At 46.9% G+C, this 56,168-nt stretch carries 50 protein-coding genes and 1 pseudogene (1 of these 51 only partly in view); 6 read left to right on the plus strand and 45 right to left on the minus strand.

From position 1 onward, the window contains the following. The 16 genes from larC to BQ9856_RS00760 all read right to left on the minus strand — a co-directional run. Positions 1 to 331, minus strand: partial view of a nickel pincer cofactor biosynthesis protein LarC gene (larC, locus tag BQ9856_RS00685; RefSeq protein ID WP_077609279.1) — the 5' end (the start) only. It extends 929 nt beyond the left edge of the window; 331 of the gene's 1,260 nt are visible here — the first part of the coding sequence; its start codon is at positions 329 to 331; the stop codon falls past the left edge of the window. A 1-nt stretch (position 332) separates the two neighbouring features. Beyond that, on the minus strand, positions 333 to 1,076 hold the full coding sequence (gene larB, locus BQ9856_RS00690) for a nickel pincer cofactor biosynthesis protein LarB (RefSeq protein WP_077609977.1): 744 nt from the start codon (positions 1,074 to 1,076) through the stop codon (positions 333 to 335). An 18-nt stretch (positions 1,077 to 1,094) separates the two neighbouring features. Next, entirely contained in the window at positions 1,095 to 1,706 is a 612-nt protein-coding gene (locus BQ9856_RS00695; RefSeq protein WP_077609978.1) for an ABC transporter ATP-binding protein, read from the minus strand. Between the two features lies 1 nt (position 1,707). Continuing rightward, on the minus strand, positions 1,708 to 2,643 hold the full coding sequence (locus BQ9856_RS00700) for an ABC transporter ATP-binding protein (RefSeq protein WP_077609280.1): 936 nt from the start codon (positions 2,641 to 2,643) through the stop codon (positions 1,708 to 1,710). An 11-nt stretch (positions 2,644 to 2,654) separates the two neighbouring features. After that, the gene (locus BQ9856_RS00705) at positions 2,655 to 3,479 is read right to left on the minus strand and encodes an ABC transporter permease (protein ID WP_077609281.1); all 825 of its coding nucleotides are present in this window, start codon (positions 3,477 to 3,479) and stop codon (positions 2,655 to 2,657) included. Further along, complete coding sequence (locus BQ9856_RS00710; protein ID WP_077609282.1) at positions 3,476 to 4,465, minus strand: ABC transporter permease; 990 nt, start codon at positions 4,463 to 4,465, stop codon at positions 3,476 to 3,478. Before BQ9856_RS00710 ends, BQ9856_RS00705 begins: the two co-directional genes overlap by 4 nt. Further along, positions 4,465 to 6,102 carry an ABC transporter substrate-binding protein gene (locus BQ9856_RS00715; RefSeq protein ID WP_077609283.1) on the minus strand — a complete coding sequence of 546 codons (1,638 nt, stop codon included), beginning with the start codon at positions 6,100 to 6,102 and terminating at the stop codon, positions 4,465 to 4,467. Before BQ9856_RS00715 ends, BQ9856_RS00710 begins: the two co-directional genes overlap by 1 nt. 255 nt (positions 6,103 to 6,357) lie before the next feature. Further along, positions 6,358 to 6,876: a GNAT family N-acetyltransferase gene (locus BQ9856_RS00720; protein WP_077609284.1), complete on the minus strand. Its 519-nt coding sequence runs from the start codon at positions 6,874 to 6,876 to the stop codon at positions 6,358 to 6,360. 75 nt (positions 6,877 to 6,951) lie between these two features. Beyond that, positions 6,952 to 7,620 carry a 3'-5' exonuclease gene (locus BQ9856_RS00725; protein WP_077609285.1) on the minus strand — a complete coding sequence of 223 codons (669 nt, stop codon included), beginning with the start codon at positions 7,618 to 7,620 and terminating at the stop codon, positions 6,952 to 6,954. 143 nt (positions 7,621 to 7,763) lie between these two features. Further along, entirely contained in the window at positions 7,764 to 8,480 is a 717-nt protein-coding gene (locus BQ9856_RS00730; RefSeq protein ID WP_077609286.1) for a transglycosylase domain-containing protein, read from the minus strand. Positions 8,481 to 8,701: 221 nt separating this feature from the next. After that, the gene (locus BQ9856_RS00735) at positions 8,702 to 9,670 is read right to left on the minus strand and encodes a glycoside hydrolase family 43 protein (protein ID WP_077609287.1); all 969 of its coding nucleotides are present in this window, start codon (positions 9,668 to 9,670) and stop codon (positions 8,702 to 8,704) included. Positions 9,671 to 9,682: 12 nt separating this feature from the next. Further along, positions 9,683 to 10,552 carry a carbohydrate ABC transporter permease gene (locus tag BQ9856_RS00740; RefSeq protein WP_077609288.1) on the minus strand — a complete coding sequence of 290 codons (870 nt, stop codon included), beginning with the start codon at positions 10,550 to 10,552 and terminating at the stop codon, positions 9,683 to 9,685. Position 10,553: 1 nt separating this feature from the next. Next, positions 10,554 to 11,438, minus strand: coding sequence for a carbohydrate ABC transporter permease (locus tag BQ9856_RS00745; RefSeq protein WP_077609289.1), 885 nt, complete (start codon positions 11,436 to 11,438; stop codon positions 10,554 to 10,556). Between the two features lie 86 nt (positions 11,439 to 11,524). Further along, on the minus strand, positions 11,525 to 12,895 hold the full coding sequence (locus tag BQ9856_RS00750) for an ABC transporter substrate-binding protein (protein ID WP_077609290.1): 1,371 nt from the start codon (positions 12,893 to 12,895) through the stop codon (positions 11,525 to 11,527). Positions 12,896 to 12,984: 89 nt separating this feature from the next. Next, complete coding sequence (locus BQ9856_RS00755; RefSeq protein ID WP_077609291.1) at positions 12,985 to 13,212, minus strand: hypothetical protein; 228 nt, start codon at positions 13,210 to 13,212, stop codon at positions 12,985 to 12,987. Positions 13,213 to 13,557: 345 nt separating this feature from the next. Continuing rightward, positions 13,558 to 14,598, minus strand: a complete 1,041-nt coding sequence (locus tag BQ9856_RS00760) for a LacI family DNA-binding transcriptional regulator (RefSeq protein ID WP_077609292.1) — start codon at positions 14,596 to 14,598, stop codon at positions 13,558 to 13,560. Positions 14,599 to 14,819: 221 nt separating this feature from the next. On the opposite strand from BQ9856_RS00760, the gene BQ9856_RS00765 reads away from it, so the two are divergent. Further along, the gene (locus BQ9856_RS00765) at positions 14,820 to 15,704 is read left to right on the plus strand and encodes an aldose 1-epimerase family protein (protein WP_077609293.1); all 885 of its coding nucleotides are present in this window, start codon (positions 14,820 to 14,822) and stop codon (positions 15,702 to 15,704) included. A 39-nt stretch (positions 15,705 to 15,743) separates the two neighbouring features. Here BQ9856_RS00765 and BQ9856_RS00770 read toward each other — a convergent pair whose 3' ends face one another. Together BQ9856_RS00770 and BQ9856_RS00775 are read right to left on the minus strand one after the other, a co-directional pair. Further along, positions 15,744 to 16,847, minus strand: coding sequence for a DUF871 domain-containing protein (locus BQ9856_RS00770; RefSeq protein ID WP_442855452.1), 1,104 nt, complete (start codon positions 16,845 to 16,847; stop codon positions 15,744 to 15,746). Positions 16,848 to 17,230: 383 nt separating this feature from the next. Then, positions 17,231 to 17,737, minus strand: a complete 507-nt coding sequence (locus BQ9856_RS00775) for a LytTR family DNA-binding domain-containing protein (protein WP_159441911.1) — start codon at positions 17,735 to 17,737, stop codon at positions 17,231 to 17,233. Between the two features lie 184 nt (positions 17,738 to 17,921). Here BQ9856_RS00775 and BQ9856_RS00780 point away from each other — a divergent pair, with 184 nt between their 5' ends. Then, complete coding sequence (locus BQ9856_RS00780; protein WP_077609296.1) at positions 17,922 to 18,125, plus strand: hypothetical protein; 204 nt, start codon at positions 17,922 to 17,924, stop codon at positions 18,123 to 18,125. Between the two features lie 52 nt (positions 18,126 to 18,177). On the opposite strand, the gene BQ9856_RS00785 is transcribed toward BQ9856_RS00780, so the two are convergent. From BQ9856_RS00785 to uxuA, 15 genes are all read right to left on the minus strand, one after another. Continuing rightward, positions 18,178 to 19,482 carry a TRAP transporter large permease gene (locus BQ9856_RS00785; protein ID WP_077609297.1) on the minus strand — a complete coding sequence of 435 codons (1,305 nt, stop codon included), beginning with the start codon at positions 19,480 to 19,482 and terminating at the stop codon, positions 18,178 to 18,180. An 18-nt stretch (positions 19,483 to 19,500) separates the two neighbouring features. Beyond that, positions 19,501 to 20,043: a TRAP transporter small permease gene (locus BQ9856_RS00790; RefSeq protein ID WP_077609298.1), complete on the minus strand. Its 543-nt coding sequence runs from the start codon at positions 20,041 to 20,043 to the stop codon at positions 19,501 to 19,503. 45 nt (positions 20,044 to 20,088) lie between these two features. After that, positions 20,089 to 21,171 carry a TRAP transporter substrate-binding protein gene (locus BQ9856_RS00795; protein WP_077609299.1) on the minus strand — a complete coding sequence of 361 codons (1,083 nt, stop codon included), beginning with the start codon at positions 21,169 to 21,171 and terminating at the stop codon, positions 20,089 to 20,091. Between the two features lie 183 nt (positions 21,172 to 21,354). Further along, positions 21,355 to 22,167 carry a response regulator transcription factor gene (locus tag BQ9856_RS00800; RefSeq protein ID WP_077609300.1) on the minus strand — a complete coding sequence of 271 codons (813 nt, stop codon included), beginning with the start codon at positions 22,165 to 22,167 and terminating at the stop codon, positions 21,355 to 21,357. 13 nt (positions 22,168 to 22,180) lie between these two features. Next, entirely contained in the window at positions 22,181 to 23,692 is a 1,512-nt protein-coding gene (locus BQ9856_RS00805) for a sensor histidine kinase (protein WP_235839085.1), read from the minus strand. Positions 23,693 to 23,847: 155 nt separating this feature from the next. Continuing rightward, positions 23,848 to 25,110 carry a zinc-binding dehydrogenase gene (locus BQ9856_RS00810; protein WP_077609301.1) on the minus strand — a complete coding sequence of 421 codons (1,263 nt, stop codon included), beginning with the start codon at positions 25,108 to 25,110 and terminating at the stop codon, positions 23,848 to 23,850. 4 nt (positions 25,111 to 25,114) lie between these two features. Then, a complete protein-coding gene (locus BQ9856_RS00815) occupies positions 25,115 to 25,858 on the minus strand; it encodes a 1-phosphofructokinase family hexose kinase (RefSeq protein WP_159441912.1) in 744 nt (247 codons plus the stop codon). Between the two features lie 441 nt (positions 25,859 to 26,299). Then, positions 26,300 to 27,562 carry a zinc-binding dehydrogenase gene (locus tag BQ9856_RS00820; RefSeq protein WP_077609301.1) on the minus strand — a complete coding sequence of 421 codons (1,263 nt, stop codon included), beginning with the start codon at positions 27,560 to 27,562 and terminating at the stop codon, positions 26,300 to 26,302. Positions 27,563 to 27,566: 4 nt separating this feature from the next. After that, a complete protein-coding gene (gene pfkB, locus BQ9856_RS00825; RefSeq protein WP_077609303.1) occupies positions 27,567 to 28,508 on the minus strand; it encodes a 1-phosphofructokinase in 942 nt (313 codons plus the stop codon). Next, positions 28,505 to 28,948, minus strand: a complete 444-nt coding sequence (locus BQ9856_RS00830) for a PTS sugar transporter subunit IIA (RefSeq protein WP_077609304.1) — start codon at positions 28,946 to 28,948, stop codon at positions 28,505 to 28,507. Before BQ9856_RS00830 ends, pfkB begins: the two co-directional genes overlap by 4 nt. 25 nt (positions 28,949 to 28,973) lie before the next feature. Then, on the minus strand, positions 28,974 to 31,073 hold the full coding sequence (locus tag BQ9856_RS00835; protein WP_077609305.1) for a BglG family transcription antiterminator: 2,100 nt from the start codon (positions 31,071 to 31,073) through the stop codon (positions 28,974 to 28,976). A 52-nt stretch (positions 31,074 to 31,125) separates the two neighbouring features. Then, entirely contained in the window at positions 31,126 to 32,490 is a 1,365-nt protein-coding gene (locus BQ9856_RS00840) for a PTS mannitol transporter subunit IICB (RefSeq protein WP_077609306.1), read from the minus strand. Positions 32,491 to 32,747: 257 nt separating this feature from the next. Further along, entirely contained in the window at positions 32,748 to 34,805 is a 2,058-nt protein-coding gene (locus tag BQ9856_RS00845) for a methyl-accepting chemotaxis protein (RefSeq protein ID WP_159441914.1), read from the minus strand. Positions 34,806 to 35,091: 286 nt separating this feature from the next. Further along, complete coding sequence (locus BQ9856_RS00850) at positions 35,092 to 35,940, minus strand: SDR family oxidoreductase (protein ID WP_077609308.1); 849 nt, start codon at positions 35,938 to 35,940, stop codon at positions 35,092 to 35,094. Between the two features lie 17 nt (positions 35,941 to 35,957). Beyond that, positions 35,958 to 37,013 (minus strand): mannonate dehydratase, encoded by a 1,056-nt coding sequence (gene uxuA, locus BQ9856_RS00855; protein WP_077609309.1) that lies wholly within the window; start codon positions 37,011 to 37,013, stop codon positions 35,958 to 35,960. A gap of 178 nt (positions 37,014 to 37,191) precedes the next feature. Here uxuA and BQ9856_RS00860 point away from each other — a divergent pair, with 178 nt between their 5' ends. Beyond that, positions 37,192 to 38,145 (plus strand): helix-turn-helix transcriptional regulator, encoded by a 954-nt coding sequence (locus tag BQ9856_RS00860; protein ID WP_077609310.1) that lies wholly within the window; start codon positions 37,192 to 37,194, stop codon positions 38,143 to 38,145. On the opposite strand, the gene BQ9856_RS00865 is transcribed toward BQ9856_RS00860, so the two are convergent. After that, positions 38,086 to 38,409 carry a branched-chain amino acid transporter permease gene (locus BQ9856_RS00865; RefSeq protein WP_077609980.1) on the minus strand — a complete coding sequence of 108 codons (324 nt, stop codon included), beginning with the start codon at positions 38,407 to 38,409 and terminating at the stop codon, positions 38,086 to 38,088. The genes BQ9856_RS00860 and BQ9856_RS00865 overlap by 60 nt on opposite strands. 8 nt (positions 38,410 to 38,417) lie before the next feature. Further along, positions 38,418 to 39,131 carry an AzlC family ABC transporter permease gene (locus BQ9856_RS00870; protein WP_442855453.1) on the minus strand — a complete coding sequence of 238 codons (714 nt, stop codon included), beginning with the start codon at positions 39,129 to 39,131 and terminating at the stop codon, positions 38,418 to 38,420. A gap of 134 nt (positions 39,132 to 39,265) precedes the next feature. Between BQ9856_RS00870 and BQ9856_RS00875 the strand changes: the two genes are divergently transcribed. Further along, on the plus strand, positions 39,266 to 40,198 hold the full coding sequence (locus BQ9856_RS00875; protein ID WP_442855454.1) for a radical SAM protein: 933 nt from the start codon (positions 39,266 to 39,268) through the stop codon (positions 40,196 to 40,198). Positions 40,199 to 40,205: 7 nt separating this feature from the next. Here BQ9856_RS00875 and BQ9856_RS00880 read toward each other — a convergent pair whose 3' ends face one another. The 9 genes from BQ9856_RS00880 to BQ9856_RS00920 form a co-directional block, all read right to left on the minus strand. After that, complete coding sequence (locus BQ9856_RS00880) at positions 40,206 to 41,537, minus strand: MATE family efflux transporter (RefSeq protein ID WP_077609311.1); 1,332 nt, start codon at positions 41,535 to 41,537, stop codon at positions 40,206 to 40,208. Between the two features lie 133 nt (positions 41,538 to 41,670). Next, the gene (locus BQ9856_RS00885; RefSeq protein ID WP_235839086.1) at positions 41,671 to 42,867 is read right to left on the minus strand and encodes a 1,3-beta-galactosyl-N-acetylhexosamine phosphorylase; all 1,197 of its coding nucleotides are present in this window, start codon (positions 42,865 to 42,867) and stop codon (positions 41,671 to 41,673) included. Beyond that, a complete protein-coding gene (locus tag BQ9856_RS00890) occupies positions 42,819 to 43,928 on the minus strand; it encodes an MATE family efflux transporter (RefSeq protein ID WP_235839087.1) in 1,110 nt (369 codons plus the stop codon). Before BQ9856_RS00890 ends, BQ9856_RS00885 begins: the two co-directional genes overlap by 49 nt. A 133-nt stretch (positions 43,929 to 44,061) precedes the next feature. Further along, positions 44,062 to 46,218 carry a 1,3-beta-galactosyl-N-acetylhexosamine phosphorylase gene (gene gnpA, locus BQ9856_RS00895; protein ID WP_077609313.1) on the minus strand — a complete coding sequence of 719 codons (2,157 nt, stop codon included), beginning with the start codon at positions 46,216 to 46,218 and terminating at the stop codon, positions 44,062 to 44,064. 76 nt (positions 46,219 to 46,294) lie between these two features. Next, positions 46,295 to 47,965, minus strand: a complete 1,671-nt coding sequence (locus tag BQ9856_RS00900) for a hypothetical protein (RefSeq protein ID WP_077609314.1) — start codon at positions 47,963 to 47,965, stop codon at positions 46,295 to 46,297. A 134-nt stretch (positions 47,966 to 48,099) separates the two neighbouring features. Further along, the gene (ltrA, locus tag BQ9856_RS00905; protein ID WP_077609315.1) at positions 48,100 to 49,398 is read right to left on the minus strand and encodes a group II intron reverse transcriptase/maturase; all 1,299 of its coding nucleotides are present in this window, start codon (positions 49,396 to 49,398) and stop codon (positions 48,100 to 48,102) included. A gap of 598 nt (positions 49,399 to 49,996) precedes the next feature. Then, positions 49,997 to 51,295: a group II intron reverse transcriptase/maturase gene (ltrA, locus tag BQ9856_RS00910; RefSeq protein WP_077609315.1), complete on the minus strand. Its 1,299-nt coding sequence runs from the start codon at positions 51,293 to 51,295 to the stop codon at positions 49,997 to 49,999. A gap of 499 nt (positions 51,296 to 51,794) precedes the next feature. After that, positions 51,795 to 52,709, minus strand: a complete 915-nt coding sequence (locus tag BQ9856_RS00915) for a carbohydrate ABC transporter permease (RefSeq protein ID WP_077609316.1) — start codon at positions 52,707 to 52,709, stop codon at positions 51,795 to 51,797. Between the two features lie 13 nt (positions 52,710 to 52,722). Continuing rightward, on the minus strand, positions 52,723 to 53,679 hold the full coding sequence (locus BQ9856_RS00920; protein ID WP_077609317.1) for an ABC transporter permease: 957 nt from the start codon (positions 53,677 to 53,679) through the stop codon (positions 52,723 to 52,725). A gap of 287 nt (positions 53,680 to 53,966) precedes the next feature. Here BQ9856_RS00920 and BQ9856_RS00925 point away from each other — a divergent pair, with 287 nt between their 5' ends. Beyond that, positions 53,967 to 54,914 carry a helix-turn-helix domain-containing protein gene (locus tag BQ9856_RS00925; protein ID WP_077609318.1) on the plus strand — a complete coding sequence of 316 codons (948 nt, stop codon included), beginning with the start codon at positions 53,967 to 53,969 and terminating at the stop codon, positions 54,912 to 54,914. Positions 54,915 to 54,928: 14 nt separating this feature from the next. Next, a complete protein-coding gene (locus BQ9856_RS00930) occupies positions 54,929 to 55,903 on the plus strand; it encodes an acyltransferase family protein (protein ID WP_077609319.1) in 975 nt (324 codons plus the stop codon). Here the strand turns inward: BQ9856_RS00930 and BQ9856_RS00935 are convergent. Further along, positions 55,900 to 56,168 (minus strand): annotated as a pseudogene (locus BQ9856_RS00935) (ATP-dependent zinc metalloprotease FtsH); the annotation flags it as partial. The gene BQ9856_RS00930 and the pseudogene BQ9856_RS00935 sit on opposite strands and share 4 nt — an antisense overlap.

Here is a 56,168-nt window from a genome sequence, read left to right on the forward strand (position 1 = left end):
GCCTGTCAATGATGGCATAAATATCAGAAAGACCGCGATGAATATGGCCGTGATCATGGCCGTGGCTGTGATCATGGCTGTGAACATGGCCGTGGCCGTTGTCATGGCTGTTATCATGCTCATGTACTTCTTCTTCCAGATGTACGTTAAAATCATAAGCATCCAGCCCGCATTTTCTGGTTCTTCCAAAGTGGAGATGATAACCGTCAACCCCCAGGCTGTCAAGGGCCCTTGTGAGTACCTCCTTATCCGCCCCCAGATCCAGAAGGGCTCCTACCGTCATATCTCCGCTGATTCCTGAATTACACTCCAGATACAGTATTTTTCCCATTTTATCTTACCGCCAATCGATTGATTTGTGTTGCCAGATACCCTGCCCCATAGCCGTTGTCAATGTTAACAACGGAAATCCCATTCGCACAGGAATTTAACATCGTAAGAAGGGCGGACAGCCCATGAAAGCTGGCTCCGTAACCCACTGAGGTAGGAACCGCAATGACCGGACATTCCGCCAGTCCCGCGATCACGGTGCCCAAAGCGCCTTCCATGCCGGCCACTGCGATGATGCAGTTGGCCTTGCCGATCCGGTCCCTCTGGGATAAAAGCCGGTGAATGCCGGCCACCCCCACATCAAAGATCCGGTCCACATAACAGCCGAAAAATTCTGCTGTCTGGGCCGCCTCCTCCGCGGCCGGAATATCGGCCGTTCCTCCGGTGCATACCGCAACACAGCCCTTTTTCTCTTTTCCGGGCCGCTCCACCTTTAAAATCCTGGATATGGGGTCATATTGAACCTCCGGCACAACACCCTTTACCAATTCAAACTGCTCCCCTGAAGCTCTGGTCCCCAGCACTTCACCGTCTCTTTCATGGAACTTTTTATATATTTCCACCAGATACGGATCCGGCTTTCCCTGGCAGAAAACCGTCTCTCCAAATCCGGAGCGAAGTGCCCGGTGATGGTCCAGTTTCGCATAGCCCAGATCTTCATAGGGAAGATCCTTTAACAGCTGTTCCGCCTTTTCGATCTCCATTTCACCGGATTTAACCAGGCTCAGCATATTTCTTATATCCACAATCTCCACCCCTTCCTCTTACTGTTTCCCGTCCAGCCGGACCCTTCTTGTACACACGCGGTTTAAAAGTCCTTCGGAATGGCTTACCACCATCATACCGATGCCACGCTTCTTTGCTTCCTCCACGAGGAAATTCCAGATCTGGCTCTGGGTGATCAAATCCAGCATGGTGCTGATCTCATCTGCAAGCAGAAACCTGGTTCCCGCTCCCAAAGCCCTGGCAATGCAGAACCTCTGCAGCTCACCTCCGGAAACCTCGGAAGGATACCGGTTCAGCCAGTCCGGCTCAATGCCCAGTCCTTCTATCACCCGTTTTTCCACTCTGTCACCCTCTTTTAAGACTTCTTTCAGCCGAAGCCTGGGGTTTACAGAGGCCTCCGGATGCTGCCAGATCATCTGAACCGGGCAGTACCCGTGATAGGAAGAAAGTGGTTTCCCGTCAAGAAGCACTTCCCCGCTGTCCGGCTTTTCATATCCCGCCAGGATCTTACAGCAGGTGGTCTTCCCAAAACCGCTGGGAGCAGAGAGCCCAAGGCGTTCGCTGTTATCCAGGTACATGCTGAAATGATTTAATATCTGCCTGTTTCCATTCTCATACCGAAATGATAAGTCGATTGCTTCCAGTCTCACCTTATTTCTCACCCGCCTTTATGCACCGCACCATTCCTCCGCGAAAGCTGCGGTACTCTATCTCTTTCCGGCACTGCTCCTCCGACTTTTCACACCTGGGTGCATAGGGACAGCCGGAAGACCGGTCCTTTGCATAAGGCTGACTCCCTGCTGCCGCCAGAAACCCATGCTCCGGCATAGCCCGGTAGAGCGCTCTTGAATAAGGATGGCGGAGATCCTCTTCTTTTTTAAAATCAGAGGCAGCCGCTTCCTCCACGTTAGTTCCGGCATAGAATACCACAATCCGGTCCGCAATTTCAAGAGCCAGTTCCAGATCATGGGTGATGAGAAGCACTCCGGCCCCTTCATCCGCGATTTCCCGGAAATGGGACAATACCCGCTTCGCAATATCAATGTGCAATCCCGGCGTCGGCTCATCTGCTATCACCAGACCGGGCCGCTCCATGACCGCAGTGGAAATCAGTATCCTTCTGGTCATTCCTCCGGACAGCTCAAAGGGATACAGCTTTTCCGCGGACTCATCAAGGCCATAGCGTTTCAGCACTTCCTGGCTCTTTTTCCTGCTTTCTGCATCCTTTTTCCCTTTCCGGATCTGAGGCCCTGCCTTCATCAACGGATCCAGATAGGAAACGCTCTGAGGTACCAGAACGATTTCCTTTCCCCGCAGCTGTTTCATCCTTTTTTCCGTAAGCAGTTCCCCATAATAGGAAATTTCTCCGGTCCATGCCGCATTATAGGGCAGGATCCCCATGACCGCATGTGCCAGCAGGCTCTTTCCCGAGCCGCTGGAACCTACTACGGCTACCAGCTCCCCTTCCTCCACATTTAAGCTTAAGTCTTTGATGGCGGGAAGGATTGTCTGATGAAAGCCCCGTTCATACTGGGTAAATGATACCGACAAATGTCTGATTGACAGAACCGTTTTTTTCTCTTCCATTCCGATCCCTCCTACTGATGTGCAAAGCCAGGGTCCATGAGCCGGCCTATGATATTTCCCGTAAAATGAAACAGCAAAACAACAACTACCAGAAACAGCCCGGGAAACAATGCCAGCCACCATCTTCCCATGGCCAGATATTTCATGCTTTCCGACAGGATCACACCGATGGCGGGCTGCTCCGGAGAAAGTCCGAAGCCCAGAAACGTAATGCTGGCCTCATGAAGGATGGCATGGGGAAACAACAGCACCAGACCCACAAAAAGCTGGGGGATTATGTGGGGCGTCATATGCTTTATGGCTATTTGAAACCGCCCGTGGCCAAGCTTTTCTGCAATCTTTATGTACTGGCTCTCTTTCAGCTGCAGGACTTCCCCCCGGATGACCCGCGCCAAAGAAGTCCAGTGAGTCATGGAAATCCCCACCACTACACCCCGAAAGCCTTTTCCCAGTGCAAAGGATATGAGAACCAGTAAAAGGATGTGGGGAATTCCCATAACCAGATCAGTGAGACCGGACACAAATCCATCTGCCGCCTTCCCCATGGTCGCCGCAAAGAGTCCCAGAAGAAAGGCCATACCTGCGCTGACCCCCGCGGTCAACAGGCCGATCCGGATGCTCATGGAAAGACCGGTCACGGTCCGGGCGAACATATCCCGGCCCATCCAGTCCGTGCCAAAAGGATAGGAAAAACAAGGCGGCAGGTTCTTTCTGGAAAAATCAGCAGCCAGGGCTTCTTCCCTGTGAAGCTGTCCGGCAATGGTCATCGCTGCCAGAAAGACAACGGAAAATACCAGAAGACCTATCATAGTCTTTCGACCATTCCATTGTTTCATGCACGTTCCCTCCCTCTGCGTATTCTTGGGTCCACAACGCCGTAAAGGATATTCGCCGTGAAATTACCTGCGAATACAATGGCTGCGCTGATGACGGTAATCCCCAGAAGCAGGGGAACGTCACCGCCAAGTCCGGCCGTCACAGCCGCCTGTCCAAGTCCCGGATAGGAAAACACCTGCTCCACAAGAACCGAACCTCCAAATATTTCACTGACTGATGCAAATTGAAGCGTCAGGGCAGGCAGCAGACAATTGCGGATTCCGTGCCGGATGACGATCTGGCTTTTTGTTTCTCCTCTTGCCCTGGCAAAAAGCACATAGTCGCTTTCCATGACCTCTGTCATTTTCTCCCTTGTGTGAAGGATCATGCCGGATACTCCTGTTATGGAAAGGGTCAGGGCAGGCAGGATCCCATGCAGGATCCGGTCTTTTAAAGTAACTTCTGCCGCTTCCATGCCAATGGGAACGCTTAATCCAATGGGAAGCACTTTCAGCCAAACTGCAAAAACCATCAAAAGCATCAGTGCCAGCCAAAAAGCCGGAGTGCTTGCCGTGATCAGGGCATAAGCCGAAACCGCCTTGTTAAACCCGCTCTCCCGGTCAGCGCCTGCAAGGATCCCGAGGACAAAACCGGCAATTCCTGAAATCACCCACGAAACCGCCATCAGCCACAGGGAATTTGTGAGCTTCACTCCAATCACATGGGAAACCGGCTGGCGGTATAAAAGAGAAGTCCCCATATCCCCCCGGAGGAAATCACCGGCCCAGGAAAAGAAACGTTTTACCGGCGGTGCAGAGGCCCCCCAGTATTCCGAAAGCTTTGCAATCTGCTCCTGGCTCATGGAACCCAGGGCTGCCTGGCCTACATTGGCTTTTAACGGATCAATGGGGGAAACGGATACCAGAAAAAATGCGGCAGCGCTTACCAGAAAAAGCAGGACAGCCATGCGGATAAAATTTTTAAGCAGAAACAGAAACCTTTCCATTAATCCCAACTCCACTGATCCACATTATTGACAATTGACCAGCCATGCCCATGGGGATGAAGCTTCTGTTCCGCAACCTTAAGCCCGTCCCTTACCCAGTACAAATGATCGATATTCACAAGCCAGATCCAGGGAATATCCCCGTTCTGGGTAATGCCGGTTTCCCCATCCCACTGGGCCTTTTTCCACAGCTCATAGGATTTTTCCAGATCATTTTGCGCCAGGGCTTCATCCATGTACTGGTCTGCCTTTGGATTGGCATAAGGGGAATAGGCAGCGAGCCCGGTTTCTTTCACTGAATGGTAAATATTATAAAGCTCCATGGGAGTCTGTGTCCCCCAGCCCCAGATCAAAGGCTGTGACTGGGCCCGGTCATAGGCAGTATCCCAGCTGACCCCTTCTATCTGCCCGTCAATTCCGATCTTCTTAAGCTGATTTACGGTGTCCGCTGCAAGTGCCTGTCTTACGGAATCACCGGCCGGATAAAGGAAATGGAGCTCGGCCCGTTTTCCGTCTTTTTCCCGGATCCCGCCGCTTCCTTTCACCCAGCCTGCTTCATCGAGAAGAGCTTCGGCACCCTCCGGGTCATACTCTGTCTTCGCAGAAGGTTCATACCACGGCATTTTATCGCAAACGCTGTAGGCCGGGCTTCCGTAGCCATTCAGTACATGATCGATCATTTCCTCCCGGTTGATCCCGATGTTAATGGCCCTTCTCACCCTTACGTCACTGGTAAAATCATTGCCCAGAGGAATCCCTTCTTCCGAAACAGCTCCGGATGGTACGGCCGGAAGGTTAAACCCGCGGTTATCCACGGTTTTACAGTCCAGAAGCCCATAACCGGGTACGGTTAAATCGGAATAGGAAGCAGCCGTATAAGCTAAGTCTGCCTGTCCCGACTGTACCGCTGCCAAAGCCGCATCCTCTTCCATAAAGAGTACGGTGACCTTTTTCATCTTTGGCGCTTCTCCATAATAGTCCGGATTAGCCTCCAGGATCACCTGCTGTCCCCGGTCCCATTGCTTCAATATATATCTGCCGGATCCGATGGGATGTTCCCCGTAACCGGCTCCATAAGCATGTTCCGGCACGATCCCTACATTCGCCATGGTGTAGGGCCAGATGGAATAGGGCCGCTTCATATGGAACACTACGGTAGAGGCATCCGCTGTCTCCGCCCGGTCCAGCATGGTGAAATCATTGACGGAACTGGTATCCCTTAATGTATTATAAGTAAATGCAACATCTTCCGCAGTCAGCTTCTCTCCATCTGTAAAGGAAACATCATCCCGGATCTTTACCGTCCACGTCAGGCCGTCGCTGCTGACCTTTAAATCCGTTGCCAGATCATAACCGATCTTCATATCCGTGCCGGTAACCGTAAGCGTGCTCTGGATCAAAGGCTCATGAACATGCTCTCCTGCTCCCCAGCCATATGCCGGATCAAATCCCGCCTCAGGCTCTGAACTGACTCCCATTACCACCACTACCTGACCGGACTCTCCCGTGTTCCCTGTTCCGCCGGCCTCTGTTTCCATTTGTTTTCCGGTCCGGCTCCCGGTTTCCGTTCCGCACCCTGTAAAAACCATAGCAGCCAGAACCGCCGCCAGGACCATCTTCCATCTCCATTTTATCATGACTCTTTCTTTTCCTCCTCCAATTTTATTAAAACACTGTTCCTGTTTCCCGCATCAAAAAAAGATACCAGAAACAGTCATACGCATTCCTTAAGAATACCCATACCTTCCTGGTATCTGTTACCATCTATCATTTTTCCGTATTTGTTATGTTCCTTATAAGTGGTGACTTCTGTCAGCCGTTAAGAAAATTATAAGTAAATATCGGCATTACGTCAATGGATTTTTATGCAAACGTTTGCTGACGCCGGACGTTCACGAAAGCTTTTTTAACAAAATGTCTCTTAAATAACCGCCATACTTTTCTTTGGTCAGGACAACTTCATAGCCCTGCCTGATTACATTATTTTTACTGTAAACGTTTTCCGGATGGACCGTGCACATGAGATAGCGGTATCCCATCTTTCTCAGTTCTTCCTCTGCAGCCTGCATCATGGAATACTGAAGGCCGTTTCCACGGTACTCAGGAAGGATGGCAATCGACTCCATATGAGCGACTTTCCCCAGTTCTTCTTTGGAAAGACCGATATCCCGGCCAAGGTTTTCTTCCCTTCTCCCGGGGAGGGCAACAATGAAAACCCCTGCCAGAGTTCCGGAATCCTTTAAAAGTGCCTTGTATCCGATTCCGTTTCCTTCCTGAAGCGTGCGATAGGTATATCCCGGATCATCGGCTACAAACCAGTCTTTCCGCTCTATTTGCTGCCAGACTGATTCAATCACACCGGCCAGCGCCTGATGATCCTCCAGGGCAGCTCTCTTGATCAAAAATTCCATATACCGTTCCTTTCCCCTTTAAACCGTAAACTCCGGCAAATGCGGCATGGGCTGACTGGGCTTCCTGCCTGCTTTTTAAACATTCCTTGTAAAACGGCACTGGGGGTAATTGGAACAGCCGTAAAAATCCCCAAATCTGCCGCTTCTGCGTCTGAGCACTCCGCCGCACTTAGGGCAGACCTCGGCTTCCTCAGCCTTAGGCAGTTTTCCCATATGCTCATAGCACTGTTGATTCATAATGCAGTCATTCAGAGCCCGGTGTGCGCCTTCCGTGCCGATGTTAAAGTATGCCGAAATATCCGTCAGGCGGTGGCGGCCAAGCTGCGGCAGGCACGCTCTTGCCATGTAAAGGGTGTCCACATAATCATTGACTATTTCTCTCTCAAGCAGCTCCTGTGCCGCCCGGTAAAGAAAAAGCAAGTCAAAGGACTGGATGTTGTGGCCCACCAGGATCTCCCCTTCAATAAACGATAAAAAATCCGGCAGGACTTCCCTTAAACAGGGTGCCCCCTTGACCATCTCATCTGTAATACCGTTCACCCTGGTAGCTCCTGCCGGGATATGGGTTCCCGGATTTACCAGAGCCGTAAATTCTGCAATGGGCTCATGCCCCTTTACCCGAATCGCTGAAATCTCGATAATAGAATCCTCTGCGGTACTGATCCCTGTTGTCTCCAAATCAAAAACCACGTAATTTTCTGCGTATTGGTTCAAACGTCTGCCCGTTATCTGTCTGACAGCCATAGCTTCCTCCGTTCTGTATGTAGATTAAGGCACGGAAACCTGTTCCTCCCGCCTTTATAAGCTCTTGTAACTCTTCTATTATACCGTCTGCCATTCCATCCATCAAGCTTCCGGGCAAAATTCTTTCCTTCTGAAAAATAAAATCAATTAATGGCTACCATCTGCTCTGCCACCGTTTCCGCCTCTTCCGCTGAAAAATATCCGCACGCCTCCATTCTCCGAAGGACCTTCATCTGCCTTTCCTCTGCCAGTGCAGGATTCTTCGACGGAGCATATTTAGAAGGGGCGTTGGGAACACCGGCCAGGAGTGTACTCTCATACTCGGTCATATCCTCCGGCGCTTTTTTAAAGTAGCCCTCACTGGCATCGCCCACGCTGTAATATCCGTCCCCGAAATAGATGCAGTTCACATACAGCTCAAAAATTTCATCCTTGGTATAATTCTTCTCTATGTCAAAGGCCATGAATGCCTCAGCCGCCTTCCTGGTAATATCTTTATCCTGGTCGAAATATAAGTTCTTTGCGAGCTGCTGGGTTATGGTACTGCCGCCTTCTACAAACCGGCCTGCCCTGATATCGTTTGCTACGGCCCGGGAAATGGCGATCAAGTCGATCCCTCCATGGCGGTAGAAACGGTGATCCTCAACCGATATCACTGCATTCACATAAACCTGGGGCAGGTTTTTGTATTCCGTATAGCCTTCCTTATCCCGAATGGACTCAACCCGTTCCTGAAGCCCGGTTTCCTTAAGAGCCTCCCGGTACAGCTCATAACCTTTGTATGTCACAGTGAATCCGGCCAAAAGACATACCGTCATCAGCAAAAACAATATTCTTCTTATAAACGTTCCTATTCTCATAGATTCACTGCCTCCTTTTCGTTATATGATATGTTATGATTCCGACTAAATTGTACCATAGAGTTCCTCTAAAAACAGGAATAATTCCTTATATTTCCCTAAAGTTTTCGGACATGTTCTGACAAAAGCTTTACCAGTTCTTACAAATTAAGGCAAGAACGGAAAAATCAGCATTTACTCAGGCAAACAAATCACCTGTGTAATGCTGATCTTTCCTTTTCTCATCCGATACGATTCTTCCAATCAAACAACGGTCCATGATCCCCCCAGCCGACCTCCATCAGATAGGCATGCCGGTTGGGGTCATACAGAGGATCTCCGGTTATCTCATCATACTGCCTTGCATGATATACCATGATATCCTTAAGTCCGTCCTCGCTTTTCACAAAACAATTATGCCCGGGACCAAAAATTCCCTTTTCCGGCACTGTCTTAAATATGGGTTTCCTTTCCTTTTTCCATGCATTCCGGTCCAGTAAATCCGCATCTGCATCAATGCTCAGCATGCCCATACAGTAGCATGCCCCCGTGGAACTGGCAGAATAAGTAACGTAGATCTTATTCCCATGTTTTAAAACCGCCGGCCCTTCATTGACCCAGAATCCCACCCGCTCCCAGTCATAGTCGGGAGTTGAAAGAGTCACCTGCTCCGATGAAAGCTTCCACGGTGTTTCCAGCCGGGCTATGTACAGATTGGAAATCTTCTTCCCTACGCTGACCTTTTCCGCCCAGATACAATACCGGCTCCCGCCATGCTCAAAAACCGTCATATCCAGGGAAAAATCCCGGAACGAATAGTCATCAAAAGACTGCATCATCCCCAGTTCTTTCCAGGGTCCGGCCATTGGGTCCGGTTCCCTGCATTCTAACACATAAGGGCGGATCGCCCAGACGTCATCCACATCTCCTGCAGCAAAATAAACATACCACCTGCCATCCAGATAATGAAGCTCCGGAGCCCAGATGTGGGTGCTCATAATCCCCTGACCGTGTTTTTCCCAGATGGTTACTTCCTTTTCAGCCTTTAATCCAAGGATTGTATCAGAACGGCGCAGTATGATCCGGTCATATTCCGGTACCGATGCAGTAAAATAATAACTTCCATCCGTATGCCGGTATAGATACGGATCTGCCCTTTGGAAAATGAAAGGTTCATTATCAGGAGTTTTCTTAAAATTACGACTGTCCATTTTATGTCACCTCTACCCTTTCACAGCCCCTGCCATCATTCCCTCAATAAAGTATTTCTGGAATGCCACGAACAGGAGGAATATGGGTATGATCGAAAAAACAGAACCCACAATCAAAAGGCTGTAATTATCCCCGTAAGGATTGATGAGTGTATTTAAGCCCAGCGTCAGCGGATACTTTCCGGAGGACCGGATCACCAGAAGGGGCCACAGATAATTGTTCCATGCATTCATCCCATTGAGAATGGCCATGGCAGAAAATGCAGGCTTCATCAGAGGAACGATCAGCCTGTAAAAAATCCCGTACTCCGTTGCGCCGTCAATCCTTCCGGCTTCCATAAGTGACCCCGGAATGCTCACCAGATACTGCCGGAAGAAAAAGATTGTGGATGCATGGGCAACAAACGGGAGAATGATAGCAGTATAGCTATCCATCATTTTCCAGCTGGACATCTGTTTATACAGAGGCAGCATGACTACCTCCAGCGGAATAGAGAGAATCAGAAGAACGATGCCAAACAGGACCTTCTTTCCCTTGAATTCATAAGCCGCAAATCCATATCCCACAAAGGAACTGACAAGCAGGGTGCTCACCACTGTGACCACAGTAAGGAAAATGCTGTTAAAGAACCATTTCCAGTACTCATGCTGCCCTGCAAACAGCAGGACATAATTGTCAAAATTCATCCTTGAAACATGAATATCCAGGTTGAGGCCGTATTGCAGCAGATCACCGCCCGGTTTGAAGCTGGCGATAAACAGCACCCAGATCGGAAGAATGATCAGTAAGGCGAGGATTGCAAACAGAAGAATCAGTGCAATTGATGCGGCCTTTCTTCTGCCATGTACGTTCCATACTTTTGCTCTGTTTCTTTCACTCATATCATTCTCTCCCTTCTTCGAAGGTACCTGTAATCTTCAGCTGAATGATGTTTACGAGCATGACAACAATCAGAAGAATCAGGCCGACCGCACAAGCATAGCCCAGGGCTCTCTTTTCAACTCCCTGCCGGTAAAGATATCCGACGATCGTGAGTCCGATGTTATTAGGGGAATTATTTCCCTTAAACAGCATATTGCTTTCAAGAAACATGGAAAGCCCCGCATAAATGCTGATCGTAAGGACATAAACCGTCGTAGGCTTGACCAGGGGCACGGATATTTTAGAAAACTGCTGCCATTTGGAAGCCCCGTCAATGGCCGCGGCCTCATAAAGATCGGAAGGGATGCTCTGCAATCCCGAAAGAAAATACAGGATATTAACCCCGGTCCATCTCCAGCATGCCAAGAGAAGCAGGGCAAAGTAACTGGTACCGGCTCCCTTCAGCCATTTTATGGGGTCCACTCCGAAAAAGCCCAGCACTTGGTTAAAAAGCGAGTTGGAGGACTCCCCGAACATAAGCCGGAAAATGGTACCTGCCACCACAACAGAAGTCAGAGCCGGTATGAAATAAATGGATTTAAAAAAGTCTGCCTTTTTCATCAGTCTGCTGTTTAACAGAGTTGCAAACAGCATTGGAAAAGGGATCAGAAGAATCAGCGTCCCCGCCATATATTTAAAACTGTTCCATAATGCCTTCATAAATATTTTATCAGACAGCAGCCGTGTGTAATTGTCAAATCCAACCCACCGCTCTTTCAATACATCTTGAAAGCTTAAAAGGAACCCATTGCAGATAGGCACAAGCCAGAATAACAATACCGTTATTACAAACGGGCAGATAAATACATAAGGAGCTATCTTTTTCGAGTAAAAAAATTTCTTCATTTTGCATACCCCTTTTCTGTCAGGAACTTACCTAAGAGCTGCAGGAGATATGCCATCCCCTGCAGCCGGCTGCTTTCCTTTTCTTCCTATTCTTTAAATTCGTTATTCAGGGTTTCCTGGGATGAGTTAAGCGCCTCTGTTACATCCATTCCATCTTCAAAAATGCTGTTTAAAGTTACATTGCAGAATTCATTGTTGATGGATGGATATTTTTCATCCGTATAAGCCCGTAACGATCCGATGCTGTCCTTTGTTTTAAGCAGAGTATCAAACGGATAATTGGTAAAGTACTGGACAAACTGGTTATCCGGATTCTGTGTCAGGGATGTATCGGTCCATACTGCAGTATTGACCGGATCAAATCCCAGTACATTCCAGACTTCCTTGTTGGCATCTTCGGAAAGCTTGATATAAGCCATTACTTCTGCTGCCAGCTGTGCGTGTTCCCCGGATTTCACGATCGCAGTACCGGTACCGCCTCCGCCGATGGTGGCTACCTCACCGTCATTTTCATTCCATACCGGTACCGGTGCAATAGCTACCTGCTTCTTTAAATCGCTCATATAATTCACATATCTGGAGGTCTGCCAGAACGGCATGATCTGCACGGCATAATCCCCTGAATTGTAGAACGGATATGCTTCCTCATTATCCGGCTGTCCGCCCGGCACCGTCGCAAAAGCGCCGGTCTCCTGCATGCCTTTTATGTATTCCAGCACTTCGATCATTTCTTTGCTCGTCAGGTTGAGCTTTCCGTTTTCATCAATATAGTCCCCGCCCTTTTGAGCCAGCATCAGGTTGACCATCCACTGGGCGGATGTTTCCACGCAGGCAAAATACTTTCCGGTCGCCTCATGGTATTTTACCCCTGCTTCTTTAAATTGATCCCAGGTCTTAATATCCTGATAGCTGATTCCTGCATCGCTTAACAGCTTTTCATTATAAAATGCTACCGTAGTTCCTACATGGGTCGGGAATCCATATTCCTTTCCATCCTTTGAGTAAATATCCAGCCTGGACTTTACGATATTATTCCTGTAAGGTTCAATCGCATCACCCAGTTCCATCAAACCGATTTTACCCGCCATAAATGCAGGGAACTTGCCAAGCTCGATATCCACGATATCCGGCGCCCCTTCCCCCGATTCCAGCGCTAGAGACAGCTTATTATGCATATCATCATACGGCATATTGCTTAATACCAGTTTCACCTTTTTGTCCGGATGAGTCTCGTTCCACTTCTCTGCCATTGCCACATAAAAATCCTGATGAAGTTCAATAAAGGTCCACACGTTTAATGTGGTTACGTCATTCCCGCCGACTTCCATCTCCTTTTTCCCTGCAGATGATACACCTTTGGTGGTTTCTGTGGCATCTCCTTTCGTACCGCTGCATCCTGCAACCATGGATGCTGCCATTGCTGCACACAGCAACGCTGCTAATACCCGTTTTTTCATCGTAAATCCTCCTTTTTGTGTTCCTGCTTTATCAAAACAGATGATACCATCTGCATGATTCCTACCGGACCCGTTCTAAATCTGAAAACTCAATCTTCCTTTCTTCCTCTGACCATATAAACAGAGGCCAGATAGTCTCCGGCAGCAATTTTAAAATTATAGATGCAGTGACTGGGTTCTGCATCTTCTATTAAATCGTTTAATATACTCCAATAATAAGGGATAATGACTTCTTTCACATGCCTTATGTACTTATCCCAGGATTCATCATTAGTTTGGACCATTTTCAAAGGATTACCCATCAATTTCTTATTCATTATGGTCACTTCATTTTTTATTTTTATATTAAACGTTTAATTTAAAAAATAATATTTTTGATAATTTCGTGCTTTAATAATCATTCTTAATTGTTATAATTGCATACTAACACATGCCATTTGTTCTGTAAAGTACTTTTGCACAATTTTATATTTTTTTAAATCGTTTAATCATGTAATTTTTACTTTATTTTTGTTGTGAAATGTCATATCGTATCATTTGATCTGATTTTTGTTCACGATTGTCCGAAAACCACCCCGTTTTTAGTTAAATAAAAAGAACGTTTTACACGCTATGACACCATGTGAAACGTTCTAATTTTCAATGAATTCAATGAAGGGAATTTATATTATATTTTTTACCGATTTACGGATCAACATCTTGCAACCCACGGAATAAACATTTTCGGAGTCAGCTTCCAATTCCTGGCCGTTCAGAAGGCCGATGACCAGTTCACTGGCTTTGTGTCCGATATCGTGAAGAGGAAGGCTTATGGTTGTAAGAGGGGGCCGGTAATATCCTGATAATTCCCGGTCATCGTATCCTGCCACTGACAGATCAGCCCCCACGCTCATGCCCAATTCGTCTATGCGGTCATATACGCCGCCTGCCATTAAATCATTCATGCAGAAGATCGCCGTCACTCCCTTTTCAAGGAGCAGACTGGTGCACAGGTAACCGGATTCCCTGGTCCAGTCCCCTTCTACCACAAGGCTGGGATCATATAAGATCCCGTTCTGAAAGAGGACCTGCTGGTACCCGACCAGCCTTGCCTGTGCATGGAGGCTGTCCGGCTTTCCCGTTATCACTCCGATTCTCTTATGACCATGTTCCAGCAGATAGTGCATGATCTCAGCCGCACCATGGACATCATCGACCACAACGGATGGCACCTTCATGCTTTTCGAGTATCCGTAAGCCATTACGGCCGGTATGGGCAGCGTATCCGGGATACAGCGGATAATACGCTCATGGGCCGCTACATATATGATCCCCTCTACCTGTTTCTCCATGAGCTTCTTTATCTCAAGCCCAACCAGTCCATAATAGTCATCCCGGTTATAATAGGTGTCGTTGTATTTTTTAAACAGCCTTAAATTTGTTAAAAGTATCTGATAATCCAGCTCCTGGCAATAGTCTGTAATGCCGTCTATGATGTCAGGGATGCTGAATATCGTCATGTCCTCCGCAATGACCCCGATGCTTCTGGTCTTTTGCATCTTTAAGCTCTTTGCAACAATATTGGGAGTATAATTGAGTTTTTCAGCCATTTCTAAAACCAGTTTTCTCGTTTTATCACTTGCACCAGGTTTGTTGTTTAATATATTTGATACTGTGGCGACTGATACACCGCAGCATTTTGCCAATTCTTTTATTGTTGCCATCGCCTGCCTCCAAAACCTTTTGTTATAATTAACTCAAATTTTCATGCAATTGTCAATAGGGCAGGACAAAATATTAAACGTTTAACTTATCGATCTCCATAGAATTTTCTTCTCTTTTTTAGTATACTTAACATAAGGCAAACCTGATCACCTGAATTAACCGCCTGGAACAGCTATTCAAAATGTAAAAACAACGAAATAAGAAACGAGGTAAATTCATAATGCTGGTAACACTTCACGATTCCAAAGCAACGGCTGTTATCGATTCCACCGGTGCACAGCTCATTTCATTAAAAGATTCTGCCGGGACAGAATACATGTGGCAGAGAGATCCTGCGTTCTGGGGCAAATGTTCTCCTCTTCTTTTCCCCATTATCGGGAACTGCCGCAACAACCAGACTTATCTGGAAGGTCAGGTTTGGAATATCCCAAAACATGGCTTTTGCCGGGAAATGGATTTTTCCGTCACAGAACAAACCGGGTGCTCCGTAACTTTTGAAATCAGCGATACGGAAGAAACAAAGAAAATTTATCCCTACGCTTTCCGATTAAGCCTTACCTATACGCTTCATGATGGAGTTTTAGACATGGACTACCAGGTCACTAATACGGATTCCAGGACCATACATTACTGCCTTGGTGCTCATCCAGGCTTTAACTGCCCGCTGGAAAAAAGTGCTGTATTTGAAGATTATGATCTGGTGTTTGAAAAGGACGAAACGATTTCAAGCATGGTTTACGATTCCAAACGGCTGGAATTTAATCCTGATCATCGGATCAGCCGATTAAACGACAGCCGTATCCTTTCTTTAAGCCGGGACTTATTCAAGGATGACGCAGTCTATTTTGACGGCCTGCAGTCCAGAAAAGTTTCTCTGGTAAACAGAAATACCGGCCGGGGAGCAGAAGTCTCATTCCCAGGTTTTGAGACAGTGGCTTTCTGGACTCCGTATCCGGCAGAGGCTCCCTTTGTATGCATCGAACCATGGAATGGTTCCGCCGTATATGCTACCGAGGATGATGAATTCATCCACAAAAATCATGTCCAGACTCTGCTCCCTGGAAAACAAAAACATTATGGACTTGCCATACGGATTTTGGAATGATCAAAACAGGGACCCGGCCAGGCCGCGGTCCCTTTTCATTTAATAAATAAACCCAAATATCGTCCACGGTTTCACATAGTCAAAGAGAATCCACTCCTCTTCGGGTATATGTCCGATCACATTCTTCCGTCCGTCATTCGGTATATCCTTTAAAATAATATGAAGCTCTCCTTTATACCGCCCGTAACCCTCGTTTAAGATCACCACATCTCCCTTTTTTAAATCTCTGATGCCGTCCGGAGCCAAATGACAGTCTTTATAAGCCACACGGGGTAAGGAAGAACGAATCATGTACTCACCCATATCTCCCCGGACCACATGCCCCGTTTCAAAGTCAACGATCGCTTTTTCTGTCCCGGCCAGCTCCTTTTCCAGTTCCAGGCGGAAGGTGAGAATCCCGGGATCGAGTGCGGCACAGCCTGCAAGCTCTTCTTCGGAGGCATAGGCATTGGCAATGATCACATCGTCGATCATGCCGGCCGCCAGCAGATGGCGCACCTGTAAATTTAGCTTCCTGTCCCGGTGCATTTCCAGAGTACACAGCCCTTCATTTACCGGCCACGGGCCGAAGGTTCCTTCCCTGTTACTGGATACAAAGGCAGCTGTCCGTAGTCCGAACTGCTTCATTTCTTCATTGCACCGTTCAAAATGAGACAGGCTCAGCCCGGTATAACGCTGGGGATAAAAATTATGGCAGGTAATTAAATTTGCCATCCTTGGATGATACGACATGACATGTGCCGCCAAACCGTCTGCCATGCTGGAATTCAGCTCGATCTTAAGCCCATGGGGATTAAAAGTCATCCGGGCGGTCTCCCCTGCTTCAAAAGCTTCATCCAAACGGATGCCATCCGCATGCATATCCGAAAAAAAGGATAAATCTCCGCAGGTTACGTTAAAACGTCGGAACACTTCAGGATTCGCGTCCATGATCACTTCCATTCCCTGTCTGTGTGCTTCGTCGTTAAGCTCCTTAAATTCCCCGATCAGCTGTTCCCTCGTCTTCCCTTCTACGCTGAGAAGACAGGTAAAGATACGCTGAAAGCCATATTTTCCGGCCAACCGGATATAAGCCAGGTCCTTCTCTTTTTCAGAATGCTCCGGATAGATGGATATTCCCATTCGCCCCATAAATGATACCAACCTTTCTCCCTTTTTTCTATATTCCCCATTATAGCATGCGGAATTTTACCGCGCAAGGATACCGTGACACCCGGCGATGGACTAACTGGAAAAACAGGCAGCGATATCGGCTGATTTTCGCTGCCTGTCCTGATTTACGCGAGCAACGAGCCAAACAAACATGTTTACATGTTCACTTGGCGACTGCCGCGATGACCGGAGAAACTCGCAGAGTGTGTTTCTTCCGGTTTAATAGAATAAAAAGATATGGTTTCAGATATGATCTGCCGATTTTTGGAATCGAATTTTATCTCCTTGGATAAAAACAACAATACCACCATCTCTCACCCATAGCAATCCGGTTTGCGCTTTTTAACCGAATTATTGCATTTTTTGGCATTTACCTATAATAACATACAATTTTCTTTTAAAAAATCTCTGTACTTTTTTTCAAATTTCTTTTTCCTTCCGCCATTTACGTACAGAACTTCACCATTCTGCATTTCCACTGCTTCCCCTTTTACATTCCTGACATATCGCATATTTATGATATTATGCCTGTTGATCCTGATAAACTGATCGTTTGGAAATTTCTTTTCCTCTTCATCCAGCCTGGCCCTTATCCGAATCCTGCCCTTTTTCACAACCACACTGGTTTTCCGGTAATAGGACTCCAGAAAAAGAATGTCCCGGGTATCCAGAACACATCGCTGGCCGTTAAAAAATGCAGTATATTTTGTTCGGATTAAGTTTGCCTGCCTGACTATCTCCCTGCTGGAAACCGTCTCCCCTTTCGGATAGATCACGATCATATCGCATGCGGTGCGTTCCAGCGCCGGAAGAAGCCCATCCTCCATGGAGAAGTAAGATTCCACCAGTTTTTTTTCATTCGTATAAAAGACAATTTTCATGCTTGATTCCCCCCATAGCCACATTATTCTTTTATGGACCATAACGCCCCGCATCCTATATAACGTTTTTGAGTTTCTCTTATGACGCAAAATAGAGATATGATGCAGACAGCGAATAATTACGCTATTTTTCCTCACACTAAAAAGAAGAAATTCCTAAAAAGACTCGGAAGGAGATTATCAGATGAAATCGGAAAAAAAGGATACACAAAACAAAAAGGCTGAAACCACGACGTCCAACAACAATTATGATATCGATATTCAGGCATGTTCTACCATGGACTGTACCGGACTGATCCCGGCAACTCCGGAAACAGAAGACGAAATGAAAGCATATGAAGATATTTATCCTTATATCCCCCATGCAAAGTATGTAGATAAAGACTGACAAAAATGAAGGTAAAAAAAGAAAAGGCCCCTCTGAGCCTTTTCTTTTTTATTTATACGACCGGTCCGTAAAGCAGGGTAGGAAGGCCCAATGAGATCGCCGGTATAAAGGTGACCATCAAAAGAACTACGATCATGGCTGCATACATGGGGAGCATTCCCTTAACCGCATCTTCCACCTTGATCTTGCCGATCCCGCAGCCCACAAACAGGGCGGAGCCGACGGGAGGTGTACATAAACCGATTCCCAGGTTGCAGATCAATATGATACCGAACTGAATGGAACTCATTCCATAGGACTGAACGACCGGAAGCAGGATCGGAGTCATGATCAGGATAAGAGGAGCCATATCCATGATACAGCCCAGCAGCAGCAGCATGACATTGATGATCAAAAGGGTTACCACCTTGCTGCTACTGATCCCCAGCAGCAGGCTGGTGATCAGCTGGGGAACCTGAAGGCGGGCAAGCATAACACCGAATGCTCCTGCTGCCGCGATCAGTCCAAAAACAGTTGCCAGGGTTTTTACGGTACGGAATAACACGACCGGAACGTCTTTCAGCTTTAATTCCTTGTATACACAGGTGGCTACAACAAAAGCGTAGATGCATGCGATGGCTGCGGACTCCGTAGCAGTAAACCACCCGCATACAACGCCGCCCACAATGATAACGGCCGTAAACAGAGCCAGGATCGCATCTCTGGAGATTTTAAGAGCTTCCTTCACGGAAACCTTTTCCCCCCGCGGATAGTTTCTCTTCTTGGCAATAAAGTAACAGATGATCATCAGGGCCACACCGGTGAGAACGCCCGGGCCATAGCCCGCCATAAACAGCTTTTCGACCGAAAGTCCGCCTGCCGCAACGGAATACATGATCATGTTGTGGGACGGCGGGATCATAAGACCCTGACAGGCACTGGTTACGGTGATCCCCACGGAGAAGTCGTCATCATATCCATTGTCATGCATCATGGGGATCAACATGGTCCCCAGGGATGAAACATCCGCTACGGCAGAGCCGGAAATGCCGCCGAAGAACATACTTGCCACACAGTTTACCTGGGCGAGACCGCCTCTCATCCGCCCGACTATGACATTGGCAAAATCAAGCATTCGTTTTGAAATCCCCCCGGCGCTCATGATCTCGCCCATCAGGATGAAAAACGGGATCGCCATAAGGGAAAAGCTGTTAATGGATTTTGCCATCTGCTGCATCATGGACGGCAGCGGTACTTTGCAATAGACCATGGTCAGCATGGTAGAAATCGCAAGTGCAAATGTTACCGGTACCTTAACCAGGATCATGATGAAAAAAGTACCCAAAAGAAGGGCAATGGCTAAATTCGTATCAAACATCGTTTCATCCTCCCTGTCTTAAATGTGATTTCCGATCACGTTCTTATGTTTGAATTTCTGCAGTCCCAGCATTTCTATCAGGGAATAGTAAACAATAAACAAGCCGCTGACCGGAATCATGACGTACAGGGTGCAGGAAGGCCATTTCGTAGCCGGAAGCGTGGACTTCGCGGTAGTCCGGATCAATGCCATGCCATAATTCATCATAGCGCATCCAAACACGATCATGAGGACATCCGTGGCTTTGGAAATTACGAGCCGGACCGGTTTTGGAAATTTGTCAAAAAACATGGAAATCGAAATATGTAATCCTTTTTCCACGCCTATTGCCATGGAAATAAACGCCATCCAGACCATAAGAAGCAGCGCCACCTCTTCCGACCAACGGATGCTTCTGCCTAAGAATTTACGGCTGAACACCTGGGCGCTGACTACAAAGACTATGACGACCAGAACAGCTTTGGAATATTCACACAGTACGCGGTAGATGCAGTCAAAAATGAGGGAAATCAAATTAAATATCTTAAAAATCAGTCCCCCGCCTTTCTTCCCTTCCTCCATGGAAGAATCCTCCTTTCCTTTAAGGCTTAAATTGCCGTCAATTGATTATTTACCGGTCGCAATAATTGCATCTACAATATCCATGTAGTCGCCGCAGTATTTCTCATACATCGGCTTTACCGCATCCTGGAATTTCTGCTTTTCTTCCGGAGAAAGCTCTGTGATCTGGCTGCCCGCAGCACGGACCTTTTCTTCTGAAGCCTTTTCTCTTTCCGCCCAAAGCTGTCTCTCGTATTCAGCGGATTCCAATGCACATTCCCTGATGACCGCCTGATCATCCGCGGATAGCTTATCCCATGTAGCCTGGGAACAAAGCTGAAGCTCGGGAACACGGTTATGCTCATCAATTGTGAAATATTTTGCTACTTCATAGTGGCTTGTGGATTCGTAAGATGGCCAGTTGTTCTCCGCGCCGTCAATAACGCCGGTCTGCAATGCGGAGTAAACCTCTGAGTAAGCCATGGGGGTCGGATTTGCGCCCAATGCCTCGACCATGCCCATCATCATTTCGGATTCCTGAACACGGATCTTTAAGCCTTTGATGTCTTCCAGTTTTTCAATTGGGCGAACGGAATTATAGAAATTTCTTGCACCTGCATCATACCAGGATAATGCAACCAGATTGGAGCCTTCAAAGGAATTGATAAAGTCTTCCCCGATCTTACCGTCCAGAACCTGCCACATATGTCCGGCGTCACGGTAAAGATAAGGAAGCTGAAGAACATTTAACTTTGGAACGAACTCTGCGAGCGGTGATAACGACATGCGCATGAAGTCGATGCCGCCGAACTGCAGCTGTTCGCATACGGATTTTTCATCGCCTAAAACACCGCCGGCCTGTACGTTGATCTGAATTTTGCCGTTTGTTTTTTCCTGAACCAATTCTGCAAATTTATAAGCGCCCTGAGTGGTCGGATAATCTTCCGCCTGATTCTCCGCATAGGTAAATACAAACTCCGGACTTCCTGCTTCCGATTTTGCAGCCTCCCCTCCTGCAGCCGTTGTCCCTGCTGCTGCGGTCTCTGCCGCTTTCGTCTCCCCTGCAGCGTTTGTATTCTGATTGGAACAACCTGCCAGGGATACCGCCATGGCAGCACACAATGCTGCGCTTAACAGTTTTTTTCTCATAAACCGTCCTCCTTAACACTATCTTAATAGTTTCCGGCTGTTTTTTAACAGCTCTTTAACACGTATCCATTATACTTGATAGCTTTGGAGAAATATATGGTAAATAATTAACATTCCTAGTATAATTTTAACCTGATTTTTTCTTTTTATTGTGTAAATAGTATACTTACATAATGTTTTTATTTATTTTTTATTGAATATGCACATACGGTATTCCGTCGGGCTGACACCTGTCACTCTTTTAAACACTTTTGCGAAATAGCTGGAATCGGAATATCCCACCGCTTCCCCGATTTCTTTCACATTTACCAGCGGTTCTTCCAAAAGCTTTTTTGCTGCCTCCACCCTGCATTCCGTTAAATAAGCAGTAAAATTTTTATCAAAGCACTGCTTAAACAGCTTACAGAAATAGGCTTCCGAATAATTCATGACTCTTGCCACATCCTGCATGGACAAATCCCGGATGTAATTTTCTTCCATATAACTGCGAATGACCTCCGCTACCTTATGGAGCCTTAAATGCCCGTCTCCTCCGGCGTATTCCCCGGACTGTCTTTCGAGCACGGGCTCCGGAGCCTCTCCACTTTCCGCCTTTCCTTCCGTAAATGCCTGCTTCCCAGCCTGGTCCGTAAGCCTCATGGCTTCCTCTACAACGCTTATGAGCTCCTGCTCCTGACACGGCTTTAAAAGGTAATCCAGCACTCTTATGGTAATGGCCTTTTTGGCATAGGAAAAATCATCAAAGGCCGTGAGGAAAATGATGCAGCAACCGGCCTTCCGTTTCCGCATCTCTTCCGCAGCACTGATTCCGTTGATTCCCGGCATCTCAATATCCAGGATGGCGATCTGAATATCATATTCATCAAATAATGCCAGAGCTTCCCTGCCGTTCTCCGCCTGCCATATCCGGCACTGGTCCCCCAATTCCCTTGTAAGAGTCTTATAAAGTACTTTTCTTTCAATTAATTCATCATCTGCAATCAATACACGGTACATCTGATTCCCCCTGTCATAACTGAACCGGTATGGCAAGCTGAACTGCTGTTCCATGGCCTTCCCGGCTGTAAATACTGAATTCTCCTCCCTCGTACATCCGTTGGATCCTCTGGTAAATATTTCCCACACCAATGCCCACCTTTGCCGTCGAATGAAGCTTCAGCGCCTTTCTCAGCTCATGAAGATCCTCTTCACACATCCCCACTCCGGTGTCGGCAACCGATATCACAATTTTCTTATTCCGCTCCCAGACCCGGATCCTTATGCTCCCGCCGTTCTCCTTTTTGGACAGGCCATGGATGACCGCATTTTCCACAAGCGGCTGCAGGGTAAAGGTCGGGATCATGATCCTGCTCCCATCCACCAGGCACTGGATATCGTAATGGAGCCTGCTGCCAAACCGCATCTGCTGCAAATACATATAATCGCTGACAACTTCGATCTCCTTTTTGAGAAGCACCTCCGATTCCGGTGTTTTTAAGTTATACCGGAATAAATTTCCAAGGCTTTCAATCATGCGCTCCGTAGTAACCGCATCCTCCAGCTTTGCCATGCAGGCGATCATATTTAAGGTATTAAAAAGGAAATGGGGATTGATCTGGTTTTTCAGCAGTTCCAGCTTCGTGGCATCAAGCCTCTTTTCCATCTCCATTTTTTCTATCTCTTCCTTGTGGAGCAGATCCGCCATCTCATTCTTTTCCTTAAGCGTTGTGATATACTGTTCCGTCGCATGTTTCATTTTATTAAATGCCCGGACAAGTTCTCCCATCTCATCCTGATTCTCGACTGTTATATCCTCTTCCGTGAAATCGTTTTTTGCTATTTTTCTGGACATGTGAGCCAGCCGCACCACCGGTATGACCATATCCCGGTGCATCATACGGCTTAAATAAAAGGTCACTCCTATGCTTAAAACTGCCAGAACAAAAATGGCATATGGGAAACGCGACAGGACCGGGACCTTGGCATGATAGGCGTCCGACCCCTCCCGGAGAGTGCTCTCTGCCAGCCTTTTTCCGTATCCCGATAAATAGTCCTGCATCCGGTAAACCCGGTATAATTCATTGACATACTGCTGAACCGCATATCCGTCATCCTCATTCATCTGTATCACAGAATCCCGCCATGACCTGTAATTCTCATAACCGCTCCGGATCGACCAGGTTATGGCATACCGCTCGCCGCCGATCCTGTCATAATCAAAAGGCAGGGATTTTATGCAGCGCTCTGTTTTCACGCAGGCAGTGGCGTAAAGCTCCCGGTTATCCCCGCCGGTATCCCTGATAAAATTCTGGAAAGCCCTTGCTTCCTCTTCCATGGCCGTCTGATAATCATGGCACTTTGAATTATCTTCCAGGATCTGGTTGAATCCATTTAAAGCGAAATCCAATATCACAATATTAAATACAATGGAAAGTGCCACGATCAGAATAACCATGGCAGCGAATGTCCCGATTTTTTGTTTTAATGTAAAAGAAAGCCACCCTTCATGCAGCTTTTTTACGACCCCTTTTTCTGCTGCCACCCCAGTTCCCCCTTTTTCCCTTCTGTTCCCGTAATATTATAGCAGAATTCCGGTATTTATGCCACCAGAGGATAATCAGAGCAAAAATATAACTATCCGGATTTCCGGATAGTTATATAAGGTCTGTTTCAACATTGTTATACCAAGCCAATTATTTATGCCACGCCATGATATTCAAAAAGTATTTTCTCCGCTTCCCCATTCCATAACCCGTTATGTCTCTTTACGGACTGCGCAAGCTTCTTATACAATTCATCGTTATTTCCCAATTCTTCAAAATCCTCGATCGCTGTTAACGGCATCTCAAACTGCGTATAAGTCAATTTCTTTCCTCCCGGTATAGAAGGGAGATTTAAGGTTGCTTCCGCGATGGAATCGATTCCGCCTATATGGGTCACCATAACTGCCGGCTTTATGTCCCCTTTGGCAGCCAGATCAATGGCTTCCAGCAAATCATCATTGTTTCCTCCGGTAGTACCGATGATATGGGTACTGATATAATGCACATTATACATATTGATTCCGGAAGAAAAATCACGGTCGGACGGACCTGCAAAGAAATTCATGCAGCCATCAAAAGCCAGCAGGGAATCACCGAACTCTGCTGCGGATTTGTCGGGCACATACACAAACACATCATCATAGCCGTGATTATCCGTTAATTCCTTTAGGGTATTGTAAGGATCTTTTAAAAGTGCCGTATTTACATAAATAAGCTCAACGCCTTTCTCTGCGGCTTCATCCGGTGAAATTTTCTTTCTTGCATTCCCGATCCTTTCATCACTGATGTCCGTCACCACGATTCTCCTGGGTTTATTTTCCGTATGCAGCCCGTAACTCACTGCTCCAAGCCCCATTGGACCGCATCCTCCGAGAATCAGGATATTTCCGCCTTTTCTTGTCCCCATGGCATGATCGTAATTCTGCTTGTTCGTGTGGTAATTCGCGTGGTAGCCGCCGATAATACAGCTCATGGGTTCTCCCAGGGAGGCTTCAAAAAAGCTTTCGCCGTTATAAGGAAGCAGACAGCCCAGCTCCATGACCTCATGAGGCATAATACAATAGGTGGCTGCGCCTCCGCAGTATTCATAGGAATATCCGGGAGAGTCCAGCTTTCCTTTATAGTTCAATGCGGGCTGGAGGGCAAATCTGTCGCCTGCCTTGTATTTGTCCTCCCATTTTTTTCCCACCTGAACTATGATACCTGCGCATTCGTGTCCGATGATAACTGGATTGGTATCCATATTCTGGGGGGCCCTTTTATGCTTCTTACCCTGTTTTATTAATTTATAGGTTGACATGCAGATGCTGTCACTCATTATTTTGACCAGGATTTCATCTTCTTTTATCTGGGGCAATTCAAATTCTTCCAGACGCAGATCATCTTTGCCATACATTCTTACCGCTTTTGCCTTCATAAATTTATACTCCTTCATCAAGATCTATGATTTCTGTCTTCTGTTTCAGTTCCTCGATCAGCTCCCTGCCGGGCGGTTTTGTTCCACGGGTGGTAACCGCACCTACCGAGACTGCCATTGCAAGCTTTACACTCTCCCTTAATTCCTCTTTCCCGGCAAGGCTGTAAACCAGCGCTGCTACCATTGCATCGCCCGCTCCTACGGTTGAATGGGCTTTCACTTTTATTCCCGGGCATTTAAAGGCGTTTTCTCTTGTAAGAAACAGAGCCCCCATCTGCCCTAAGGATACCGCAACCAGGCTGCTCCCTTTTTGCAGCAGCTCCCTTCCCATATCCAGGAGCTCTTCTTCCGTCACCCGGTAATCCTTCTTAAAATACTCCTCCAGTTCTTTCCGGTTTGGTTTAATATAATCCGGTCTCCCCTCCAAGCCTCTGGCAAACAGTTCTCCATCGGCATCCAGAAATACTCTGGCACCTTTCTCCTTTACAAGAGGGATTAATTTGAGATAAATATCCTTCTCAATTCCTCTGGGAATACTTCCCGCAAAAACAAACAGAGTATCAGCCCCCGCATAAGATATCAATTTCTCCGTTAACCGCTTTTGTTCCTCCTCCGTTACAATCGGTCCCGGTTCGTTAAGCTCCGTAACGATCCCATTTCCCTCCACCAGCTTCAAATTCACTCTTGTCTCATCGCCTATATGTACAAAATCACTTTTTATTCCAAGCTCCTTTAAGCTTTCTTCCATCTGTCTTCCCGTGCCGCCGCCGCAAAACCCCGNCGGTATCCCTGATAAAATTCTGGAAAGCCCTTGCTTCCTCTTCCATGGCCGTCTGATAATCATGGCACTTTGAATTATCTTCCAGGATCTGGTTGAATCCATTTAAAGCGAAATCCAATATCACAATATTAAATACAATGGAAAGTGCCACGATCAGAATAACCATGGCAGCGAATGTCCCGATTTTTTGTTTTAATGTAAAAGAAAGCCACCCTTCATGCAGCTTTTTTACGACCCCTTTTTCTGCTGCCACCCCAGTTCCCCCTTTTTCCCTTCTGTTCCCGTAATATTATAGCAGAATTCCGGTATTTATGCCACCAGAGGATAATCAGAGCAAAAATATAACTATCCGGATTTCCGGATAGTTATATAAGGTCTGTTTCAACATTGTTATACCAAGCCAATTATTTATGCCACGCCATGATATTCAAAAAGTATTTTCTCCGCTTCCCCATTCCATAACCCGTTATGTCTCTTTACGGACTGCGCAAGCTTCTTATACAATTCATCGTTATTTCCCAATTCTTCAAAATCCTCGATCGCTGTTAACGGCATCTCAAACTGCGTATAAGTCAATTTCTTTCCTCCCGGTATAGAAGGGAGATTTAAGGTTGCTTCCGCGATGGAATCGATTCCGCCTATATGGGTCACCATAACTGCCGGCTTTATGTCCCCTTTGGCAGCCAGATCAATGGCTTCCAGCAAATCATCATTGTTTCCTCCGGTAGTACCGATGATATGGGTACTGATATAATGCACATTATACATATTGATTCCGGAAGAAAAATCACGGTCGGACGGACCTGCAAAGAAATTCATGCAGCCATCAAAAGCCAGCAGGGAATCACCGAACTCTGCTGCGGATTTGTCGGGCACATACACAAACACATCATCATAGCCGTGATTATCCGTTAATTCCTTTAGGGTATTGTAAGGATCTTTTAAAAGTGCCGTATTTACATAAATAAGCTCAACGCCTTTCTCTGCGGCTTCATCCGGTGAAATTTTCTTTCTTGCATTCCCGATCCTTTCATCACTGATGTCCGTCACCACGATTCTCCTGGGTTTATTTTCCGTATGCAGCCCGTAACTCACTGCTCCAAGCCCCATTGGACCGCATCCTCCGAGAATCAGGATATTTCCGCCTTTTCTTGTCCCCATGGCATGATCGTAATTCTGCTTGTTCGTGTGGTAATTCGCGTGGTAGCCGCCGATAATACAGCTCATGGGTTCTCCCAGGGAGGCTTCAAAAAAGCTTTCGCCGTTATAAGGAAGCAGACAGCCCAGCTCCATGACCTCATGAGGCATAATACAATAGGTGGCTGCGCCTCCGCAGTATTCATAGGAATATCCGGGAGAGTCCAGCTTTCCTTTATAGTTCAATGCGGGCTGGAGGGCAAATCTGTCGCCTGCCTTGTATTTGTCCTCCCATTTTTTTCCCACCTGAACTATGATACCTGCGCATTCGTGTCCGATGATAACTGGATTGGTATCCATATTCTGGGGGGCCCTTTTATGCTTCTTACCCTGTTTTATTAATTTATAGGTTGACATGCAGATGCTGTCACTCATTATTTTGACCAGGATTTCATCTTCTTTTATCTGGGGCAATTCAAATTCTTCCAGACGCAGATCATCTTTGCCATACATTCTTACCGCTTTTGCCTTCATAAATTTATACTCCTTCATCAAGATCTATGATTTCTGTCTTCTGTTTCAGTTCCTCGATCAGCTCCCTGCCGGGCGGTTTTGTTCCACGGGTGGTAACCGCACCTACCGAGACTGCCATTGCAAGCTTTACACTCTCCCTTAATTCCTCTTTCCCGGCAAGGCTGTAAACCAGCGCTGCTACCATTGCATCGCCCGCTCCTACGGTTGAATGGGCTTTCACTTTTATTCCCGGGCATTTAAAGGCGTTTTCTCTTGTAAGAAACAGAGCCCCCATCTGCCCTAAGGATACCGCAACCAGGCTGCTCCCTTTTTGCAGCAGCTCCCTTCCCATATCCAGGAGCTCTTCTTCCGTCACCCGGTAATCCTTCTTAAAATACTCCTCCAGTTCTTTCCGGTTTGGTTTAATATAATCCGGTCTCCCCTCCAAGCCTCTGGCAAACAGTTCTCCATCGGCATCCAGAAATACTCTGGCACCTTTCTCCTTTACAAGAGGGATTAATTTGAGATAAATATCCTTCTCAATTCCTCTGGGAATACTTCCCGCAAAAACAAACAGAGTATCAGCCCCCGCATAAGATATCAATTTCTCCGTTAACCGCTTTTGTTCCTCCTCCGTTACAATCGGTCCCGGTTCGTTAAGCTCCGTAACGATCCCATTTCCCTCCACCAGCTTCAAATTCACTCTTGTCTCATCGCCTATATGTACAAAATCACTTTTTATTCCAAGCTCCTTTAAGCTTTCTTCCATCTGTCTTCCCGTGCCGCCGCCGCAAAACCCCGTAGCGACGGTTTCTCCGCCCATAGCCTGAACGGTCTTGGATACATTGATGCCTTTGCCTCCGATATCCCAAAGACAATTCTGGAGCCTGTTTAAGCTTCCTCTCTCCAGGCGCTTAAGCTCAGCGGTCTTATCGATTGCCGGATTCATGGTGACCGTAATTATCATAGGGCACTTTCCTTTCTCTCATTTCCCAAAAAAATCTCATAAATCGTATCCCTGTCACTGTTAATCACGCGGACAACATTTTCTAAATCAGACAATATTTCCGCTATATTTGAAAGAATTTCAAGATGCTCTTCTCCCACACCGGCAACCGCTATGACTATTTTCACCGCTTCGCTTCCCCAGTCGGTTCCCTCCGGAAATACCATAACAGCAATACCGGATTTTCTGATCGCTCCTTTTGAGGCTTCAATGCCATGGGGAAGAGCAATTCCATTCCCTATATTGGTAGAAAAGGATTTCTCCCTTAAAAGCATGGCGTCTATGTAACTTTCTTCCACATATCCGCTGTTACATAATTTTCCTCCGATGTGGCGGATCACCTGTTCCTTATCTGCTGCCTTACAATTAATTTCAATATTTTCTTTTAACAAAAGCTCCATCACAATCACCTCTTTTTCCGGCCGCTTAAACAGTCTCTAAATACTGCTTAAAATAATGCCTTAGTATCTTCTCCACATAATCTCTGACAGCTTCCTTCCCTCCTTCAAAAATCAGGCTTAAGAATTCCTTGTTTTCTATCAGCTGCCCGCTTAGGCAGCCCATAATATCGCTGTTCACCGCCATCCAGTCATCCTCCGGAATCAGCATGATGACGACTGCCTTAATCCCCTTAAAATAAGTATTTATAAAAGCTGTCCGGTCCTTGGTGACGCAGACAGAAAAATTTGCTTTCACCACACCTTTTGTCCTGGCGTGCAGCAGGGCAAATCCATATTCCGGTATCATCTGAGAGGATATTTTCTCTCTCCGCATGATATCCTCCTGGATCTGCAGCCGGTTGCTGTTAAAGGGCGAAAGCCTTTCCGATACCGCAACCAGCAGTTCATCAAAACAAATGGTCTCGCTTACCTTAATAAGCTGAAAGTCCTTTATGATGCCTTTGATCTGGTTAATGCAGATATTAATATCTTCCAGCTGTCTGGAGAATTCCCCTTCTCCCTGGCTTTTCTTAGAGGTTTTTGAATAGTGCCTGACCTTTTCTTCAATCTCCTCCAGTTCTTTTTCATTCAGAAGCCCGCTGACCTTAATAATATCTGCCGGTATATCCTCCAGCTCTATGCTGGATATGATGAAATCCAGATTTTTTAATGCTCCCGGAGTCAGATCCTCCTTTCCGTATGTATCTATCTGGACCCGGTCCTTTAAAAAGTTTTTAAGCTTGGAATGCATCAGTCTTGAGATGCCGATACCGCTGGCGCAGATGATGCCGATATTCACCTTCCGTAAGCTTTCCTTCCTGTCCACAAGCCTGACCGCTGCGGCTCCAAAATGCATTGCAAGATACCCGACCTCATCCTCCGGAACCGAAAATCCGTATTTTTTCCCGATATATTTCCCAACTCTGCTGCAGTTAGCAAAAGTCTCCGGATAAGTCTCCTTGATCTGGGACAATAAGGGATTGGTAATGGACAGATGGTTCTTTAAGCGGATAAAGGTCGGCTTTAAGTGGGCCAGAAGACCCAGGACAAATTCTTCATCCTGCTTTAAGTCATAGGATATTTTGCAGTCATAAATATCCGTTATTTCATGAATGAGCTCTAAAAGCTCCTCTCTGACAGATGCATCCTTTTCATAATCTTCTTCAAAACCCGCGGACTGGATCTTGGCTCCGCTGATATGAAGAAGAATATAGGCAATTTCCCCTTCCGGTATTTTTATGGCAAATTCATTTTCCAGGGATTCTGCTATGATACAGGCGAGCTGATAATCTTCATGATATAAGAATTCATCCAAAGTCTTGGGATCCTCTTCTATATATTCCACGCTCTGGATCCGCATCATTGCTATTGTTATGTGTAATACCAGAGAAGAATAAGAACCGCTTGTAAAACGGGTCAGCTTTTTATCCCTTATGCTGCTCAGACACAATGCCACCTTTTTTAGCACCTTATAATCGATTAATTGAAATATCCCTTTTTTCTCTTTTTCATAATATTCGCCTAATACAGCCCATTTCTTCTCACCGATCGCTGACCGGAGGCCGGCTGTATCCGGATACTCATCGATAAAGCTCTTCACCGCCAGACGATAATTCTTCTCCGGCCCCTCCAGCGCCACTCCATACCCCTGTTTTCTGATCAAAGTAAGACCAAATTTTTCAAACCAGTCTTCGATTGCTTCCATGTCGTTGCTGATGGTAGCTTCACTCACGCCGAAGATATTTCTGTAATAATAAAGCTTTTTTGGTTCCATGTCCTTTAATATTTCTAAAATAAGACCGTTTCTTCTCTTTTCTTTATCAATATAATCAAACGTCTCTCTGGATTGTAATTCCTTCAGCAGCCTGTCTTTGCTAAGCCTTTCCCCTTCCATCCAGATACCTGTACCGGCCTTGGTATTCAGACTCAGCCCATATTTCCTTAAGAACCCTTCCGTATGATCCAATTCTCTTTGAACTGTCCTTTTGCTGACCTTCACATCATCTGCCAGCTTTTTTACAGATACCACCCTGTCTTCTTTTAAAAGTATCGTAAACAGCTGTATGAGACGCTGAGATAACATCATATCCTGCCCCCCCTTCCGGATCTTAGCCCTGTTCCGCTGTTCGTTCCATTTGTCAGCCCTTCAGTTCTTCAACCAGCATATCGTATTCAGGAGCTGACAGGAAATTTTTGATTAATACCAGTCTGGCTCCCGGGCAGCTGTGAGCCGCACGTTCCTTCAATTCTTCATGTGTCACCACCACCTGGGCATTCTCCGGTATTGCGGATACGGGAGAATGAACTACACTGATATGCTCCAGACCTGCGGATGCTAATTTCTTCCGCAATATGGTTGCTCCCATGGCACTGGAGCCCATACCCGCATCACAGGCAAATACAATATATTTTACCTCCTTGGGAGCATTTACATCTGTAAGCCCTTTGGAGACGTTTTTCATATCCTTTACCTTCGTTTTTGCAGCTTCCAGATCTCCTTTTCCGAAGGCCTTCAAAAGTGGGATTGCTACGAGACAGGATACTGCACAGGCGGTCAGCACGGAGAGGATAACTCCCGCATAGCTGTTTCTGGCGGTCATACCGAGAACGGCTATGATGCTCCCAGGTGATGCGGGGCCTGCAAGGCCTGCATGAAAGATACTGAGTATAAATACTCCGCTGGCCCCGCCTGCAATTGCAGCTAACAGCAGAACCGGATTCATCAGGATATAAGGGAAATAAATTTCATGGATACCGCCGAATAAATGAATGATAATTGCTCCGGGAGCAGAACTTTTCGCATCTCCCTTTCCTACCAGACAATACGCAAGCAATATGCCGAGACCGGGACCCGGATTAGCCTCTAGCAGGAAAAACAGGGACTTGCCTGTATCGGCAGCCTCCTGCATCCCCATGGGAGACAGGATCCCGTGATTCACTGCATTGTTTAAGAATAATACCTTAGCCGGCTCAATGAAAATACTTACCAGAGGCAAAATGCCGTGATCCACAAAGAACCCTACCCCTGCTTCCATGAAGCTGTTTAATCCAGCCACAACCGGGCTGATTCCCAGGTAACCGATCAGTGCAAGGAGCGCACCTAAAATGCCTAAGGAAAAATTGTTGATGAGCATTTCAAAACCCGCAGGAATGATACCTTCCATTAATTTATCGAGTTTCTTAATTAAGTATCCCCCAAAAGGCCCCATGATCATGGCACCTAAGAACATCGGCACGTCGGCTCCTACGATAACGCCCATGGTGGCAATGGCACCGATCACTCCGCCTCTGATTCCGGCAACATTCCTGCCCCCGGTATAGGCAATCAGCAACGGTAACAGATAAGTGGACATAGGACCTACCAGTTCGGCTAATTTTTCATTGGGACGCCAGCCGGTAGGAATAAACAGAGCTGTAATGACCCCCCATGCTATAAATGCTCCGATATTAGGCATAACCATACCGCTTAAAGCTCTGCCGAATGTTTGAATTTTTTCTTTCATGTCATACCCTCTCTCTTATTCAAAATGAATCATACATTGACTATAAGAAACGATTGGCCAATCTTCTTAAGATACTTCTATTATAAATATGCCCCTGGGAATATACAACTTAATGAAAACTCCTTTTGTCACGATTCAATCGTGACACAGTTAAAAATGTACCATAAAAAAGACCGTAAGAGTCCGGAAAAATGATTTTCCGACGGACCCTTACGGTCTTCTGTGCTTTTATCTCAATTGGAATTCCTGCTTAAGCCTTAACGAAGCCGGAATTTACTCATTAACTCACGTAAATTCTCTGCCTGGCCGGAAAGCTCTTCGCTGGCTGCTGCGCTTTCCTCTGCGGTAGCGGAATTGCTCTGGACCACGGATGAGATCTGTTCAATTCCGGCAGTTACCTGAGTGACCTTATCGCTTTGCTGCTTTAACTCCTCTGCAGATTCCCTGATGGCTGAAACCATGTTCTTGGTCTCTAAAAGGACCCCGTTCAATGTTTCCCCTGTAGAAGCCGCAATGCTGGTTCCCTTATCAACGGCTGCAATGGTGTCTGTAACCAGGCTGGAGGTATCCTTTGCCGCATTCGCACTCTTGCCGGCAAGATTACGGACCTCATCGGCAACCACTGCAAAACCTTTTCCTGCTTCCCCTGCCCTGGCAGCTTCCACAGCCGCGTTCAGCGCCAGAATATTGGTCTGGAACGCGATATCTTCAATAAGCTTGTTAACCTTTTCAATTTCCTTTGATTTCCGGCTGATCTGTCCCATGGACTGCATCATTTCCTGCATCTGTTCATTGCCGTTCTCCATGGCCTTTCCAACCCGGCCGGCCTGCTCGTTAACACCTTCTACGGCCTTTGCTGTATTCATAAGGCTGTTAGATATCTCATTAACGGAAGAAGATAACTCTTCTACGGAGGCTGCCTGCTCGACGGCACCCTGGCTTAAGTTCTGTGCTCCCTGGGATACCTGGGCACTGCTTTTTGCCACTTCCACCGCAGATACGTTAATCGTATTCATGGTTTTTGAAAGCAGGTCCACAGTACTCTCAATGGAATCCTGGATAACTTTAAAATCTCCCTGGTATTCCATGGACGCGGACTGACTGAAATCTCCGCATGCGATATTTCCCAGGAACAACGCTATCTCAGTAATATAAGCGTTGACGCTTTGCACGGATCTGGTGATCTCATCCGCCAGCAGACCGATCTCATCCCTGCGTTTTACCACCGGAACATCACTGGTTAAATCACCTTCCGAAAAGAGCTTCATCCTGCCGGCTATGGCTGATACGGGACTGGCAATGGAGCCTGCAAACCAGAAGGCCAGGAAGCAGCCCACTGCAACCGATATAACGGCAAAAATACCCATGGCAAGAACTACGGTATAAATGGAGGTAGTCGTCTCCTTTACAGGTGCCACCACGCCTAAGGCCCAGCCATCGGTGCCTGTTACCGGACTGTAATAGCAAAACCGGCTTGAACCCTTATAATCGTACTTGCCAATGCCTGCATTTCCGGCAAGCATGGTCTGATACATGCGGCCGGCTGAAGCATAGGATCTGTCGTTCTTTGCCAATTCAATAAAGTTCTGACGTTCGTTCACCAGTTCCGGTGACGCGCTTGCGATCATGGTTCCGGTATTGTCGATCAGGAAAGCATTGCCGGTCTCCCCGATCCGAAGATCCTTGATCAGTTCGCTTAATACGGATCCATCATAGGTTCCGAGAAGAACTCCGTATTCGTAAGGAGTCGCAACCCGGATCACCAGCTCATTGTTGCTGTCGTACTCCGTGGTGGAAATGGTGGTCTCTCCGTTCAAGGCTCTTGTTATGTAATCCTTTCCTGTATAACTGTCTCCGATGTGATCCCCGCTTGCACTCCGGCTTACCGTGCCATCCTGACTGATCACTTCAAGATCCTTATATCCATAAAGATTACACTGATTGGCAAGATACTCCGCTACAACTCTGGAGTTTATGGATTTTAAGCTGCCGCCCTGTGCGCTGGCTTCTATGCTTACCTTCATCTGGTTTAAATTCTGTACGACCAGGCTGTTGACAAGCTTGCCCGTTGATTCCAAATCATTTTTCACGACACCTGTGATCCCGCTGTAGCTGACTGAAATACTGATTACCATATTAGCAACAGCCAGACCTAAAATGATCGCGATAATGAATACCAGCATCTTCATTTTCAGTGATTTTAACGCGATCAGCGATTTTAATGATGCAACTTTCCCTCCTGTTTTCTCCGACTTCACTCCTTTCACAGCTTTTAACGTTTTCAGATTTCGCTTTTTTTCCCCCGATGTCTTCATTGTCTTTTGCTCCTCGTCTCGTCTTTTGGTAAATGTAAACCATAACACTTTTTTCATGGTTAATCACATTATACGCTATTTTGTAACTTTTTGTCAATATTTCCACAAAATGACAATTATTATTTCTATATTTACAAATTGACGAAACTTTAAAACCGGAAAAAACAAAAAATAACCTGGTAAAAACTTATGATTTAAAAGGGTAACAAGAAGGCCGGCCCCTTCCACGTTCCGCTTTGATTGAACGGAAAACGCGGAAAGGGCCGGCACCTGTCATGTTTTATGTTTAAACGCCGGAATAAGCAGAGAATCCGCCGTCAATGGGCAGCACCACTCCGGTGATGAAACCTGCCGCATCATTATTTAAAAGGAATAACAGAGCACCGTTTAATTCCTCTGCCTCACCGAAACGTCCCATCGGAGTCGCGGACAGAATCTTGTTTGTTCTGGGCGTGGGAGCACCATCCTCACGAAATAAAAGCTTCTCATTCTGTTTGGTTACAAAAAATCCAGGCGCTATTGCATTAACGCGGATGCCCGCTTTGGAAAAGTGAACGGCCAGCCACTGGGTAAAGTTGCTGATGGCTGCCTTTGCACCGCTGTAGGCCGGAATCTTTGTCAATGGCGTGAACGCATTCATGGAAGATATGTTTAATATGCTGCAGCCTTCCCTGCCGATCATGTCTTTTGCGAAAATCTGGCATGGAAGCAGCGTTCCAAGGAAATTTAAATTGAATACGAACTGGACGCCGGACTGGTCTAAATCAAAAAAGGACTTCGTGTCGGCCTCGATATCTCCTATCTCAAAATATTCCTTATCCGTATTGGCTCTTGCGTTATTTCCGCCTGCGCCGTTTATCAGGATGTCACAGGGACCAAGCTCTGCCAGAACCCTGGCATGGACCTCCTCCAGGCTTTCCCGCTCCAGTACGTTTGCCTTATAAGCCCTGGCCGTATGGCCTGCCTCCGCAATGGAAGAGGCCACATCCTGTGCAGCTTCTTCGTTTAAATCCAGGACCGCTACCTTTGCGCCTGCTTCTGCAAGCGTTTTTGCGAACATGCCGCACAACACTCCGCCTGCTCCGGTTACAACCGCTACCTTACCGCTTAAATCGGTTCCAAATGTCAATGCCATGTGATCTTCCTTCTTTCTTATTTGCTCGTTTTCTCAATTGCTTCCCAAAGGCCGTTTAAATAGGTCGCCCCAAGCGCACGGTCATAAAGGCCGTATCCGGCCCGTCCTGTCTCGCCCCAGATCATGCGGCCGTGATCCGGGCGCATATATCCGTCGAACCCGTTGTCATGGAGGGCCTTTAAGATCGCAAACATATCCAGGGAGCCGCATTTTGATAAATGGGCACGCTCTTCAAAGCCCCGGTTGTTTTCAAGGACCTCCACATTTCTTGCATGTACAAAATGAATGCGGCCCATAGCCGCATATTTGGCAGCCATCTTCACCACATCATTTTTATTGGAGCAGCCCAGGGAACCGGTGCACAGGGTGATCCCATTGTGCTTATCATCCACAAGCTTTAAGAAACGGTCTAAGTTTTCCTCGCAGGTAATGATTCTTGGAAGCCCGAAAATGCTCCAGCATGGATCATCCTCATGGATCGCCATGTTTACGCCACATTCTGCTGCTACCGGAATGACTGCCTCTAAGAAATATTTCAGATGATCCCAGAGATCCTCCTCCGACATGGCGTTGTATTCACTTACCACCTGCTTCAGCTCATCTCTCGTATAACTGGAATCCCAGCCCGGAAGGGCCAGATCGCTTTTACTTTCCAGCGGGTTCACCTTGTCCACCTGATCCTGATAGTATACCAGAGAGGTCGAGCCATCCTCTAATACATGGTCCAGCTGGGTCCTGGTCCAGTCAAATACCGGCATGAAGTTGTAACAGATGCATTTGATCCCTGCTTCCGCCACCCTTCTGATGTTCTCGCAGTAATTTGCGATATACCGGTCTCTGTCCGGCTTCCCTAATTTAATGTCCTCATGGACCGGAATGCTTTCGATCACCTCAAAAGCCAGACCTGCTTCCTCCGTTTCTTTTTTAAGATGCGCAATGCTTTCCCTGCTCCACACTTCTCCTACGGGAACATCATAAACGGCTGTCACAACGGAATACATACCGGGAATCTGGCGAATGTTCTGCAATGTCACCTTGTCGTCATCCCCGTACCATCTGAATGATAATTTCATGAAATACCTCCTCTGCCTCATTCCGGCAGGATTCTTCTCCCTGCCTTATGGATTCAGTATAATCAAAATGCATCCGGAATACCATGGATTTAATTGCCGTTCGCATTGCAAAACTTGCGGTTGTGTCTTATAATACAGTTGCAGAATGAAAACAAACAGGAAAAAAGGAGGATTCCAATTGAAAAGAGAATTGTCCACCGGTTTTGACGAACGGCAGTATATGAATTCGGGTGAATTTGAAGTATTTTTTTACAAAGATATGGATCTAGACCATATTGTGGACCACAGCCATCCTTATTATGAAGTGTATTTTTTCATGAACGGAGATGTGACTTATGAGGTGGAAGGAAATCAGTATCACTTACAATACGGCGATTACCTGTTAATTCCTCCTGATGTGAAGCACCATCCCATATTCCACTCTACCGGAAAAACTTATCAGCGCTTCGTTCTCTGGATCAGCCGGGATTATTACGAAACCATGTGCTCCTGGTCTGAGGACTTTTCTTACAGTTTCCGTTATGTTTCGGAGAACAAACATTACCGTTTCCGCACGGATTTTATCACATTTCAGGATATACAGGGCCGCCTTCTGGACATGCTGGAAGAGATCCACGGCAATAAGGCCTTCCACAAGCTGAACGCAGAGCTGCAGGTCCATTCCTTTTTGCTGTTTTTAAACCGGATCACCTACGATATGCTCCATCAGGTTCCTGCAGCTTATGAAAATGTACTTTACTTAAATCTCTGCGATTACATCAACAACCACCTGGAAGAGGATTTGTCCTTAGACCGCCTGGCCTCTTTCTTTTATGCCAGCAAGTATCACATATCCCATGTCTTTAAGGACAATATGGGGATCTCTCTGCACCGGTATATCATTAAAAAACGGCTTCAGGCCAGTAAAAACGGAATCCTGTCCGGCATTCCCTTTGGCGAATTATACCACCAGTACGGTTTTTCAGACTATACCAGCTTTTACCGGGCCTTTAAAAAGGAATTCGGCCTCTCCCCCAAAGAATTCCGGGAGCAGAAGGGCCTGCCGGAAGGATATGAAAGCCGGCCCGGCCCTTCAACGGAATACGGCCTGAACAAGCACCATATAAAGGGCGGTTCCGGCTCCGATGCTTAAAAGAGAATTTCCCTTCCAGAGGTGAAGGACCGCAATGGCTGCGATGGAGATCAGTTCCGGAAGCCCATGGGGATATGCGGCAAACTCAAGCCCCCTTAAGCAGTACACAACCAAAAGCCCAATGGTAGCATAGGGAAGGGTAAGTCCCAGATAAGCTATGTATTTTGGTGTTTTTTTCCCGGCCGGAAACAGAAGGAAGGGAAGAAAACGGGTGATGACAGTGGCAAGCACCATGGCCCCCACGATGAAAAGATTCTTTATCATATCCTGGCTCAAGACCGTTCCTCCTTTTTCTTCTCCATAAAATACCCGGCAGTGATAATTGCCAGAATGAGAACCATGGCCGGAATGATGAAAACGCTCTGTCCAAATACCATGACACAGGCGGCTGAGGACAACACTCCAACAAGGGCTGCCCGATGGCCCCGTCCGGATTTCCACTGATCAACAAAGATCACGACAAAAAGGGCTGTCAGTGCAAAATCCATTCCTGCTGCGTCAAAGCTTATCATGGTTCCGGCGATTGCGCCGGCCGCGGTCCCTGCCGCCCAGTATAGCTGGTCTAACAGGGACACAAAAAAATACACCCGGTATTCGGAAAGTCCTTCCGGCAGCTTTTCATTGCACAAAACGGAAAACGTCTCATCCGTTAAGGAAAAAACCAGGTAAGGTTTTAACTTTCCTGCCTCCTTATATCTGTCCAGCATGGAAAGTCCGTAAAATAAATGCCTGGCATTGAGCATCAAGGACATAAAAAAAGCGTACCATGGATTAACGGCCGCCGCAAAAAACGTAATCCCAAGATACTGCAGACTTCCGGCGTATACAAATACGCTTATAAGAAGGGCCCACCAGATCCCATAACCATTGACATTCATAAGTATACCATAAGCCGCACCCAGGACCAGATATCCTGCCATAACCGGTACGGTTTTTGGAAATGCATAGCGGAGAGCGGCCATATTTTTCGTTTCATTCATCTTCATCACTCACTTGTACATCACCTTTATCTTGCAATCTTTTTGCATATTGTTTACTATAATATGAGATGAAAGCAAATGCCCGCTTCGCGGCCCCCTGCTTTCCTGCTTACAGGTTATATTAATGTACGAAAGCCAATTTGTCAATAACAGGAGATACCCAGATAAACCTTGACCATATCTACGAATCCTGCAGTCTCTGTCCCAGAAACTGCAGAGTAAACCGCCATGTAAGCACCGGCTTCTGCGGATGCGGCAATGCCGTAAAAGCAGCCCGTGCCGCACTCCATCACTGGGAGGAGCCATGTATCAGCGGAAGCCGGGGAAGCGGAACCGTATTTTTTTCCGGCTGCACCCTGCGCTGCTGTTTTTGCCAGAATTATTCCATAAGCCAGGAAAATTTCGGGAAAGAGCTCACCGTCCGCCAGCTGGCTGACATTTTCTTAAAGCTTCAGGAAGAAGGCGCCCATAACCTGAATCTGGTCACAGCGACCCAGTATCTGCCCTCCGTCTTAAGGGCTCTGGACCTCATAAAATCCAGGCTTTCGATTCCGGTCGTTTATAACAGCGGAGGATATGAAACCTGCGAAGTCATAAGGGAGCTGGATGGATACGTGGATATCTGGCTTCCGGACTTAAAATATTATCAATCCGGGCTTTCCTCGCGTTACAGCAAGGCCGCCGATTATTTTGATATTGCCTCAAAAGCGGTAAAGCAGATGATAGACCAGACCGGCGCGCCGCAATTTGACTCCGCCGGAATTCTTATGAAAAAAGGAGTCATCATACGCCATATGGTTCTTCCCGGCGCAAAAGAGGATTCCATCCGCCTCCTTCACTGGATGAAGGAAGAGCTGCCCCCTGGAATGTATTACATCAGCCTTATGAGCCAGTATACCCCCTTTTACCACAGCGCAGACTTTCCGGAGATCAACCGGAGAATCACTTCTTATGAATATAACAAAGTGCTGGATGAGGCCATCAGACTCGGATTGGACCAGGGATTTATGCAGGAAAAAAGCAGCGCAAAGGAAGAATATACACCGCCCTTTGATCTGGAAGGGATCCTTTAACATCCTTTTATTTTTCAGAATATTTCCACGATCCCCTGAGATAAAATCCCATGGACAGACAAGCAGCAATACACCAGCCTATGGGCCATGACATCCAGATCCCGTTCGCTCCAAAGGGACCTGCTAACAGGAACGAAATGACCACGCGCAGGATTAAGTCAGCAAAGGTGGTAATCATAAAATACCTCATTGCACCGGAACCCCGCAGCACCCCGTCTGCCATCAGCTTCGTTGCTACAACAATATAGAATGGCGACACGATGCGGAGAAAGGAAATGCCGGTATTCATGGCCTCCCCGCCGGGCTGTTCCATGAAAATGCGGATAACCGGAGCTCCCATAAAGAAAAAGACAAGGGTAAAGGGTATTGCCACGAATATGGCCATGGACCAGCCGGCCCGGAACCCGCTTTTTACCCGCCCCTCTTCTCCTGCACCCATGTTCTGGGCCGTAAAGCTGGACAGGCCGTTGGCAAGGGTGGTAAAGGAGGTGATGGTAAAGGTATTAAGCTTCACTGCTGCGGAGTAGCCTGCAATAACCGGAGAGCCTAAGCTGTTGACCAGACCCTGGATGAACATGTTTCCAATGGAAATAAAGCTTTGCTGAAGGATGCTCGGAACTGCCACCATACCGACCTTCTTAAGCATTTCCCAGGAAAATGCCGGAAACGCTCCTTGTGTTTCCACTCCGGCGATCCTTTTCCGGACCGTCACCGCAGCCAGTATACAGGCGATTCCCTGTGCCAGAAACGTAGCCCAGGCAACTCCTGCCACTCCCCAGTGGAAGACGATGACAAAAACCATGTCCAGGATAATATTCCCCAAGGAAGAGCCTATGAGGAAATAAAGCGGGGTTTTGGAGTCCCCCAGAGAATTGAAGATCCCCGTACATACGTTATAAAGAAACAGGAACAAAAATCCCCCGATGTAAATTTTCAGATACAGCGATGCATCCTCAAAAATATTAACCGGGGTCTGTATGAGGTTCATCATGGGACCGCAGAAAGCCAGACCTGCTGCCATCAAAACAAGGCTCAGCACCACAGATGAGATTAAAGTGGTATAGATGGCGGTTTTCATCTCCTTATACCGTTTTGCACCAAACAGCTGAGAGATAATGACCGAGCATCCAATGTTGCTTCCTACTGCAACTGCCATAAAAATCATGGTTACCGGATAAGATGCCCCTACCGCAGCCAGCGCCTCCTCTCCCGCAAATTTCCCTGCTACCACGCTGTCTGTAATGTTATAAAGCTGCTGGAAAATCACGCTGATAAACATGGGAATCGAAAACTGCCATAGTACCTTTGAGGGTTTCCCTACTGTTAGATCTTTTACCATTTTGCCACGCCCTTTCTGGAATTTATTCACATTTGTCGATTATAGTACTAATTTCAATGATAATCAACAGCCAAAAGAGCCAAAAAAGGCGCCGGCCGAAGTAAAGAATCACTGCGGCCGGCACCTCCATCCCCTATAATGTCATGATAACCGTATCAAAAGCCTGAACGGTCACACGGGATACGCCGAAACCGGTTTCTACGGAAGCCTGCTTAAGCTTCTCACTGTTGTTAATCACCACAAGCTGGCGGCTTTCCGGGTACCATGCGCATTCCGTATAGGGATTATCCGTTAAATACTTCTGCCTTAAGTCCATTTTTTTCCCATAGAGCATCAGGTTTAGCAGCATTCTGGTATTCTCGCAGTTCACCTGGAAGCTGCTTAAATAAATCCCGCATCCTTTACCGAACTCATGCAGCGTGACCGAAGGGATCCCATTCTCCTCCTTAAGCACACGGGCTTTACCGTCGGTTAAGTAAAGGCCGCTCTTTCCCCGTACTCCGGCTCCATCCGGCAACAGGTCTTTTATAAGTTCCTTCTTATAATCCCAGCGGCCATGGCATACTCTCGCACCGGTATCCTTATCAATTCCAAGCACATGGGCCATTCGGAAGAAAGTATGGCAGCCTTCTTTCGCCGATGGCTCATTCACACCAAGGAAAACTCCTCCTTCGTGAACAAAACGGGTCACCTCATCAACCACCCTGCTGTCTGCCCAGGCATCGCCTCCGCTCCAGGCGGTTCCGGCAGCTCCTGCGTTTATGAGAACATCCACATTTTTTAAGGCTCCCTCCCTCACATCATCAAAGCTTATGAATTCCACTTTAACGGGAAGGCCGGATAAGGCTTCATTTATATGGACCAGATCATGTATATCAGTCTCATGGAAATGTCCGGATAAGGTCCAGGACCGGAGTTTTCCCCAGGAATGAAGAACTGCTGTCCTTAAGGGAAGGGTGTATACTTCTCCATTCTCGTGAAAGGTCTTGATCAGGCGGAATTCATCTGCTATTTTTTCGATATAGCTGCAAAAATCCGGGTAGTCTTCCACCAGATGGAGATATCCGCCAAGGCCGATGCGGTCTATTTTTTCCCGCAGAAGGGCGCGGCGCACATGATTCCAGTATTCTTTTGCGTCCTTTACCGGATCACCGCCCCGGCTGAAGGTAGGGGCCCCGCCAAGGCCTACGGGAAAGAGGTATGGGTGAAGTCTTAATTCATGGGTTTCTACCTCTGCTCCTGCACAAAGCCTTGCCTCGTAGCCGGAGAATACGCATTTGATCAGACCATCAAAGCCGAATTCCTTAAAATGGCTGTTATATGGCTCCACACCGATCCAGCTGTCATCATAAAATACGTAGGCTTTTTTTCCATAGCCNCCGGAGCTCCCATAAAGAAAAAGACAAGGGTAAAGGGTATTGCCACGAATATGGCCATGGACCAGCCGGCCCGGAACCCGCTTTTTACCCGCCCCTCTTCTCCTGCACCCATGTTCTGGGCCGTAAAGCTGGACAGGCCGTTGGCAAGGGTGGTAAAGGAGGTGATGGTAAAGGTATTAAGCTTCACTGCTGCGGAGTAGCCTGCAATAACCGGAGAGCCTAAGCTGTTGACCAGACCCTGGATGAACATGTTTCCAATGGAAATAAAGCTTTGCTGAAGGATGCTCGGAACTGCCACCATACCGACCTTCTTAAGCATTTCCCAGGAAAATGCCGGAAACGCTCCTTGTGTTTCCACTCCGGCGATCCTTTTCCGGACCGTCACCGCAGCCAGTATACAGGCGATTCCCTGTGCCAGAAACGTAGCCCAGGCAACTCCTGCCACTCCCCAGTGGAAGACGATGACAAAAACCATGTCCAGGATAATATTCCCCAAGGAAGAGCCTATGAGGAAATAAAGCGGGGTTTTGGAGTCCCCCAGAGAATTGAAGATCCCCGTACATACGTTATAAAGAAACAGGAACAAAAATCCCCCGATGTAAATTTTCAGATACAGCGATGCATCCTCAAAAATATTAACCGGGGTCTGTATGAGGTTCATCATGGGACCGCAGAAAGCCAGACCTGCTGCCATCAAAACAAGGCTCAGCACCACAGATGAGATTAAAGTGGTATAGATGGCGGTTTTCATCTCCTTATACCGTTTTGCACCAAACAGCTGAGAGATAATGACCGAGCATCCAATGTTGCTTCCTACTGCAACTGCCATAAAAATCATGGTTACCGGATAAGATGCCCCTACCGCAGCCAGCGCCTCCTCTCCCGCAAATTTCCCTGCTACCACGCTGTCTGTAATGTTATAAAGCTGCTGGAAAATCACGCTGATAAACATGGGAATCGAAAACTGCCATAGTACCTTTGAGGGTTTCCCTACTGTTAGATCTTTTACCATTTTGCCACGCCCTTTCTGGAATTTATTCACATTTGTCGATTATAGTACTAATTTCAATGATAATCAACAGCCAAAAGAGCCAAAAAAGGCGCCGGCCGAAGTAAAGAATCACTGCGGCCGGCACCTCCATCCCCTATAATGTCATGATAACCGTATCAAAAGCCTGAACGGTCACACGGGATACGCCGAAACCGGTTTCTACGGAAGCCTGCTTAAGCTTCTCACTGTTGTTAATCACCACAAGCTGGCGGCTTTCCGGGTACCATGCGCATTCCGTATAGGGATTATCCGTTAAATACTTCTGCCTTAAGTCCATTTTTTTCCCATAGAGCATCAGGTTTAGCAGCATTCTGGTATTCTCGCAGTTCACCTGGAAGCTGCTTAAATAAATCCCGCATCCTTTACCGAACTCATGCAGCGTGACCGAAGGGATCCCATTCTCCTCCTTAAGCACACGGGCTTTACCGTCGGTTAAGTAAAGGCCGCTCTTTCCCCGTACTCCGGCTCCATCCGGCAACAGGTCTTTTATAAGTTCCTTCTTATAATCCCAGCGGCCATGGCATACTCTCGCACCGGTATCCTTATCAATTCCAAGCACATGGGCCATTCGGAAGAAAGTATGGCAGCCTTCTTTCGCCGATGGCTCATTCACACCAAGGAAAACTCCTCCTTCGTGAACAAAACGGGTCACCTCATCAACCACCCTGCTGTCTGCCCAGGCATCGCCTCCGCTCCAGGCGGTTCCGGCAGCTCCTGCGTTTATGAGAACATCCACATTTTTTAAGGCTCCCTCCCTCACATCATCAAAGCTTATGAATTCCACTTTAACGGGAAGGCCGGATAAGGCTTCATTTATATGGACCAGATCATGTATATCAGTCTCATGGAAATGTCCGGATAAGGTCCAGGACCGGAGTTTTCCCCAGGAATGAAGAACTGCTGTCCTTAAGGGAAGGGTGTATACTTCTCCATTCTCGTGAAAGGTCTTGATCAGGCGGAATTCATCTGCTATTTTTTCGATATAGCTGCAAAAATCCGGGTAGTCTTCCACCAGATGGAGATATCCGCCAAGGCCGATGCGGTCTATTTTTTCCCGCAGAAGGGCGCGGCGCACATGATTCCAGTATTCTTTTGCGTCCTTTACCGGATCACCGCCCCGGCTGAAGGTAGGGGCCCCGCCAAGGCCTACGGGAAAGAGGTATGGGTGAAGTCTTAATTCATGGGTTTCTACCTCTGCTCCTGCACAAAGCCTTGCCTCGTAGCCGGAGAATACGCATTTGATCAGACCATCAAAGCCGAATTCCTTAAAATGGCTGTTATATGGCTCCACACCGATCCAGCTGTCATCATAAAATACGTAGGCTTTTTTTCCATAGCCATGGACCAGCTCCACCAGTTCCTTTCCAAAGTCCACTACAAAACGGTTCACAAAGGCCATGTAATCCAGCTGGCGTTTTCCCGGAGGCATATGGGTTACATGGAATTTTCCCTGGTTGATGAAATCTTCGGCAGTCAGGGCATAGCCATACTGCTGTTCAAATTCTTTTAACGCCCTGGGACTGACGGTAAAATCATAAGACCCCCAGTCACTGAAGAGATTCCGTTTTCTTTCACTGCTCCCCCACATCCAGGCAAAATTGTAAAAGAGTGAGGTGAAGCGCACCACTGTTGTGGCGGGATGGTTTTCACACCACGTCTTCAGCCATCCGGATAAATAGGCCCTGGTTTCCTCATGTCTGGGATCCACCGGCATCAGATGCTCCTTTTCCCAGTGGTTGGTCACATGATTGTACATGGAGATCTCCTCCCATATCCGGTATGCCAGAAAGCTGACGGTATATTGATGAAGGGAAATGGCTTCCGATATGATCACATTGCCTGTTTCTGCATCATAAGTCCATAAGAGACCGGACAGCTCCTGGTCTGTAGTCCGGTCGTATACCTGCCAGTATTTCACGGATTCCCTGCTGTCATTGATACAGAACTGCTCTTCGAAAAAGTCCTCCAGCAGATGGATTACCAGCAGGCTTTCTTCTGCTGTTCCTGGTTCCGTGACCAGAAAGGTCTGCTGGAGCTGTTCCGGATGGGCCTTGGCCCACCCGTTGTGATCCCGGATCATGCAAATGGTGGAATAGATTCCGTATCCTGCCCCTGTTATCTCATCGGAAAGCACCGTGCCGTCGCTGTCCCGGATCACATCGGCTCCCCAGCGGTCTGCCAGCTTAAGAGTCAGCTCCTCATAGCCGGATTCTCCCGGAAGTGTAAAGCTTCCTTTTTTTGTCTCTGTCATATATGTTCTTCCTTTCACTCTGCCTGCTGTGTTTTAAGAAAGGGCCGGTGCGGATCTGCAACAGCCCTTTCTTCTTTTATTCTGCGACATAATTGCCGGAATCGATCAATGCCTGCTTTTCGTCCAGAATGTCCTGATAACCGTTATCCAGATACTCCTTACAGTATTCCTCATACTTTGCATCCAGTTCTTCCGGCTTGCAGGTCACCATGTCAACATAGAATTCCTGCCACATGGCAGTTAAATCGGAGGCGTATTCACTGATGGAGCTTACGCTCTGGGTAAAGATCGGACTGATCAGGCCATATTGTTCCACTTCCTTGGTATATTCGTAGGACTGCCGGATCAGATCCTCATACCCGGCCGGAGCCAGCTTCTTTGTATTTGCTTTTAAATTTTTTTCTTCATCTCCATAGTCAGCAACTACCTCTGTTACCAGGCACCAGTAATCCTTATTGTTGTTATTGGAAAGCTTTGATTCTCCTGCAAAGCCGTCCGCAGGTACCGCGATCCCATCTGCGTCCAGGGTGTAATTCACACCTTCTATCCCGTTTTGTAAAAAGAATAAGTTTTCCGGCTGGGCCATCCAGTTTAAGTACATCCAGATTGCCGCCCTCTGTTCATCACTTGTCTTGGAATTGATTCCCATCACAATACCGTAAGGAGGATACTTATAATAATAAGCAGGGTTTCCGGCCGGAGCCTGAGCGGTGGGGCTGATCACGGAAACATCCGCTTCCGGGTCATTTGCCTTTAAGCTGTTTATGACATCCGTATTGGCAGAAATATAAAAGGAATAGGTTCCAACATTGCCGGCCACGAAATCCGCTTTCCATGCCGCATCGTCGGCATTTAAGTAAAATTCAGGATCCAGTATGCCATCGTTGTATGCCTGGTTCATGGCTTTCAAATAGTCTTTGCTGGCCTTCCAGGTAAGAGGCGCAACATTTAAATCCAGATACAGATTCAGTTCCTTATCATCCGGGTCGGCACCGATAAACGGATATGCATAGGTGTAGCTCTTATTGATGATCTGATCCCCCAGTGTCCCAAGTCCGGCCTCTTTCCATGCTCTGGCCACCGCATAAAGCTCTTCCCGTGTGGTTGGTTTTTCCATCCCCACTTTATCAAGCCAGTCCTGACGGATTAAGGTCACCCAGCTATAATAGATGGCTTCCCGCTCCGCAAAGAAGAACACGTTTTTGCCGTCAAGTTTTCCATAGGTATTTATGATATCTTCCGTCTTCTTATAAAAATCAGGGGCATAGTATTTGATTTCTTCTAAATCCAGCTCCTGCATGGCCCCTTCGGAATTGTAATTCACAGCCTGGGGCATATCGTAATGGTAAATAATATCAGGCGCATTTCCAGCCGCGATCATCTGCATATAATCCGCAATCTCATTCTGGCGGTTGATCGCAATATACTGGATGGTAACGTTATACTTATCGCCGAACGATTTCTGGATCCATTTGGTATAGTAATTATTTACCGGATCCCAGCCTTCAAAGCCTCTGTCGTACACCGGGATTTTTATGGTCACATTCTCCGGAAATCCCTGGGAATAATCCGTATAGCCTTCCTTTTTTACAGTTCCCCCGGCCTTTTTTGTTTCTTCTGTCCCTGACTTCGTACCGTCGGAAACCGTTTCCTCCTTTTTTCCGCTGCAGCCCGTTAAAAGACCTGCGGCCATGACCGCCGCCATACCGAATGCCGCTGCCTTTTTCCATACTTTCCTTTTTCTCATGAATGTCCCCTCCTATTTCTTAAAAGATTTCAATTGTTTAGTAAAATCGCACCTCACAATGCGAAGTCCTTTCCAGAACCGTACGTGCGGCTTTCCCGCATACGGCTCTTCATAATAACATTTACAGATTCCCGCTACGCATAGAGATTGTAGTACCTCTTGGGATATGCCAGCGGATAATAATCCAGCATCTGCTTAAATTCCTCCCAATTGTAGCTTTTCTTCTGACTCCTTCGATTCATCCAGCGGTATAACAGGCGCGTTGTGTAATAGTGATACTTCATCAGCGATGGTATGTTATACGTCACACCGTAGTATCTGTAGTGTCCAACCAGCTTACGATTAAGGATCAGCATTATCTCTTTTAATGGCTTTGTTCGATTGTTCTTCAGCCACTGCTTCATCTCCTTCAGTTTTGTCCGCATTCGTTTCCCGTTGGTTTTCGGTATCACACAGAACTTTCCCTCCTGGTTTTCTCCGCAATAGAATGTAAATCCCAAGAAATCAAAGGTCTCGGGTTTTCCCTCCCCTTTTCGCTTTCTTCTTTCTTTCGCATATCTCCCGAATTCTACAAGTCTGCTTTTACTCGTCTCTAGTTCCAACCCATATTTACACAGCCGTATCTGCATCTCTTCGTAGTATCGTTTGGCTTCCCCCTTATGTTCAAAGCCTGCCAGGTAATCATCTGCATACACTACCAGAAAACTCATTCCCGTTCCGCGTTTCTCAAAGTATGCTTTGTACCACAACACCAGCACATGGTGCATGTAGATATTTGCCAATATCGGACTGATGATATTTCCTTGGGCGGATCCCCATTCATTCGTCTGATACCTCCCTTCTTCCAGCACTCCTGCTTTCAGATACTTCTTTATCAGCCAGAGTATGTTCGGGTCTTTGATGTAGTATTCAACGAACTTCATTGTCCATTCGTGACTCATATGGTCGAAGAAACCTTTGATATCTGCATCTACAACATAGTTGATACGCTTTCGCACGATACTGATACACATTTCTTTGATTGCCATATGACAGTCGCGTTTCGGCCGGAATCCGTACATGTTCTCCTGAAACTTTGGTTCATATACCGCTTCCAATATCTTCTTTAGTCCTAATTGCACAATTTTATCTTCATAGACTGCAATACCCAGTGGACGCTTCTTTCCATTTGCTTTCGGTATATACACCCGCAGGGTCGGTTTCGGCTTATATGCCTTGTTCCTAAGTCTTTTCACCAGATTTCTGATGTTTTCTCTTAAGTTTTGGCTGTATTCCTCTTTTGTTATTCCATCGACTCCTGTTGCTTTCTTTCCGTCTAATTCTTTATGGCATTGAAGCAATAGTTCCTCATTCAGCAAGTGATACAGTGATGTAAATACCGGTCGGCTTTCATGAGCCGATTTGTCTGCTATTCTTTCTAATTTCGTTTGCATTTATCCTCCCGCCCCTGAGTGCGGTAAATGTGCCCTCAGAAAGAGTGTTATTATGCACTCCCCTTCCCTCCGCCATCATTACTGGCTTCTTTGGTACTATGAGAGTGTCCGACTGCCTGTGACTCCTTTGATTTCCTCCTTGTCATCGTTGTACGTCATACCTGCATGCAGCAGTTATCTGCTTTGCAGGAAATCACAGGCTCTCTCCAGTTGACTGATTAGTCATTGTAAAACATGATTGGCCCTTGGACTCCGTCAAAGCCATAACAAACTCGCTTAACGCTTGTTATGATGTTGCCTTCCGCATGGATAAACTGCGTCGGCCTTTAAGACTTTGTAAAATTTCGAAGCTCGATAGCATTGCAACCCTGTTTCCTGACTGTCTACGCTTAGCCTTGCCTGTTACCAGACAACACCCAAGACTCGCTAACGGTGGCTCGCTACGCCTTGCCGTATGGGATTTCCACCCACTAAACCAATCGCCCTTTTCTGGACGCGCGTTTAGTAAAATCGCACCTCACAATGCGAAGTCCTTTCCAGAACCGTACGTGCGGCTTTCCCGCATACGGCTCTTCATAATAACATTTACAGATTCCCGCTACGCATAGAGATTGTAATACCTCTTGGGATATGCCAGCGGATAATAATCCAGCATCTGCTTAAATTCCTCCCAATTGTAGCTTTTCTTCTGACTCCTTCGATTCATCCAGCGGTATAACAGGCGCGTTGTGTAATAGTGATACTTCATCAGCGATGGTATGTTATACGTCACACCGTAGTATCTGTAGTGTCCAACCAGCTTACGATTAAGGATCAGCATTATCTCTTTTAATGGCTTTGTTCGATTGTTCTTCAGCCACTGTTTCATCTCCTTCAGTTTTGTCCGCATTCGTTTCCCGTTGGTTTTCGGTATCACACAGAACTTTCCCTCCTGGTTTTCTCCGCAATAGAATGTAAATCCCAAGAAATCAAAGGTCTCGGGTTTTCCCTCCCCTTTTCGCTTTCTTCTTTCTTTCGCATATCTCCCGAATTCTACAAGTCTGCTTTTACTCGTCTCTAGTTCCAACCCATATTTACACAGCCGTATCTGCATCTCTTCGTAGTATCGTTTGGCTTCCCCCTTATGTTCAAAGCCTGCCAGGTAATCATCTGCATACACTACCAGAAAACTCATTCCCGTTCCGCGTTTCTCAAAGTATGCTTTGTACCACAACACCAGCACATGGTGCATGTAGATATTTGCCAATATCGGACTGATGATATTTCCTTGGGCGGATCCCCATTCATTCGTCTGATACCTCCCTTCTTCCAGCACTCCTGCTTTCAGATACTTCTTTATCAGCCAGAGTATGTTCGGGTCTTTGATGTAGTATTCAACGAACTTCATTGTCCATTCGTGACTCATATGGTCGAAGAAACCTTTGATATCTGCATCTACAACATAGTTGATACGCTTTCGCACGATACTGATACACATTTCTTTGATTGCCATATGACAGTCGCGTTTCGGCCGGAATCCGTACATGTTCTCCTGAAACTTTGGTTCATATACCGCTTCCAATATCTTCTTTAGTCCTAATTGCACAATTTTATCTTCATAGACTGCAATACCCAGTGGACGCTTCTTTCCATTTGCTTTCGGTATATACACCCGCAGGGTCGGTTTCGGCTTATATGCCTTGTTCCTAAGTCTTTTCACCAGATTTCTGATGTTTTCTCTTAAGTTTTGGCTGTATTCCTCTTTTGTTATTCCATCGACTCCTGTTGCTTTCTTTCCGTCTAATTCTTTATGGCATTGAAGCAATAGTTCCTCATTCAGCAAGTGATACAGTGATGTAAATACCGGTCGGCTTTCATGAGCCGATTTGTCTGCTATTCTTTCTAATTTCGTTTGCATTTATCCTCCCGCCCCTGAGTGCGGTAAATGTGCCCTCAGAAAGAGTGTTATTATGCACTCCCCTTCCCTCCGCCATCATTACTGGCTTCTTTGGTACTATGAGAGTGTCCGACTGCCTGTGACTCCTTTGATTTCCTCCTTGTCATCGTTGTACGTCATACCTGCATGCAGCAGTTATCTGCTTTGCAGGAAATCACAGGCTCTCTCCAGTTGACTGATTAGTCATTGTAAAACATGATTGGCCCTTGGACTCCGTCAAAGCCATAACAAACTCGCTTAACGCTTGTTATGATGTTGCCTTCCGCATGGATAAACTGCGTCGGCCTTTAAGACTTTGTAAAATTTCGAAGCTCGATAGCATTGCAACCCTGTTTCCTGACTGTCTACGCTTAGCCTTGCCTGTTACCAGACAACACCCAAGACTCGCTAACGGTGGCTCGCTACGCCTTGCCGTATGGGATTTCCACCCACTAAACCAATCGCCCTTTTCTGGACGCGCTCATCCCTTCACTGCACCGATCATGGTCCCATGTACAAAATACTTCTGTACAAAGGGATAGATACAGACAATGGGTAATGTTGCAAAAATGATGCAGGAAGCTTTTAAAACCTCCGGGTTGGTAATCTGTCCCGTCACCACAGCCCCCTCGGCTTTAAAGGACTCACTGGCTGCCACTACCAGATAATAGAGCTTTAGCTGCAGCGGCCTTAAATCCGTTCTTTGTTTGACATAGAACAGGGCATCGGAATACGCATTCCAGCGGCCTACCGCGTAAAATAAGGAAATGGTAGCGATGATGGGCTTGGATAAAGGCACCACGATGCTGCTTAATATCCGGAAGTGGCTGGCCCCGTCCATAAGAGCTGATTCAATCAGGCTATCCGGTATGGACGCATGAAAGTTATTCTTCATGATCAGAAAATTATAGGCTGAAAAGGACAGAGGCAGGATCATGCACCACCAGGTATCCAGCATATGCAGCTGGTTCATAAGCAGATAGTCAGGAATGGTACCTGCGGCAAAATACATGGTAAACATGATTAAGAACGTCATGATCTTCCTTCCCCTTAAACGGGTCCTGCTTAAGGCATACGCCGCACTGATGGTTAAAAAGATGCCGATTGCCGTAAATGACACGGTCACTATGACGGACACATACAGCGAACGCATAATGGAAGCATCCTGGAACACTTTATAATAGGCATGGAAATTAATATCCTTCGGTATTATAAAAATCTTATTTGCAATGACATAAGCTTCTTTGCTGACGGATTTCGCAAATATATGCAGAAATGGCAGCAGGCAGGTAAGGGAAATCAGCAAAAGAAAAAGATAGAAAAACAAGTCGACAGCCCGGGCCCTCACCCTTTTTCCGGTCCATGTCCTGTGGTTTCTGATTCTGTTCCGGCTCATATTTATTCCCTCCTTAAATCAATCCGTCTTCACCGAGGCGCTTGGCTGTGTAATCCGCTGCCAGCACCAGCGCGAGGCCGATGATGGACTGGAACAATCCCAGAGCAGTCGCCTCACTGAACTTTCCGCTTTCAATCCCCATACGGTATACCAATACCGGAATTGTAGTGGTATACTGGGTCGCTTTGGCATTAGCCAGGGCAAAGACCCGTTCAAAGCTGCCTCCCATAAGTTTTCCCAGGTTCATGATGAGAAGCGTTACGATGGTGCTGCGGATACAGGGCAATGTCACATGAAGGCATTGCTTCCATCTGCCGGCCCCATCCACCCTCGCTGCCTCGTAAAGTTCGGAGTTAACACCGGTTATGGCCGCCAGGTAAATGATGGTCCCCCACCCCATGGACTGCCATACACCGATGAATACGTAGCTGACCAGCCACCAGGTGTCCTCCTGGAGAAACGGTATGGGACTGTGCCCGGCATTCTGAATGAGCGCATTGACTACCCCGCTGCTTAAAGAAAACATGGAATAGCCGATTCCTCCGATGATGACCCAGGATAAAAAATGGGGCAGATATAAAAGCGTCTGCATCACGCTCTTAAAATACTTATTTCTGATTTCATTGAGAATAAGGGCAAGGATAACCGGCATCGGGAAGCTGAAAACCAGGTCCAGAATATTTAACAGCAGGGTATTGCCCAGAGCCTGGCCGAAATCCCTTTTCTTAAACACCTTTTCAAAAACCGAAAATCCCACCCAGGGACTTTCCGAGTACCCCTTTGCCACCTTATAATCCTTAAATGCAATGGACAATCCGGTATATGGTAAGAACTTAAAAATCAGGATAAAAAGTATAGGAAGAACCATAAGTACGTATAGCTGCCAGTCACGTCTTAAGTACCAGGCCATCCCGTGCCTCTTTCTCCGGATCTGACTGCCCGGGTTTTCCTGTCTTTCGGAAATTTTCATAATTACTCCCCCATATCCGCTTTTATTTATAGTAATATTATAAAAAAACCCGGATACCGTTTCCAATCAAAACCCGGTCAAAACTATGCAATTTCAACCTTTTACTTTTGCGATAATCCATTTTCAATGGAATGCTTTTCCCAGATACCAGGTATTTTCCCAATTTTTTCTTTCCATTAAGCTGTTTTTCAGTTTTATCAGCTTATCTTTTCATCCGGTATTGGTTGAAATATCGCTTAGATATAATGTATAATGAAATGAGTAAATTCCAGGAGGATGAGGCAGATATGCCCAGGCGTAAAAAGACAATTATCGAATTCCGGGATTATGATCTTCCCGCCCATTTTCCTGTCCTGCTCCTGACAGGGGAACACTGGCGGATATCCGACGTTCCTTCCGGACGGCTTCACATCCACAACTGTCTGGAGATCGGCTTGTGCGAGACGGACAGCGGAATCATGAAATTCGAGGATATATCCTTTCCCTTTGAAGCCGGAGACGTCACCGCCATATCCTGTGACATCCCGCACACCACCTGCAGCACGCCGGGAACAGCCAGCAAATGGTCCTATCTGTTCGTGGATATGGGGGAACTTCTACACCCGTTTTTTACCGGAACGGACCTCCGTAATGTGGATCTGTTTTCCATATCCGAACACCATTTAAGCCGGATCATGGGGAAGAAGGAATACCCGGTGATCCATTCCCTTGTAACGGAGATCATAGAAGAGATGAAGAGAAAAGAGTCGGGTTATGAGCTTATCGTCCGCGGCCTTTTTCTTGCTCTGGCTTCAAACCTGATGCGGATCGCTGCCGCCGGAAGCAAAAAAGAAGACCAGCAGCCGGAAAACGCTCTGGTCATTGCACCGGCACTGGATTTTATCCGGTACCACTATATGGAGGATTTCCCAATGGAAAACCTGGCCGGCTTATGCGGCTTAAGCCCGACTCACTTCCGCAGGCTGTTTTCCTCGGTCATGGGAACCCGGCCTCTGGAACACTTAAATGCTACCCGGATCCGGAAGGCCGCCGACTTGCTGCGCATGACAGAGGAATCCGTCTTAAGCATTTCCGAACGGGTGGGATTCCATTCCATATCAAGCTTTAACCGGCACTTTCTTTCCATCATGGGACAGACACCGCGGGATTGGCGCAGGCAGATGTCCATTTTAAAGGACCAATCGGTATTTAAGTACAACGGATGGATGTACGCAGAGATATTAAAGAAAAAATAAAAGGCAGGTAATCTATGGACCGGGAACAAAGAAACTTTAAAATGGACAATACAAAGGCGCTTTTGATCTTCCTTGTTGTGTTCGGACATTTTCTGGAACTTTTTAAGGGAGATATCAGCGCTTTTCTTTCCCTTCTCATCTATTCCTTTCACATGCCTGCCTTTGCATTCTGCTCCGGATATTTTGCAAAATGGAATCCCAGGCACCTGATTCAGAGAATTCTTTATCCTTATGTCTGTTTCCAGGTCCTTTACCTGCTGTTTGGGAAATTCTTTCTTGGGGATCCCTTTTCCCACCCCTTTACCCGTCCCTACTGGCTGATGTGGTACTTAATGTCCCTGTTTTTCTGGTATTTGCTCCTGCCGGTAATTGACCGGTATCAGCATTTCAGGCTCTGGTTCATTACCGGAGCAGTGGCTCTTGCGCTTTTAATCGGCTTTGTGCCATGGGCCGGATACCGGTTCAGCTTTTCCAGGACCGTTGTCCTTTTTCCTTTCTTTCTAACGGGATACCTATGCCGCAATGTGTGGGAATCCAGCTTGCAGGCTTTGAAAAAAAGGGGTTCTATGGCCGGCTCTCTGTTATGTCTCGTCATGCTGGGATGCATCCTATTGCTGTGGTCAAACCGGTTAAGCATAAAACCGGAATGGCTCTACCATTCCACGTCTTACGCTCTGGGCGGTTATTCCATCCGGATAAGGGGACTGCTCCTCTTAAATGCCGGAATCTGGACCTCATGGCTTCTTTTTTATCTGCCCGGACGCAGGATCCCCATTGTCTCTGCTCTGGGAAGACATACAATGGCCGTTTACCTTTTGCACGGCTTTTTCTTAAAGCTGGCAAAGGCAAACGGCCTCTTATCCGGCAGCCAGGCTGTCAACCTGACGGCCTCCTTCCTTCTGTCACTGCTTCTTTGCTTACTGCTTGGGAATCCTATGACGGAACGGCTGTTTCATTTTCTTTTCTCAGCGGAATGGCAAAAGCATTAAACCTCTGCCTTATTGAAGATTTCCATAAATTCTTCCCCTGTAATTGTCTCCCGCTCCAGTAAGTATTCCGCTATTTCATGAAGCTTTTTCTCATGGTCTTTCAGTATCTGTAAAGCTTTCTGGTGCTGCTCTCTTATAATCCTTATCACTTCACCGTCAATCTGCCTTGCCGTCTCAGGAGCACAGGCAAGGGATGTGTCACCGCCCAGATACTGATTGGTCACGGCTTCCAAAGCCACCATATCAAACTCATCGCTCATGCCAT

Source organism: Clostridium sp. Marseille-P2415, assembly GCF_900155545.1.
Classification (GTDB): domain Bacteria; phylum Bacillota; class Clostridia; order Lachnospirales; family Lachnospiraceae; genus Lacrimispora.

Coding starts and splice junctions, on each gene's coding strand:
- BQ9856_RS00700 (WP_077609280.1), bottom strand. CDS start 2,643: ATGGAAGAGAAAAAAACGGTTCTGTCAATCAGACATTTGTCGGTATCA.
- BQ9856_RS00705 (WP_077609281.1), bottom strand. CDS start 3,479: ATGAAACAATGGAATGGTCGAAAGACTATGATAGGTCTTCTGGTATTT.
- BQ9856_RS00710 (WP_077609282.1), bottom strand. CDS start 4,465: ATGGAAAGGTTTCTGTTTCTGCTTAAAAATTTTATCCGCATGGCTGTC.
- BQ9856_RS00715 (WP_077609283.1), bottom strand. CDS start 6,102: ATGATAAAATGGAGATGGAAGATGGTCCTGGCGGCGGTTCTGGCTGCT.
- BQ9856_RS00720 (WP_077609284.1), bottom strand. CDS start 6,876: ATGGAATTTTTGATCAAGAGAGCTGCCCTGGAGGATCATCAGGCGCTG.
- BQ9856_RS00725 (WP_077609285.1), bottom strand. CDS start 7,620: ATGGCTGTCAGACAGATAACGGGCAGACGTTTGAACCAATACGCAGAA.
- BQ9856_RS00730 (WP_077609286.1), bottom strand. CDS start 8,480: ATGAGAATAGGAACGTTTATAAGAAGAATATTGTTTTTGCTGATGACG.
- BQ9856_RS00735 (WP_077609287.1), bottom strand. CDS start 9,670: ATGGACAGTCGTAATTTTAAGAAAACTCCTGATAATGAACCTTTCATT.
- BQ9856_RS00740 (WP_077609288.1), bottom strand. CDS start 10,552: ATGAGTGAAAGAAACAGAGCAAAAGTATGGAACGTACATGGCAGAAGA.
- BQ9856_RS00745 (WP_077609289.1), bottom strand. CDS start 11,438: ATGAAGAAATTTTTTTACTCGAAAAAGATAGCTCCTTATGTATTTATC.
- BQ9856_RS00750 (WP_077609290.1), bottom strand. CDS start 12,895: ATGAAAAAACGGGTATTAGCAGCGTTGCTGTGTGCAGCAATGGCAGCA.
- BQ9856_RS00755 (WP_077609291.1), bottom strand. CDS start 13,212: ATGAATAAGAAATTGATGGGTAATCCTTTGAAAATGGTCCAAACTAAT.
- BQ9856_RS00760 (WP_077609292.1), bottom strand. CDS start 14,598: ATGGCAACAATAAAAGAATTGGCAAAATGCTGCGGTGTATCAGTCGCC.
- BQ9856_RS00765 (WP_077609293.1), top strand. CDS start 14,820: ATGCTGGTAACACTTCACGATTCCAAAGCAACGGCTGTTATCGATTCC.
- BQ9856_RS00775 (WP_159441911.1), bottom strand. CDS start 17,737: ATGAAAATTGTCTTTTATACGAATGAAAAAAAACTGGTGGAATCTTAC.
- BQ9856_RS00780 (WP_077609296.1), top strand. CDS start 17,922: ATGAAATCGGAAAAAAAGGATACACAAAACAAAAAGGCTGAAACCACG.
- BQ9856_RS00785 (WP_077609297.1), bottom strand. CDS start 19,482: ATGTTTGATACGAATTTAGCCATTGCCCTTCTTTTGGGTACTTTTTTC.
- BQ9856_RS00790 (WP_077609298.1), bottom strand. CDS start 20,043: ATGGAGGAAGGGAAGAAAGGCGGGGGACTGATTTTTAAGATATTTAAT.
- BQ9856_RS00795 (WP_077609299.1), bottom strand. CDS start 21,171: ATGAGAAAAAAACTGTTAAGCGCAGCATTGTGTGCTGCCATGGCGGTA.
- BQ9856_RS00800 (WP_077609300.1), bottom strand. CDS start 22,167: ATGTACCGTGTATTGATTGCAGATGATGAATTAATTGAAAGAAAAGTA.
- BQ9856_RS00810 (WP_077609301.1), bottom strand. CDS start 25,110: ATGAAGGCAAAAGCGGTAAGAATGTATGGCAAAGATGATCTGCGTCTG.
- BQ9856_RS00815 (WP_159441912.1), bottom strand. CDS start 25,858: ATGGAAGAAAGCTTAAAGGAGCTTGGAATAAAAAGTGATTTTGTACAT.
- BQ9856_RS00820 (WP_077609301.1), bottom strand. CDS start 27,562: ATGAAGGCAAAAGCGGTAAGAATGTATGGCAAAGATGATCTGCGTCTG.
- pfkB (WP_077609303.1), bottom strand. CDS start 28,508: ATGATAATTACGGTCACCATGAATCCGGCAATCGATAAGACCGCTGAG.
- BQ9856_RS00830 (WP_077609304.1), bottom strand. CDS start 28,948: ATGGAGCTTTTGTTAAAAGAAAATATTGAAATTAATTGTAAGGCAGCA.
- BQ9856_RS00835 (WP_077609305.1), bottom strand. CDS start 31,073: ATGATGTTATCTCAGCGTCTCATACAGCTGTTTACGATACTTTTAAAA.
- BQ9856_RS00840 (WP_077609306.1), bottom strand. CDS start 32,490: ATGAAAGAAAAAATTCAAACATTCGGCAGAGCTTTAAGCGGTATGGTT.
- BQ9856_RS00845 (WP_159441914.1), bottom strand. CDS start 34,805: ATGAAGACATCGGGGGAAAAAAAGCGAAATCTGAAAACGTTAAAAGCT.
- BQ9856_RS00850 (WP_077609308.1), bottom strand. CDS start 35,940: ATGGCATTGACATTTGGAACCGATTTAAGCGGTAAGGTAGCGGTTGTA.
- uxuA (WP_077609309.1), bottom strand. CDS start 37,013: ATGAAATTATCATTCAGATGGTACGGGGATGACGACAAGGTGACATTG.
- BQ9856_RS00865 (WP_077609980.1), bottom strand. CDS start 38,409: ATGATAAAGAATCTTTTCATCGTGGGGGCCATGGTGCTTGCCACTGTC.
- BQ9856_RS00870 (WP_442855453.1), bottom strand. CDS start 39,131: ATGAAGATGAATGAAACGAAAAATATGGCCGCTCTCCGCTATGCATTT.
- BQ9856_RS00880 (WP_077609311.1), bottom strand. CDS start 41,537: ATGGTAAAAGATCTAACAGTAGGGAAACCCTCAAAGGTACTATGGCAG.
- gnpA (WP_077609313.1), bottom strand. CDS start 46,218: ATGACAGAGACAAAAAAAGGAAGCTTTACACTTCCGGGAGAATCCGGC.
- BQ9856_RS00900 (WP_077609314.1), bottom strand. CDS start 47,965: ATGAGAAAAAGGAAAGTATGGAAAAAGGCAGCGGCATTCGGTATGGCG.
- ltrA (WP_077609315.1), bottom strand. CDS start 49,398: ATGCAAACGAAATTAGAAAGAATAGCAGACAAATCGGCTCATGAAAGC.
- ltrA (WP_077609315.1), bottom strand. CDS start 51,295: ATGCAAACGAAATTAGAAAGAATAGCAGACAAATCGGCTCATGAAAGC.
- BQ9856_RS00915 (WP_077609316.1), bottom strand. CDS start 52,709: ATGAGCCGGAACAGAATCAGAAACCACAGGACATGGACCGGAAAAAGG.
- BQ9856_RS00920 (WP_077609317.1), bottom strand. CDS start 53,679: ATGAAAATTTCCGAAAGACAGGAAAACCCGGGCAGTCAGATCCGGAGA.
- BQ9856_RS00925 (WP_077609318.1), top strand. CDS start 53,967: ATGCCCAGGCGTAAAAAGACAATTATCGAATTCCGGGATTATGATCTT.
- BQ9856_RS00930 (WP_077609319.1), top strand. CDS start 54,929: ATGGACCGGGAACAAAGAAACTTTAAAATGGACAATACAAAGGCGCTT.